The sequence below is a fragment of the Streptomyces sp. NPDC044719 genome (genome assembly GCF_056433405.1).
The window spans coordinates 57,672-106,190 of the sequence record NZ_JBWKHE010000008.1; the positions used below are offsets into that span (position 1 = coordinate 57,672).

At 71.8% G+C, this 48,519-nt stretch carries 51 protein-coding genes; 25 read left to right on the forward strand and 26 right to left on the reverse strand.

Features of this window, described 5'->3' with window-relative positions:
- Positions 1-57: 57 nt before the first annotated feature.
- Positions 58-480, forward strand: coding sequence for a RidA family protein (locus AC07DF_RS29780; protein ID WP_478978094.1), 423 nt, complete (start codon positions 58-60; stop codon positions 478-480).
- Between the two features lie 194 nt (positions 481-674).
- Entirely contained in the window at positions 675-1,097 is a 423-nt protein-coding gene (locus tag AC07DF_RS29785; protein ID WP_478978096.1) for a helix-turn-helix domain-containing protein, read from the forward strand.
- 28 nt (positions 1,098-1,125) lie between these two features.
- Here AC07DF_RS29785 and AC07DF_RS29790 read toward each other — a convergent pair whose 3' ends face one another.
- The gene (locus AC07DF_RS29790; RefSeq protein WP_478978099.1) at positions 1,126-1,662 is read right to left on the reverse strand and encodes a peptidoglycan-binding domain-containing protein; all 537 of its coding nucleotides are present in this window, start codon (positions 1,660-1,662) and stop codon (positions 1,126-1,128) included.
- 305 nt (positions 1,663-1,967) lie between these two features.
- Here AC07DF_RS29790 and AC07DF_RS29795 point away from each other — a divergent pair, with 305 nt between their 5' ends.
- Positions 1,968-2,999: a DUF5954 family protein gene (locus AC07DF_RS29795; RefSeq protein WP_478978102.1), complete on the forward strand. Its 1,032-nt coding sequence runs from the start codon at positions 1,968-1,970 to the stop codon at positions 2,997-2,999.
- A 6-nt stretch (positions 3,000-3,005) separates the two neighbouring features.
- Here the strand turns inward: AC07DF_RS29795 and AC07DF_RS29800 are convergent, their stop codons facing one another.
- Complete coding sequence (locus AC07DF_RS29800; protein ID WP_478978105.1) at positions 3,006-3,413, reverse strand: SRPBCC family protein; 408 nt, start codon at positions 3,411-3,413, stop codon at positions 3,006-3,008.
- A gap of 124 nt (positions 3,414-3,537) precedes the next feature.
- On the opposite strand from AC07DF_RS29800, the gene AC07DF_RS29805 reads away from it, so the two are divergent.
- Positions 3,538-3,942 carry a VOC family protein gene (locus AC07DF_RS29805; RefSeq protein ID WP_478978108.1) on the forward strand — a complete coding sequence of 135 codons (405 nt, stop codon included), beginning with the start codon at positions 3,538-3,540 and terminating at the stop codon, positions 3,940-3,942.
- On the opposite strand, the gene AC07DF_RS29810 is transcribed toward AC07DF_RS29805, so the two are convergent.
- Both AC07DF_RS29810 and AC07DF_RS29815 read right to left on the reverse strand, forming a co-directional pair.
- Positions 3,922-4,611 carry a helix-turn-helix domain-containing protein gene (locus tag AC07DF_RS29810; protein ID WP_478978111.1) on the reverse strand — a complete coding sequence of 230 codons (690 nt, stop codon included), beginning with the start codon at positions 4,609-4,611 and terminating at the stop codon, positions 3,922-3,924. The genes AC07DF_RS29805 and AC07DF_RS29810 overlap by 21 nt on opposite strands.
- Before the next feature lie 29 nt (positions 4,612-4,640).
- Positions 4,641-5,576 (reverse strand): AraC family transcriptional regulator, encoded by a 936-nt coding sequence (locus AC07DF_RS29815; protein ID WP_478978114.1) that lies wholly within the window; start codon positions 5,574-5,576, stop codon positions 4,641-4,643.
- A 185-nt stretch (positions 5,577-5,761) separates the two neighbouring features.
- Here AC07DF_RS29815 and AC07DF_RS29820 point away from each other — a divergent pair, with 185 nt between their 5' ends.
- Positions 5,762-6,607 (forward strand): NmrA family NAD(P)-binding protein, encoded by an 846-nt coding sequence (locus AC07DF_RS29820; RefSeq protein ID WP_478978117.1) that lies wholly within the window; start codon positions 5,762-5,764, stop codon positions 6,605-6,607.
- Positions 6,608-6,619: 12 nt separating this feature from the next.
- Here AC07DF_RS29820 and AC07DF_RS29825 read toward each other — a convergent pair whose 3' ends face one another.
- Positions 6,620-7,771, reverse strand: a complete 1,152-nt coding sequence (locus AC07DF_RS29825; RefSeq protein WP_478978120.1) for a YihY/virulence factor BrkB family protein — start codon at positions 7,769-7,771, stop codon at positions 6,620-6,622.
- A 52-nt stretch (positions 7,772-7,823) separates the two neighbouring features.
- On the opposite strand from AC07DF_RS29825, the gene AC07DF_RS29830 reads away from it, so the two are divergent.
- The 15 genes from AC07DF_RS29830 (at position 7,824) to AC07DF_RS29900 (ending at position 22,675) form a co-directional block, all read left to right on the forward strand.
- A complete protein-coding gene (locus AC07DF_RS29830) occupies positions 7,824-9,458 on the forward strand; it encodes an acyl-CoA dehydrogenase family protein (protein ID WP_478978123.1) in 1,635 nt (544 codons plus the stop codon).
- A 256-nt stretch (positions 9,459-9,714) separates the two neighbouring features.
- Positions 9,715-10,992, forward strand: coding sequence for a GAF domain-containing protein (locus AC07DF_RS29835; RefSeq protein WP_478978126.1), 1,278 nt, complete (start codon positions 9,715-9,717; stop codon positions 10,990-10,992).
- A gap of 183 nt (positions 10,993-11,175) precedes the next feature.
- A complete protein-coding gene (locus AC07DF_RS29840) occupies positions 11,176-12,483 on the forward strand; it encodes a hypothetical protein (protein ID WP_478978129.1) in 1,308 nt (435 codons plus the stop codon).
- 81 nt (positions 12,484-12,564) lie between these two features.
- The gene (locus AC07DF_RS29845) at positions 12,565-13,137 is read left to right on the forward strand and encodes a GNAT family N-acetyltransferase (RefSeq protein ID WP_478978132.1); all 573 of its coding nucleotides are present in this window, start codon (positions 12,565-12,567) and stop codon (positions 13,135-13,137) included.
- A gap of 126 nt (positions 13,138-13,263) precedes the next feature.
- Positions 13,264-13,347, forward strand: coding sequence for a putative leader peptide (locus AC07DF_RS29850; RefSeq protein ID WP_310591794.1), 84 nt, complete (start codon positions 13,264-13,266; stop codon positions 13,345-13,347).
- 139 nt (positions 13,348-13,486) lie between these two features.
- On the forward strand, positions 13,487-15,184 hold the full coding sequence (locus tag AC07DF_RS29855) for a nitrite/sulfite reductase (protein WP_478978135.1): 1,698 nt from the start codon (positions 13,487-13,489) through the stop codon (positions 15,182-15,184).
- The gene (locus AC07DF_RS29860; protein WP_478978138.1) at positions 15,181-15,360 is read left to right on the forward strand and encodes a hypothetical protein; all 180 of its coding nucleotides are present in this window, start codon (positions 15,181-15,183) and stop codon (positions 15,358-15,360) included. The genes AC07DF_RS29855 and AC07DF_RS29860 overlap by 4 nt, the downstream gene beginning before the upstream one ends.
- On the forward strand, positions 15,357-16,067 hold the full coding sequence (locus AC07DF_RS29865; protein ID WP_478978141.1) for a phosphoadenylyl-sulfate reductase: 711 nt from the start codon (positions 15,357-15,359) through the stop codon (positions 16,065-16,067). The genes AC07DF_RS29860 and AC07DF_RS29865 overlap by 4 nt, the downstream gene beginning before the upstream one ends.
- A 23-nt stretch (positions 16,068-16,090) precedes the next feature.
- Positions 16,091-16,627, forward strand: a complete 537-nt coding sequence (gene cysC / locus AC07DF_RS29870) for an adenylyl-sulfate kinase (protein WP_478979240.1) — start codon at positions 16,091-16,093, stop codon at positions 16,625-16,627.
- Entirely contained in the window at positions 16,624-17,559 is a 936-nt protein-coding gene (cysD, locus tag AC07DF_RS29875; protein WP_454361696.1) for a sulfate adenylyltransferase subunit CysD, read from the forward strand. The genes cysC and cysD overlap by 4 nt, the downstream gene beginning before the upstream one ends.
- A 2-nt stretch (positions 17,560-17,561) precedes the next feature.
- Positions 17,562-18,896, forward strand: coding sequence for a sulfate adenylyltransferase subunit 1 (locus tag AC07DF_RS29880; RefSeq protein ID WP_468191797.1), 1,335 nt, complete (start codon positions 17,562-17,564; stop codon positions 18,894-18,896).
- Between the two features lie 221 nt (positions 18,897-19,117).
- Positions 19,118-20,221, forward strand: a complete 1,104-nt coding sequence (locus AC07DF_RS29885; protein ID WP_478978145.1) for an ABC transporter substrate-binding protein — start codon at positions 19,118-19,120, stop codon at positions 20,219-20,221.
- Positions 20,222-20,256: 35 nt separating this feature from the next.
- Positions 20,257-21,045 (forward strand): ABC transporter ATP-binding protein, encoded by a 789-nt coding sequence (locus tag AC07DF_RS29890; RefSeq protein WP_382496253.1) that lies wholly within the window; start codon positions 20,257-20,259, stop codon positions 21,043-21,045.
- Positions 21,032-21,928 carry an ABC transporter permease gene (locus AC07DF_RS29895; protein ID WP_478978149.1) on the forward strand — a complete coding sequence of 299 codons (897 nt, stop codon included), beginning with the start codon at positions 21,032-21,034 and terminating at the stop codon, positions 21,926-21,928. The genes AC07DF_RS29890 and AC07DF_RS29895 overlap by 14 nt, the downstream gene beginning before the upstream one ends.
- Before the next feature lie 6 nt (positions 21,929-21,934).
- Positions 21,935-22,675, forward strand: a complete 741-nt coding sequence (locus tag AC07DF_RS29900; protein WP_478978152.1) for a sirohydrochlorin chelatase — start codon at positions 21,935-21,937, stop codon at positions 22,673-22,675.
- A gap of 2 nt (positions 22,676-22,677) precedes the next feature.
- Here the strand turns inward: AC07DF_RS29900 and AC07DF_RS29905 are convergent, their stop codons facing one another.
- From AC07DF_RS29905 to AC07DF_RS29950, 10 genes are all read right to left on the reverse strand, one after another.
- Entirely contained in the window at positions 22,678-22,962 is a 285-nt protein-coding gene (locus AC07DF_RS29905) for a gas vesicle protein K (protein ID WP_478978155.1), read from the reverse strand.
- Entirely contained in the window at positions 22,941-23,153 is a 213-nt protein-coding gene (locus AC07DF_RS29910; protein ID WP_478978158.1) for a gas vesicle protein, read from the reverse strand. The genes AC07DF_RS29905 and AC07DF_RS29910 overlap by 22 nt, the downstream gene beginning before the upstream one ends.
- A complete protein-coding gene (locus AC07DF_RS29915; protein WP_478978161.1) occupies positions 23,150-23,971 on the reverse strand; it encodes a GvpL/GvpF family gas vesicle protein in 822 nt (273 codons plus the stop codon). The genes AC07DF_RS29910 and AC07DF_RS29915 overlap by 4 nt, the downstream gene beginning before the upstream one ends.
- On the reverse strand, positions 23,968-24,330 hold the full coding sequence (locus AC07DF_RS29920) for a gas vesicle protein (RefSeq protein WP_382496242.1): 363 nt from the start codon (positions 24,328-24,330) through the stop codon (positions 23,968-23,970). Before AC07DF_RS29920 ends, AC07DF_RS29915 begins: the two co-directional genes overlap by 4 nt.
- On the reverse strand, positions 24,327-24,578 hold the full coding sequence (locus AC07DF_RS29925; protein WP_382496240.1) for a gas vesicle protein GvpG: 252 nt from the start codon (positions 24,576-24,578) through the stop codon (positions 24,327-24,329). Before AC07DF_RS29925 ends, AC07DF_RS29920 begins: the two co-directional genes overlap by 4 nt.
- An 11-nt stretch (positions 24,579-24,589) precedes the next feature.
- Entirely contained in the window at positions 24,590-25,309 is a 720-nt protein-coding gene (locus AC07DF_RS29930) for a GvpL/GvpF family gas vesicle protein (protein ID WP_478978166.1), read from the reverse strand.
- Positions 25,306-25,689 carry a gas vesicle protein GvpJ gene (gvpJ, locus tag AC07DF_RS29935; protein ID WP_478979243.1) on the reverse strand — a complete coding sequence of 128 codons (384 nt, stop codon included), beginning with the start codon at positions 25,687-25,689 and terminating at the stop codon, positions 25,306-25,308. The genes AC07DF_RS29930 and gvpJ overlap by 4 nt, the downstream gene beginning before the upstream one ends.
- A 134-nt stretch (positions 25,690-25,823) precedes the next feature.
- The gene (locus AC07DF_RS29940) at positions 25,824-26,120 is read right to left on the reverse strand and encodes a gas vesicle protein GvpO (protein ID WP_478978169.1); all 297 of its coding nucleotides are present in this window, start codon (positions 26,118-26,120) and stop codon (positions 25,824-25,826) included.
- Between the two features lie 58 nt (positions 26,121-26,178).
- Positions 26,179-26,553, reverse strand: coding sequence for a nuclear transport factor 2 family protein (locus AC07DF_RS29945; RefSeq protein ID WP_478978172.1), 375 nt, complete (start codon positions 26,551-26,553; stop codon positions 26,179-26,181).
- Positions 26,546-27,094 carry a DUF1697 domain-containing protein gene (locus AC07DF_RS29950; protein ID WP_478978175.1) on the reverse strand — a complete coding sequence of 183 codons (549 nt, stop codon included), beginning with the start codon at positions 27,092-27,094 and terminating at the stop codon, positions 26,546-26,548. The genes AC07DF_RS29945 and AC07DF_RS29950 overlap by 8 nt, the downstream gene beginning before the upstream one ends.
- Before the next feature lie 316 nt (positions 27,095-27,410).
- Here AC07DF_RS29950 and AC07DF_RS29955 point away from each other — a divergent pair, with 316 nt between their 5' ends.
- A complete protein-coding gene (locus AC07DF_RS29955) occupies positions 27,411-29,663 on the forward strand; it encodes an MMPL family transporter (protein ID WP_478978178.1) in 2,253 nt (750 codons plus the stop codon).
- A gap of 127 nt (positions 29,664-29,790) precedes the next feature.
- Here the strand turns inward: AC07DF_RS29955 and mgt are convergent, their stop codons facing one another.
- From mgt to AC07DF_RS29975, 4 genes are all read right to left on the reverse strand, one after another.
- Positions 29,791-30,990: a macrolide-inactivating glycosyltransferase gene (gene mgt, locus AC07DF_RS29960; RefSeq protein WP_478978181.1), complete on the reverse strand. Its 1,200-nt coding sequence runs from the start codon at positions 30,988-30,990 to the stop codon at positions 29,791-29,793.
- 72 nt (positions 30,991-31,062) lie between these two features.
- Entirely contained in the window at positions 31,063-31,659 is a 597-nt protein-coding gene (locus tag AC07DF_RS29965; RefSeq protein WP_478978184.1) for a hypothetical protein, read from the reverse strand.
- The gene (locus AC07DF_RS29970) at positions 31,656-33,074 is read right to left on the reverse strand and encodes a sensor histidine kinase (protein ID WP_478979246.1); all 1,419 of its coding nucleotides are present in this window, start codon (positions 33,072-33,074) and stop codon (positions 31,656-31,658) included. Before AC07DF_RS29970 ends, AC07DF_RS29965 begins: the two co-directional genes overlap by 4 nt.
- Positions 33,075-33,154: 80 nt before the next feature.
- Positions 33,155-33,850: a response regulator gene (locus AC07DF_RS29975; protein WP_478978187.1), complete on the reverse strand. Its 696-nt coding sequence runs from the start codon at positions 33,848-33,850 to the stop codon at positions 33,155-33,157.
- A 139-nt stretch (positions 33,851-33,989) separates the two neighbouring features.
- Here AC07DF_RS29975 and AC07DF_RS29980 point away from each other — a divergent pair, with 139 nt between their 5' ends.
- Positions 33,990-34,910: a DUF3152 domain-containing protein gene (locus tag AC07DF_RS29980; protein ID WP_478978190.1), complete on the forward strand. Its 921-nt coding sequence runs from the start codon at positions 33,990-33,992 to the stop codon at positions 34,908-34,910.
- A gap of 23 nt (positions 34,911-34,933) precedes the next feature.
- Here the strand turns inward: AC07DF_RS29980 and AC07DF_RS29985 are convergent, their stop codons facing one another.
- The 3 genes from AC07DF_RS29985 to AC07DF_RS29995 are packed head-to-tail and all read right to left on the reverse strand — an operon-like array spanning position 34,934 to position 37,979.
- Positions 34,934-36,214, reverse strand: coding sequence for an ABC transporter substrate-binding protein (locus AC07DF_RS29985; RefSeq protein WP_478978193.1), 1,281 nt, complete (start codon positions 36,212-36,214; stop codon positions 34,934-34,936).
- The gene (locus AC07DF_RS29990) at positions 36,214-37,047 is read right to left on the reverse strand and encodes a carbohydrate ABC transporter permease (protein WP_478978196.1); all 834 of its coding nucleotides are present in this window, start codon (positions 37,045-37,047) and stop codon (positions 36,214-36,216) included. Before AC07DF_RS29990 ends, AC07DF_RS29985 begins: the two co-directional genes overlap by 1 nt.
- Positions 37,044-37,979, reverse strand: a complete 936-nt coding sequence (locus tag AC07DF_RS29995; RefSeq protein ID WP_478978199.1) for a carbohydrate ABC transporter permease — start codon at positions 37,977-37,979, stop codon at positions 37,044-37,046. Before AC07DF_RS29995 ends, AC07DF_RS29990 begins: the two co-directional genes overlap by 4 nt.
- A gap of 168 nt (positions 37,980-38,147) precedes the next feature.
- Here AC07DF_RS29995 and AC07DF_RS30000 point away from each other — a divergent pair, with 168 nt between their 5' ends.
- On the forward strand, positions 38,148-39,011 hold the full coding sequence (locus AC07DF_RS30000; protein ID WP_478978202.1) for a phosphotransferase enzyme family protein: 864 nt from the start codon (positions 38,148-38,150) through the stop codon (positions 39,009-39,011).
- A 20-nt stretch (positions 39,012-39,031) separates the two neighbouring features.
- On the opposite strand, the gene AC07DF_RS30005 is transcribed toward AC07DF_RS30000, so the two are convergent.
- From AC07DF_RS30005 to AC07DF_RS30020, 4 genes are all read right to left on the reverse strand, one after another.
- Complete coding sequence (locus AC07DF_RS30005; RefSeq protein WP_478978205.1) at positions 39,032-39,754, reverse strand: exonuclease domain-containing protein; 723 nt, start codon at positions 39,752-39,754, stop codon at positions 39,032-39,034.
- A gap of 152 nt (positions 39,755-39,906) precedes the next feature.
- On the reverse strand, positions 39,907-41,148 hold the full coding sequence (locus tag AC07DF_RS30010; protein ID WP_478978208.1) for an SAV2148 family HEPN domain-containing protein: 1,242 nt from the start codon (positions 41,146-41,148) through the stop codon (positions 39,907-39,909).
- 114 nt (positions 41,149-41,262) lie between these two features.
- A complete protein-coding gene (locus AC07DF_RS30015; RefSeq protein WP_478978211.1) occupies positions 41,263-42,585 on the reverse strand; it encodes a copper amine oxidase in 1,323 nt (440 codons plus the stop codon).
- 46 nt (positions 42,586-42,631) lie between these two features.
- Complete coding sequence (locus AC07DF_RS30020; protein ID WP_478978214.1) at positions 42,632-43,444, reverse strand: Tat pathway signal sequence domain protein; 813 nt, start codon at positions 43,442-43,444, stop codon at positions 42,632-42,634.
- Positions 43,445-43,626: 182 nt separating this feature from the next.
- Here AC07DF_RS30020 and glgX point away from each other — a divergent pair, with 182 nt between their 5' ends.
- The gene (glgX, locus tag AC07DF_RS30025; RefSeq protein ID WP_478978217.1) at positions 43,627-45,756 is read left to right on the forward strand and encodes a glycogen debranching protein GlgX; all 2,130 of its coding nucleotides are present in this window, start codon (positions 43,627-43,629) and stop codon (positions 45,754-45,756) included.
- Positions 45,757-45,861: 105 nt separating this feature from the next.
- The gene (gene treY / locus AC07DF_RS30030; RefSeq protein ID WP_478978220.1) at positions 45,862-48,231 is read left to right on the forward strand and encodes a malto-oligosyltrehalose synthase; all 2,370 of its coding nucleotides are present in this window, start codon (positions 45,862-45,864) and stop codon (positions 48,229-48,231) included.
- Positions 48,232-48,519 lie beyond the last annotated feature (288 nt).

A 48,519-nucleotide genomic window follows, 5' to 3' on the forward strand; every position in this document is an offset into this window, starting at 1 on the left:
TGGTCAGGCCTCCGCCGGTTCGGCGGCGGCCGTACTCCCGGAAAGGACCGGCTCGTCATGACGCGCGACGCACGCACGATCACCAACCCGGCCGCTCTCCACGACCCCACACCGTTCGGCTACGGCCACGCCGTCTCGGCTCCCGGTGAAACCGTCTTCGTCAGCGGCCAGTACGCCTCCGACGCGACCGGCACCCCGGTGCCCGGGGACTTCGCCGCGCAGGTGGAGCTCGCCTTCGACCGGCTGAGGTCGGCGCTGGAAGGGGTCGGGCTCGGCTACGAACACGTCGTACGGCTCGGCACGTTCATCGTGGACCACGACCTCGACAAACTGGCGATCCTGGGCAAGGCGCTGCAGGCCCGCTTCGGGGAGCGGCTGCCGGCGCAGACGCTGAGCGGCGTCGCCTCGCTGGCGTTGCCGGGCATGCTGTTCGAGGTCGACGCGGTGGCCGTACGCCCTGGTGAGGCGGGCAGCGGCTGACGCCAGCCGCGATCGCGGCACCCCGGCGCACCGTCGCCGACCGAAGGTCGCTCGGCCGGCCGTCTCACACCCCCCGTACGCGCCGCGCGCCCGTCGCCGCGGGGAACTGGCCCGCACGGGCCGGCGTCGAACGATGCGGTGGGGAGGGGCCGGTGCCCGGGGGCGGGGTGGCGGCGGGCAGTTGGGGGACGACCATGACACGCTGGCAGCCGCTTCCGGACGCACTGCCGAGGGAGGCACGGCATCTGGTCGAGCAACTGCGGGCCCTGAAGGACCGCACGGGTCTGAGTCTGGCCGAGCTGGCGCGGCGGACGGCGTACAGCAAGTCGTCGTGGCAGCGGTATCTCAGCGGGGCCAAGCAGCCGCCGAGGGGCGCGGTGCAGGCGCTGTGCCGGGTGGCCGGGGCGGACCAGGCGCGGCTGCTGGCGGTGTGGGATCTGGCCGATCCGACATGGCCGCGCGGTGCGACGGGGCCGGCCGGGCAGGCGGTGGACGTCGCGGCACCGCCGACCGCTGCCGAGTACCGGCGGTGGCGGGCGGCGGCGCTGGTCTCCTTCGCGGTCATCGTCGTACTGCTGGCGGGGCTGCTGTGGGCGCTGCCCCCGTGGAGCGGGTGACCCGGAGGTCACCCGCTCGTCCGGGCACTCAGCCGACGATGCGGTAGTGCGCGTTCTTCCAGGGCCCGACGTTCTTGAGCTTCACCTGGTACTTGCCGCCCACGCGCTTGAAGTTGACGTTCCGCGCGTCACCCTTGTACTGGACGATGTTGCCCGGGAGGCTCTGCAGCCGGGTCTGGGCGAAGTCCCAGCTCTCGCTGACGACGGTGCCGTCGGTCTCGGGGAGGTTGTGCCGGCTCTGCCACCACTGCGTGGCCGACTCGGTCTCCGGCCCGAACGAGCCGTCGATCTGGCTCTTCCTGAAGGGCCGCCACTCACCCTCGTCGTCCTCCCACAGGGCGCCGTCCGCCCACAGGACGGTCTCCCACAGGGCGATGGCGTTGCCCTTGGCGTAGGCCTCGACGCCGAGGTTCTCCTCGTCCTCCCAGTCGTTGGTGACGGCTCCGCCGCCGTCGATGCCGAAGTAGGGAGCGGCGTTCGCGGCCGGTGCCAGGGCGATCCCGGTGGCCCCGCCCCCCAGCAGCACGGCCGTCACCATCGCCATGGCCCGATTGCGCATCCTCATGCGGTGTTCCTTTCCGAACCGCCGTCCCCCGGCGGGTCACCCCTGGGGCGGCTCGTCTCGTTTGGCAGGGCACAGCGTCACGTCCGGCCCCCGGGCAGGGCGAGCCTTCCCGGCGTTCACGGACCGCCCAGGGACGGCTCAGGCGCGGGGCGGCGGCGTCCCGGCGGAGCGTGGGACGCTCGGGGTCTTTCTGGGACGGGCTGGGCCGGACGGCGGTGCCCGGCGTCCGCGGCCGGATCCCAACAACAGCCTTTGTTGCATCGCCCGGCCTCCCGCGCCCTCCGCACGGCCAGGACAATGCGTGCATGGATGATGACTGGCAGCAACAGATCGACGCTCTCCAGGAGGAGTTGGTCCGCCGCGACGACCCCGCCGCCTGGGTGCGGGAGGCCGACGCGATGGACGCCTCGCGGCGCTATCCCGCTCTGTCGCTGCGCGGGCCGGTCTTCGGAGTCGCCGCGCAGGATCCCGCCGTGGGGCCGGAGTGGCGGCTGTTGAAGCCGGTGACGGACGGTATGCCGCAGGTGGCCCGGGACGGGCTGCACTCGCACCTGTGGTTCACGGCCAAGGACGACACCGACGATCCGGCCGTCCGGCGCGAACTGCTGGCCGCCGTGGCGGTGATGGAGCGCGAGCCGGTGAACGAGGTGGAGGTGTGCGGGGTGCGCTACCGGGTCGTACGCGGCGACGAGTTCGCGCGCTGCGACGACGACGGTCTCGAGCCGCCGCGCCCCACCGACCTGGAGCCGGTGCGGCGGTCGTGGGACAAGCGGGCGAAGGACACCGCGTCCCCGGACGTCGGCTTCGTCCTCGACCCGGCCCGCCCGGACGGCCTGGCGGCGGGCGCGCTGCGGCTGGGCCTGAGCGACTTCGCGTACACGGGCGCCCGTATTCCCTCCGACGTCCGCGAGGACTCCGAGCGTGCGGTGGCCACCCACCCGGACCCCGTGCTGCTGCCCACCGGATTCGGCGTGGTCGAGCGCGGCCGCCACGGCTGGCAGCCCTGCGGCACGCTCATGGCCACGCCCCACGACGCCCGGCGTCTGCTCTACAACGGCATGTCCGAGATCTGGGCCATGCTGTACCGGTACGACGAGGCCAGGAAGGCGAAGTACGCGCGCGCCGCCGAGGAGTACAAGGCACTCGACCGCGCCGACGAGTTCCGCGTCGACGGCCGTCTCTTCCGGATCTGCCGCGTGGAACGCTTTCTGCGCATGGGGCCCGACGGACCGGAAGGCCCGCGGCCGTCGGACGTCGACGAGTACGGCCCCATGAAGATGCACCCGACGATGGACGAGGACGGCACCATCCACTACGAGTCGGAGACGGCGGACTAGGAAGGACTAGGAGCCTTCCATCAGCCGCTTCAGGCCGGTGAGGTCGGCGGACACCGCCTCCGCGTCGCGGCGGAACTCCTCGTCGCTCATCCCGGGCCGCCGGCGCAGTGTGAACACCACCTCGCAGCCGGGGCCGTCGGCGATCACCCGCATCGGATTGTGCACGGTCTGCCCCGAGGGCAGGGTGACGTCGTGGTCGAGCACGCCGAACTCGTTCCTGGGCGTGAACACGACCTCAACCCTTCCCATGGGCGACTCCCCCACCCACCGGCCGTCCACCCGCTCGATGGAGCGCGCCAGTCCGGGGGCCCAGCCGGGGACGTTGAGGGGGTCGGAGACGTAGTCGTAGACCTCCTGGGCGGGGCGGTCGATCGGGATGCCGAGGTGCTGGGATCTGTGTGTCGTGGTCGTCATGGCGGCGACGTTACGGGGTCGGCCGGGGGATGCTCTTGAACGGATCGGACACGGGCGCAGGTGGGGATGTCCGGTGTCCGTTTCCTTCAAGACCGGCCGCCCTTGGCCTGCCTACGGTGGCGCCATGACCGCACGATTCGATGCCATCGGCCTGGTCGTCTCCGACATGGCCGCCTCCGTCACCTTCTACCGCCGGCTCGGGTTCGCCTTCCCGGAGGGCGCCGAGAGCCTGCCGCACGCCGAGGCCGGACTGCCCGGCGGGCTGCGGCTGCTGTTCGACACCGAGGAGACGGTCCGCTCCTTCCTCCCCGAGTGGGAGCCGCCCGCCGGCGGGGGCCGGGCCTCGCTGGCCCTGCGGTGCGACGGGCCGGCGGAAGTGGACGCGCTGTACGAGGAGCTGGTGGGCTCCGGGTACCACGGCGAGCTCAAGCCCTGGGACGCCTTCTGGGGGCAGCGGTACGCCGTCGTGCTCGACCCGGACGGCAACGGAGTGGACCTGTTCGCCCCGCTAGCCCCGGCCGGCGAGTAGCTCGCCCAGCGGCAGGCCCGCCAACTCCCTGACATCGCGGGCCAGATGGGCCTGGTCGGCGTACCCGGCCCGGGCGGCCGTGTCCGCGAAGGGCACCCCGTCCCGGGCCAGTGCGAGGGCGCGGCGCAGCCGCAGGATACGGGCCAGGGTTTTGGGGCCGTAGCCGAACGCGGCCAGGGAACGGCGGTGCAACTGGCGGGCGCCCAGGCCGAGTTCGTCGGCGGTCACGGCGACCGGGCGGCCGCTGCCGAGCGCTGCGACGACCTGCCGCAGCACCGGGTCCGGGGGTTCGGCACCGGCCGCCTGCCGCAGCGCCACCTCCTCCAGGCCGCTCGCCGGGTCGGGAGCCGCGTTCACACGGTCGGCCAGGCGGCGTACCTCCGAGGCCGGCCACAGGTCCGCCAACTCGACCCGGCGGTCACGCAGCTCGTGCGCCGGTACGCCCAGGAGCGCGGGAGCCGTGCCCGGGTAGAAGCGGACCCCGGCCCAGGCACCCGTCGCGCCGCCCATGAGGTACGCATGGGTGTCGGGCCCGGCGACCAGCAGCCGCCCTTCGTGCCACAGCAGATCCATGCACCCGTCGGGCAGCACCCGGCCCACCCCGTCCCGGCCCGGGGTGTTGGTCCACACGACCGCTCCCGTTAGCCGCGACGCCCACTCCACGTACACAGGTGCCAGGCTACGCCGCCCGTGTCCGCTCACGCCGCCCGCGCCCGGTACTCCACCGGGCTGACGCCGTACACCCGCTTGAACGCCGTCGACAGGGCGAAGGCGCTGCCGTAGCCGACACGGCGGGCCACCGCGTCGAGCGTGTCGTCGGAGTCGCGCAGTCGGTCGGCGGCGAGAGCGAGGCGCCAGCCGGTGAGGTAGGTCATCGGGGGTTCCCCGACCAGGCCGGTGAAGCGGCGGGCCAGCGCGGCGCGGGACACTCCCGCCTTGGCGGCGAGGGAGGCGACGGTCCACGGGTGGGCCGGATCGTCCTGGAGCAGGCGCAGGACACCGCCGACGACGGGGTCGGCGAGCGCCCGGTACCAGGCGGGGGCCTCCGCCTCCGGGCGGGCGAACCAGGCCCGCAGCGCGGCGATGACCAGCAGGTCGAGCAGCCGGTCCAGGACGACCTCCTGGCCCGGCTCGTCCCGGACGATCTCCTCGGCGACGTACGGCGTGAGCGGGCAGGCCCACACGTCGGACGGGAGGGTGAGCAGCGGCGGCAGGGCGTCCAGCAGCCGTCCACTGACCTCGCCCTTCATCGGGTACGTGCCGATCAGCATCACGGTGGCCCCGTCCAGCCGGTCGCCCCAGGTGCGCACGCCCAGGTCCATGGAGCCGTTGAGGGGCAGCCCGTCGGGGTAGCGGCACTCCTGGTCCGGCAGGATCAGCGCCTGCGGGGCCGTACCGGGGTCGTCGGCGCAGGTGTACGGGTCCGGGCCGCGGGCGATGGCGAGGTCCCCGGCCCGCAGCAGGGCCCGCTCGCCCCGGTCGGGCACGACCCAGGCCTCGCCGCGCACGACGAGCATCACGGTGAGCGGGGCCCGGTCCTCCACGCGGACCGCCCACGGAGGGTCGAAACACGCCCTGATCATGAACGCGCCCCGGGCGCGGGGGCCGTCCAGTAGCCCTGCGACTGCGTCCATGGGGCCAGCTTAGGGGGCTTCTGATGGATCTCCGCGGAAGAAGGAGCGGCGTCCGGTGCGGCGAGAGTGCGTGCCGGGCGTCGCGACGCCGCGGAGATCCATCAGAAGCCCCCTAAGACGCGGGCGTATGGGAATGAGCCGTTCAGCGATGGTTCCGTGCCGCGCACGGCAGTTGACTCGACGGCATGACGAACACGACACGGAACACGCGGAGCATGACAGTGGTGGTGACGGGCGCCTCGGGCCGTACGGGGAGCCGGGTGGCACGGGCCGCGGAGGCCGCGGGGCTCACGGTACGGGCCGCGTCCCGGGCGACCGGCTTCGACTGGTGGGACCGCTCGACCTGGGCGGCGGCCCTGCGCGGCGCCGACGCGGCCTATCTCGCGCACCCCACGGACGTCGGCGCCCCGGGAGCCGCCGAGGCGGTCGGGGCGCTGGCGCGCGAGGCGGTCGGGCTCGGGGTGCGGCGGCTGGTGCTGCTGTCCGCGCGCGGCGAGGACCAGGCCCTGCCGACCGAGGAGGCGCTGCACGCCTCGGGCGCGGAGTGGACGGTCGTACGGGCCGCGTGGTTCGCGCAGAACTTCAGCGAGGGCCCGCTGGTGGCGGAGCTGCGAGAACGCGGTGAGCTGGTGTTCCCGGCCGACGAGGTGCGGGAGCCGTTCCTCGACGTGCGGGACATCGCGGACGTGGTGGTGGCCGCGCTGACGGGCGGCGAGCGGTACGTGGGCCGGACGCTCACCCTGTCCGGGGCGCGGCTGCTGACCTTCGGGGAGGCGGTCGCGGAGATCGCCGGGGCGACGGGGCGGCCGCTGACGTACCGGGCCGTCTCCACCCGGGACTACGGCGAGGCCATGGTCGGCTTCGGACTGCCACCGGAGGAGGTCGCGGCGATGACCGGCATCTTCGACACCCTCCTCGACGGCCGCAACGCACACCTCGAGGACGGTGTGCGCGAGGTCCTGGGCCGCGCGCCCAGGGACTTCGCCGAGTTCGTCCGGGAGGAGGCGGCGGCCGGGACCTGGAAGGCCTGAGGCCGCCGCCCGTCACTTCTCCTCGGGCGGTTGCCTCTCCCCGTTGGCGTGCGTGCTCTTCACATGCGTGCTCCTCACATGCGTCCGCAGGCGGGCCGAGACGTCCTCCGGGGGGAGGAAGCGGGACCAGCGTTCCGGGAACTCGGACGGCATGTCGGGGTCGGCCTCCCCCGCGGCGGCGGCGCGGGCCACGTACTCGGCGACCTGCGCCTGCCGCAGCCGCTCGTTGGCCTCGCGGGCCGCGGCCGTGGCGGCGGCCGGCCAGACCCGGTCGATGGCGGCGTTGACCGCGGCCCCGACCAGCACGGCGAACGCGGACACACCGATCCACAGCAGCACGGCGACGGGCGCGGCCAGGGAGCCGTAGATCGTGGGGCCCTCGACCGTGCTGGTCAGGTAGATCCGCAGCAGGAAGCTGCCGAGCACCCACATGCCGAGGGCGACGAGCGCGCCGGGCACGTCCTCGATCCACGGGGAGCGGACGGGCACGGACACGTGGTAGAGCGTCGTGAGGAAGGCGATCGACAGCAGGATCACCACGGGCCAGTACAGGACCTGCACGACCGTCGTCGACCACGGCACGATCCGCACCACCGCGTCCGGCCCGGCCACCATCAGCGGCAGCGCGATCGAGCCGATCAGCAGGGCCACGATGAACAGCGCGAACGCCAGCAGCCGGGTCTTGACGATGCCCCGGACGCCGTCGAGGCCGTACATGACCGTGATGGTGTCGATGAAGACGTTCACCGCGCGGGAGCCGGACCACAGGGCGAACAGGAAGCCGATGGAGATGACGTCGGGCCGGCCGCCCTTCATCACGTCGTGCAGGATCGGCTCGGCGATCTCCCTGACGCCCCGGTCGGAGAGCACCGTGCGCGCGGCCTCCAGGATGTTGGCCTGGAGGCTCTCGATGGTGTCGGCGCCGGTCCAGGCGTCGACGTAGCCGAGCAGGCCGATCATGCTGAGCAGCAGCGGCGGCACCGACAGCAGCGTGAAGAACGCGGCCTCGGCGGCCAGGCCCAGGATGCGGTACTCGATGCAGGAGTTGACGGTGTCCTTGAGCAGCAGCCAGGCGGTCCGGCGCTTGGATACGTTCCGGTAGAGAGCTCGCGCCCGGTGGAGGCGCCCGGAGGGTGTGTCGGGGGTTTCACTTGCTGGCTGCACCCCCTAACGGTATCCGTCGCGCCCGACCGCACTCACCCGGTAGGTTCGCAGCATGGCTGGCAGCACCCACACCGTGAGCAACCAGGTCCCGCCGCTGGTCGGGTACGACGTCTTCACGGCCGACCGGGCCCTCACGGCCGCGGTCGAACGGCATCTGGATCCGGAGCTGCTCGACGAGGTGCTCGGCGAGCTGTCGGCGCTCGGACGGGCCTCCGGCTCGGCCCAGGTGCAGGAGTGGGGGACGCACGCCAACGAGAATCCGCCGCGGCTGCGCACGCACGACCGGTACGGCGAGCGGATCGACGAGGTCGAGTTCCATCCGTCCTGGCACCGGCTCCTCGGCAAGGCCGTCTCGGCCGGTCTGACGGCGGCCTGGGGGCGGCCGGGCGGGCATGTCCGGCGGGCCGCCGCCTTCCTCGTGTGGACGCAGGTCGAGGCCGGCAACGGCTGCCCCCTGTCGATGACGCACGCGGCGGTGCCCGCCCTGCGCACGGATCCGGAACTGGCCGCCGAGTGGGAGCCGCGGCTGACGTCCATGGTCTACGACCGTGAGCTGCGGCCCGCCCGACTGAAGGCCGGCGCGCTGTTCGGGATGGGCATGACGGAGAAGCAGGGCGGCAGCGACGTCCGGGCGAACACGACCTCCGCGCGGCCGCTCGCCGAGGACGGGACGTACGAACTGACCGGGCACAAGTGGTTCTGCTCGGCGCCGATGTCCGACGGCTTCCTGGTGCTGGCGCAGGCTCCGGGCGGGCTGACCTGCTTCCTGGTTCCGCGTGTGCTGGAGGACGGGACGCGCAACGTGTTCCTGATTCAGCGGCTGAAGGACAAGCTCGGCAACCGGTCGAACGCCTCCGCCGAGGTCGAGTTCGACGGGACCTGGGCCCGCCGGGTCGGCGAGGAGGGGCGCGGGGTGCGCACCATCATCGAGATGGTCGCCGCGACCCGGCTCGACTGTGTGCTGGGCTCGGCCGGGCTGATGCGGCAGGCCGTGGCGCAGGCGGTGCACCACTGCACCCACCGCGGGGCGTTCGGCGGGAAGCTCGTCGACAAGCCGCTGATGCGCAACGTCCTCGCCGATCTCGCCCTGGAGTCGGAGGCGGCGACGACCCTGGCGCTGCGGCTCGCCGCCGCCTACGACGACGGCGGCGAGCAGGAGCGGGCGCTGCTGCGGATCGCGGTGCCGGCCGCCAAGTACTGGGTGACCAAGCGGTGCCCGCCGGTGGCGGTGGAGGCGGCGGAGTGCCTGGGCGGCAACGGCTACGTCGAGGAGTCCGGAATGCCCCGGCTGGTGCGGGAGTCGCCGCTCAATTCGGTTTGGGAGGGCGCGGGCAATGTCCAGGCCCTCGATGTGCTGCGGGCGTTGCAGCGGGAGCCGGGCGCGCTGGACGCGTATCTGCGGGAGGTCGGGCAGGCGCGCGGCGCCGATCACCGTCTCGACGGGGCCATCAAGAACCTGCTGACCGAACTGGCCGATCTGGAGGGCGTGGAGGGGCGGGCGCGACGGCTGGCGGAGCGGCTCGCGCTGGTGCTCCAGGGGTCGCTGCTCGTCCGGTTCGCGCCGCCGCAGGTGGCCGACGCGTTTTGCGCCGCCCGGCTGGGCGGCGACGGGGGCGCGGCCTTCGGGACGCTGCCGCACACGCTGGACCTGGCGGCGGTCGTGGAGCGGGCGCGTCCGGTCTCCTGACCTGGTGTTCTCATCCGCTTGCGGGAGCGGGGGTGGTGCTGCGCCGACACGGCACCACCCCCGCAGCACTGGCCCGTTCGAGCCATCGAACGCCGCTCGGGACGGCGCTGCTCAATTTTCAGCCACGGCCGGGCCGTCCACCAGGGTTGCGAGGGGTTGCAACTTGATGCCGACTGAGTGCGGACTGCGCGCGTCCGTCAGAGGCAGACGGCACTATGAGACGGACAGTCAGAAACGGCTCCGGGGGGACACGCCGATGGACGTCACGCAGCTCGCCGCCGTGAACGCCACGCGGGCGGCCCGGGTACTCGACGAGGTCCGCTCCGCCCGGCTCTCCGGGCAGCCCGCCCCGGTGGCGCCGCGGCCGGTGATCGAGCAGTCCTGGGAGCGGATGCTGCGCGGCGGCGTCGACCCGGACCACGACTTCCGGGCGGGGCTGCTGCCCCCCGAGGAGGTGCGGCGGCGGCGCGAGACCTCGGCGCTGCGCCATGTGCTGCCGGTGCTGCGGGAGGGGCTGCTGACGGTCGCCGACATCGCCCACCACATCATGGTGGTCGCCGACGAGGACGGCCGGGTGCTGTGGCGCGAGGGCAGCGCGCCGGTGCTGCGCAAGGCCGACGGGCTCGGGTTCGAACTCGGCGCGGACTGGCGCGAGGACGTCGTCGGCACGAACGGTCTGGGCACTCCGGCGGTGGTGCGCCGGCCCGTCCAGGTCTTCGCCTCCGAGCACTTCGTGCGCTCCCAGGCCGGCTGGACCTGTGCCGGCGCTCCCCTGACCGATCCGCGCGATGGCCGGCTGCTGGGCGTGGTGGACGTGAGCGGGCCGCTGGAGACGATGCATCCGGCCACGCTCGCCTGGGTCGACTCGGTGGCCAAGCTCGCCGAGGCCCGGCTGCGGGAGATGCACGTGGAGTCGCTGGAGGGGCTGCGCGCGGTGGCGGCGCCGGTGCTGGCCCGGCTCGGCGGGCGTGCCCTGGTGGTGGACGCGGACGGCTGGACCGCCGCGGTGAGCGGGATGCCGTACACGCGGCGGGTCGCCCTGCCGAAGTCGCTGTCGGCGGGTTCGCGGTGGCTGCCGGCGCTCGGGCTGTGCTCGGTGGAGCCGCTGGCCGGGGGCTGGCTGGTGCGGGCGGCGGCCGACGAGCCGGTGGCGCGCGGGGCGACCAGGATCGTGCTGGACCTCAGACAGGCGCGCAGATGGTCGGTGGAGGTCTCCGGGGGCGCCGGGTCCTGGGCCCGCGAACTGAGTCCCCGGCATGCCGAGTTGCTGTACCTCCTCGCCGTCCACCGCACCGGCCGCAGCGCCTCGGGCCTGGCCGGGGACGTGTTCGGCGACCCGGCCCGCACGGTGACGGTGCGCGCCGAGATGTCCCGGGTACGGCGGTATCTGGGGGCGTTACTGGAGCACCGGCCGTACCGGTTCGCCGAGGACGCCGAGGTGGAGATGCTGCTCCCGGACGACCCGCGCGATCTGCTGCCGTACTCGACGGCCCCGGCGGTGTGCGGGCTCCGTACGTCCGCACCGGCCCCCTGAGCGTCACCGGACGTGCCGACCGGGCCACACGACCCTCCTGTGGAGGTACATCTTTCGCATATTTGCGGGGTCTTCGTCCGCCACCCCGCTCACCTGCCGTAGCATCCCTCTACGGGCCACCCACCTGCTCCTCCGTCAACGTATGGATCATCAGGCGCAGTTGACCCGCCTCGGGAGGACGGTATGAAGCATCGCGGCAGACACCGGCGGCGCAGACGGGGCAGGGCGGTACGGGCGACGCTGGCCGGGACGGCCCTGGCGCTCACCGCCGCCGCCACCCTGATCAGCGCTTCGCAGGCCGAGGTCACCGACGCCCCGGGGACACTGAAGCCGCTCAGCGCTTCGGCCGAGGCCGGGCGGCTGCCGCTGGCCGAGCACCGGGTGCCGGGGCAGTGGCTCGACCGGCTCTCCTCACAGATGGGCCGCCCCGTCGGTGTCGGCACCGTGCTGGAGAGCGCCGACCGACCGCTGCGGGACGCGGCCGGCTGTGCGACCGCCGAGAAGCACGACCTGCCCGTCGAACCGGCGGCCACGCGCGCGTACTGTTTCGGCGCCGCCGACACCCGGGGCTGGCGGCCGGGCGCGGTCACCACCTCGGGGGACGCGGACGACGACGGCCGCTGGGGCCGGAACCGTGTGATCCTCTCCGGCTGGACCAACGGCGCCGAGGGCGGCTCCATGGACGGCCCGGCACCCGGGCAGGGACTGGCCAAGGTCGCCTTCGTCGACGCGAACGACCCGGACCGGCTCCGCTACACCTGGGCCCTGCTGGCCGTCCCGGTGGACGGCGGGCACGACTACCGGGGGCTGGTCTCACCGCTGTCCGGCATGGTCTGGTACCAGGACAAGCTGCTGGTGACCACCCGCGAGGGCGACCGGGACGCGCTGTACGTGTACGACATGGACCGCATCCAGCGCGCCACCGTCGACTCCGAGGCGGTCGGCCGGGTGCGCGGCGGCTGGGCGGCGCACGGCTACCGGTACGTGCTGCCCGCCGTCGGCTCGTACACCCTGCCCGGCGGCGACGAGCCGCGCCCGGCCACGGTCTCCCTGGACCGCAGCACCTCTCCCGACAGTCTGGTCGCGAGCGAGTGGGTGCCCGCCGGCGGCGACCGGCGCACCCGGCTGTGGCGCTACCCGCTGAGCCGGGACCCGGCCCGGGCCGGCCTGCTCAGCACCGACTCCGCAGGACACGCGGACCCGGTCGAGGCGTACGAGACGAAGACGACCGACGTGCGGGGCGTGCTGGCGTACCGCTCGGGCTGGTACCTCGACCGTGCGGCGGGCTCGCCGGGCGGGCACGGGACCTTGTGGCGCCAGGACACGGACAGCGCCCGGGCGACGGAGTGCGGGACGGACGAGACCCGCCACTGCTGGAGCGGCCGGTCGGGCTCCCTGTCCTACTGGGAGGAGACCGGCGAGGTCTGGTCCCAGTCCGGCCGGATGCTGTTCGCGCTGCCCCTGTCCTCGGTCGACCGGGCCTTCGACTAGGGCGCGTCCGGCGGCGTGAAGACCCTGGCCACGGCACCCGGCGTTCGACAGGCCGTCACACCTGATGGTTTCCTGACCCTCATGCCGACCATCGCCGTGACCACCTGGTCCCTGGAGCAGACCGCCCCGACCGACCTGCTTCCGGCCGTCGCGCCGGAGGGGGACGTCCGGGTCGTCCGTTCCGAAGTGCCCTCGCCCGAGTTCAGCCGGTTCCTGTACGCGTCGGTGGGCGGCGACATCCGCTGGACCGACCGGCTGAGCTGGTCGTACGCCCGCTGGCGGGAGCACCTGGAGCGGCCCGGTGTGGAGACGTGGGTGGCCTACGACCGGGGCACGCCCGCCGGTTACGTGGAGCTCGAGGCGCAGGACGACGCGGTCGTGGAGATCGTCTACTTCGGACTGCTGCCCGGCTTCCGGGGCCGGCGCATCGGCGGCCACCTGCTGTCGTACGGCACGGCCCGGGCCTGGGACCTCGCGGACCGCTGGGCTGGACTGACGCCGACGAAGCGGGTCTGGCTGCACACGTGCAGCAAGGACGGCGAGCACGCGATGGACAACTACCGGCGCCGTGGGTTCCAGCTGTTCGACACCAAGGTCGAGGAGGAGGCGGACGTCGCCGCTCCGGGACCGTGGCCTGGGGCGTTCCCCGTCTGACCTGGTCGGACACCCCGGGACGACCCAATGTGACCAAGGACACGCGCGTCTTGGATTTCGAGACACGAGTGTCCGAATCTTGGACGAAGCTGGACTGTGTCCAGATCGCCGTGACACGCTTCCGTCATGTCTGGAACTGGAATTGCCTTGGTGAGTCGGCGGCACGTCGACCTCGGCCGCATGTCCAGCGCCATCTGTCCGGCGCGCTGAGAGCGTCTGAGAGCACTCACGCAGCGCCCGACCTCCCCCTTTCTTGTCTCCATCCTGCGCAATGACGCGCCCTATGCCCATGCGCCCGCGCGCGCAGGTCAGAGCCGCTTTCCCGCCTGTCCCGAAGGACGTATCAACCATGGCCGCCACCCCGCAGAAGCCTGCCGCCGCGACTCCCCGCCGCAAGGTGAGCCGTCACCGCGGTGAGGGTCAGTGGGCCGTGGGACACCACACCCCGCTCAACGGCAACGAGCAGTTCAAGAAGGACGACGACGGTCTCAATGTGCGGACACGCATTGAGACGATCTACTCCAAGCGGGGCTTCGACTCGATCGACCCGAACGACCTGCGCGGCCGGATGCGCTGGTGGGGTCTGTACACCCAGCGCCGTCCCGGGATCGACGGCGGCAAGACCGCGATCCTGGAGCCGGAGGAGCTGGACGACGAGTACTTCATGCTGCGCGTCCGCATCGACGGCGGGGCGCTGACGACTCAGCAGCTGCGGGTCATCGGTGAGATCTCGCAGGAGTTCGCGCGCGGCACCGCCGACATCACGGACCGGCAGAACGTCCAGTACCACTGGATCCGGATCGAGGACGTGCCCGAGATCTGGAACCGGCTGGAGGGCGTGGGACTGTCCACCGTCACCGCCTGCGGTGACACCCCGCGTGTGATGATCGGCTCGCCCGTCGCGGGTATCGCCGAGGACGAGATCATCGACGCCACCCCGGCCCTGGAGGAGATGAAGCGCCGCGTCCTGAACAACCCGGCGTACTCGAACCTCCCCCGGAAGTTCAAGACGGCCATCTCGGGCTCGCCGGTGCTGGACGTGGTGCACGAGATCAACGACGTCGCCTTCGTCGGCGTCGTGCACCCCGAGCACGGCCCGGGCTTCGACGTGTGGGTCGGCGGCGGCCTGTCCACCAACCCCAAGCTGGGCGTGCGGCTGGGCGCCTGGGTGTCGATCGACGACGTCCCGGACGTCTACGAGGGCGTCATCTCGATCTTCCGTGACTACGGATACCGCCGGCTGCGCAACCGCGCCCGGCTGAAGTTCCTCGTCGCCGACTGGGGCCCGGAGAAGTTCCGCCAGGTCCTGGAGGACGAGTACCTCGAGCGCAAGCTGACCGACGGCCCGGCTCCCGAGCAGCCGTCCCAGCTGTGGCGCGACCACATCGGTGTGCACCGGCAGAAGGACGGCCGGTTCTACGTCGGCTTCGCCCCGCGCGTGGGACGCGTCGACGGTGCGACCATCACCAAGATCGCCGACCTCGCCGAGGCCCACGGCTCGGGCCGGGTGCGCACCACCGTCGAGCAGAAGATGATCGTCCTCGATGTCGAGGAGGACAAGGTCGAGTCGCTGGTCGAGGGCCTGGAGGCGCTCGATCTGACCGCCCGTCCGTCCACGTTCCGGCGCGGCACCATGGCCTGCACCGGTATCGAGTTCTGCAAGCTCGCCATCGTCGAGACCAAGCAGCGCGGCTCGCAGCTCATCGACGAACTGGAGCGCCGTCTGCCGGACTTCGACGAGCCGCTCACCATCAACCTCAACGGCTGCCCGAACGCCTGCGCCCGTATCCAGGTCGCGGACATCGGTCTCAAGGGCCAGCTGGTCGTCAACAGCGAGGGCGAGCAGGTCGAGGGCTACCAGGTGCACCTCGGCGGCGCGCTGGGCCTGGAGGCCGGCTTCGGCCGCAAGGTGCGCGGCCTCAAGGTCACCTCCGACGAGCTGCCCGACTACATCGAGCGGGTCCTGAAGCGGTTCGAGGCGGAGCGCGAGAAGGGCGAGCGGTTCGCCGCCTGGGCGGCCCGGGCCGGCGAGGAGGCCCTGTCGTGAGCGAGCGCGCGGCACCGTTCTACTGCCCGTACTGCGGTGACGAGGACCTGCGTCCGAACGAGGAGGGGCACGGCGCGTGGGAATGCGCGGCGTGCAGTCGAGCCTTTCAGCTGAAGTTCCTCGGGCTGCTGGCCCAGGGACTGAAGCGATCCGACTCCGGAGGGGCAGAGATATGACGACCACTCAGGAAGAGCGCAGCACCGAGGACCTGAAGGCGCTCGCCGAGCAGGCGGGCCGCGACCTGGAGGACGCCTCCGCGCTGGAGATCCTCCAGTGGGCGGCCGAGACGTTCGGCAAGCGCTTCTGCGTGACCTCCTCGATGGAGGACGCGGTGGTCGCCCACCTCGCCTCCCGCGCGATGCCCGGCGTCGACGTCGTCTTCCTCGACACCGGCTACCACTTCGAGGAGACCATCGGCACCCGCGACGCGGTGGACGCCGTGATGGACGTCAACGTCATCACGCTCACGCCGCGCCTGACGGTCGCCGAGCAGGACGCGGAGTACGGCCCGAAGCTGCACGACCGCAACCCCGACCTGTGCTGCGCGATGCGCAAGGTGCAGCCGCTGGAGGAAGGGCTGAAGGACTACCGGGCCTGGGCGACCGGTCTGCGCCGCGACGAGTCCCCGACCCGGGCGAACACCCCGGTGGTCGGCTGGGACGAGAAGCGGCAGAAGGTGAAGATCTCCCCGATCGCCCGCTGGACCCAGGACGACGTGGACGCCTACGTCACCGAGCACGGCGTCCTGACGAACCCGCTGCTGATGGACGGCTACCCCTCCGTCGGCTGCGCCCCCTGCACCCGCCGGGTGCTGGAGGGCGAGGACGCGCGCGCCGGCCGCTGGGCGGGCCGCAGCAAGACCGAGTGCGGGCTGCACGGATGACGACGACGATTCAGGAGACCGACGTGACGACCGGAGCCACCGTCTGGCTCACGGGTCTGCCGAGTGCCGGCAAGACCACCATCGCCCACGAGCTGGCCGGCCGGCTGCGCGCCGAGGGCCACCGCGTCGAGGTGCTCGACGGCGACGAGATCCGCGAGTTCCTCTCGGCGGGCCTCGGCTTCAGCCGCGAGGACCGGCACACCAACGTGCAGCGGATCGGTTTCGTCGCCGAACTGCTCGCCCGCAACGGCGTGCTCGCCCTCGTCCCGGTCATCGCGCCCTACCAGGACAGCCGCGAGGCGGTGCGCAAGCGTCACCAGGCGAACGGGACGGCGTACGTCGAGGTGCATGTCGCCACGCCGGTCGAGGTGTGCAGCGAGCGGGACGTGAAGGGCCTGTACGCCAAGCAGGCGGCGGGCGAGCTCACGGGACTCACCGGGGTCGACGACCCGTACGAGGCACCCGAGTCGCCGGATCTGCGCATCGAGTCGCAGAACCAGACCGTGCAGGAGTCCGCGGCGTCGGTGTACGCCCTGCTCAGCGAAAGGGGACTGGCATGACGACCGCCGCCACCGTTTCCGAGGAGACCGACAGCCCCTACGCGCTGTCGCACCTCGACGCCCTCGAGTCCGAGGCGGTGCACATCTTCCGCGAGGTGGCGGGCGAGTTCGAGCGGCCGGTGATCCTCTTCTCCGGCGGCAAGGACTCCATCGTCATGCTGCACCTGGCGCTGAAGGCCTTCCGGCCGGCGGCGGTGCCGTTCTCGCTGCTGCACGTGGACACCGGGCACAACTTCCCCGAGGTCCTCGACTACCGGGACCGGACGGTCGAGCGGCACGGGCTGCGGCTGCACGTCGCCTCCGTGCAGGACTACATCGACCGGGGTGTGCTCAAGGAGCGCCCGGACGGCACCCGCAACCCGCTGCAGACGCTGCCGCTGACGGAGAAGATCCAGGCGGAGAAGTTCGACGCCGTCTTCGGCGGCGGACGGCGCGACGAGGAGAAGGCCCGCGCCAAGGAGCGGGTGTTCTCCCTGCGGGACGAGTTCTCCCAGTGGGACCCGCGCCGGCAGCGCCCGGAGCTGTGGAACCTGTACAACGGCCGGCACGCCCCCGGCGAGCACGTCCGCGTGTTCCCGCTGTCCAACTGGACCGAGCTGGACGTGTGGCAGTACATCGCCCGCGAGGGCATCGAGCTGCCGCAGATCTACTACGCCCACGAGCGCGAGGTGTTCCAGCGCAGCGGCATGTGGCTGACCGCCGGTGAGTGGGGCGGGCCGAAGGACGGCGAGTCCGTGGAGAAGCGCCTGGTGCGCTACCGCACGGTCGGTGACATGTCCTGCACCGGAGCCGTCGACTCCGAGGCCGACACCATCGAGAAGGTGATCGTCGAGATCGCCGCCTCCCGGCTCACCGAGCGCGGCGCCACCCGCGCCGACGACAAGATGTCCGAAGCCGCGATGGAAGACCGCAAGCGCGAGGGGTACTTCTAGAGATGAGCACCATCACCACCGAGGAACTCTCGGAGACCACCCTGCTGCGGTTCGCCACCGCCGGCTCGGTCGACGACGGCAAGTCCACCCTGGTGGGGCGGCTGCTGCACGACTCCAAGTCGGTCCTCACCGACCAGCTGGAGGCCGTGGAGCGCGCCTCGGCGAGCCGGGGCCAGGAGGCACCGGACCTCGCGCTGCTGACGGACGGTCTGCGGGCCGAGCGGGAGCAGGGCATCACCATCGACGTGGCCTACCGCTACTTCGCCACGCCCCTGCGGCGGTTCATCCTCGCCGACACCCCCGGCCATGTGCAGTACACGCGGAACATGGTCACCGGCGCCTCCACGGCCGAGCTGACGGTCATCCTGGTCGACGCGCGCAACGGCGTCGTCGAGCAGACCCGGCGGCACGCCGCCCTCGCCGCCCTGCTGCGCGTCCCGCACGTGGTCCTCGCGGTCAACAAGATGGACCTCGTCGCGTACGAGGAGAAGGTGTTCGCCGCCATCGCCGAGGAGTTCACGGCGTACGCGACCGAGCTGGGCGTCCCCGAGGTCACGGCGATCCCGATCTCGGCGCTCGTCGGCGACAACGTGGTGGAGCCTTCCGCCAACATGGACTGGTACGGCGGCCCGACGGTGCTGGAGCACCTGGAGACGGTGCCGGTCAGCCACGACCTGAGCCACTGCCACGCCCGGCTGCCCGTGCAGTACGTGATCCGGCCGCAGAACTCCGACCACCCGGACTACCGGGGGTACGCGGGCCAGATCGCGGCCGGTTCCTTCCACGTCGGCGAGCAGGTCACGGTGCTGCCCTCGGGCCGTACCTCGAAGGTCGCCGGCATCGACCTGCTGGGCGAGCCGGTCGACGTCGCGTGGACCACGCAGTCGGTGACCCTCCTGCTGGAGGACGACATCGACATCTCGCGCGGCGACCTGATCGTGCCGACCAAGGACGCGCCCGCGACCACGCAGGACATCGAGGCGACCGTCTGCCATGTCGCGGACGCCGCGCTGACCGTCGGCCACCGGGTGCTGCTCAAGCACGGCACCCGCACGGTCAAGGCGATCGTCAAGGACATCCCGTCCCGTCTCACGCTCGACGACCTGTCCCTGCACCCGCACCCGGGACAGCTCGTCGCCAACGACATCGGCCGGGTGAAGATCCGTACCGCCGAGCCGCTGCCGGTCGACTCCTACTCCGACTCGCGCCGCACCGGCTCGTTCATCCTGATCGACCCGAACGACGGACAGACCCTCACCGCCGGCATGGTCGGCGAGTCCTTCGCCTCCCCGGAGCCCGTCAAGGACGAGGCCGACGACGACGGGTGGGACTTCTGACATGAACTCCCCCGACTTCTACTCCACGTTCGCGAAGGAGGGCGGCCGCGTCGGCAGCGGTGCTCTGGGCAGCGGGCAGGGCGGAGTGGCGCGATGTGTGCGCTGACGTACGCGCACCGCCTGCGCGCCCTCACCCCCCACCGCCGTAGAAGAAACCTGCCGACCTCCCGGCCACGACCTGAGAGACCGTGACCGCCGGGCCTCCGAGAGGAACACCTCCCGTGCCTGCATCATCCGCTCTGCGCCGATCCCTCGCGGTCATAGCCGCGCTTCCCCTGCTCACTCTGGCCGCCTGCGGCTACGGCTCCAAGGCCGAGGACGACGGGGGCACCAAGGTCGCCGCCGGAGCGAAGAAGATCGACGGTCTCGACAGCGTCAAGATCGGCTACTTCGGCAACCTCACCCATGGAACCGCGCTGGTGGGCGTGCAGAAGGGCATCTTCCAGAAGGCCCTCGGTGCCACCAAGGTCGACACCGCGATCTTCAACGCCGGTCCGTCCGAGATCGAGGCGCTGAACTCCAAGTCCATCGACATCGGCTGGATCGGCCCCTCCCCGGCGATCAACGGCTACACCAAGTCCGCCGGCAAGAACCTGCGCATCATCGGCGGTTCGGCGTCCGGCGGCGTGAAGCTCGTGGTCAACCCGGACAAGATCAAGTCCCTGAAGGACGTCAAGGGCAAGAAGATCGCCACCCCGCAGCTCGGCAACACCCAGGACGTGGCGTTCCTCAACTGGGCCGCCGAACAGGGCTGGAAGGTCGACCCGCAGAGCGGCAAGGGTGACGTCACGGTCGTCCGCAGCGACAACAAGGTCACCCCGGACGCCTACAAGTCCGGGTCGATCGACGGTGCCTGGGTGCCGGAGCCGACCGCGTCGAAGCTGGTCGCCGAGGGCGGCAAGGTGCTGCTCGACGAGGCGTCGCTGTGGCCCGACAAGAAGTTCGTGATCACGAACATCATCGTGCGGCAGGAGTTCCTCAAGGAGCACCCGAAGGTCGTCGAGGCCTTGCTCAAGGGCTCGGTCGAGACCAACAAGTGGATCAACGCCAACCCGGACGCGGCGAAGGCGGCGGCGAACAAGCAGCTGGAGGCCGACTCCGGCAAGGCGCTGCCGGCCGAGGTGCTGGACCCGGCGTGGAAGTCCATCCAGTTCACCGACGACCCGCTGGCCTCCACCCTCAACACCGAGGCCCAGCACGCCGTGAAGGCGGGGCTGCTGGAAAAGCCGGACCTGAACGGCATCTACGACCTCGCTCCGCTGAACAAGGTCCTCAAGGCCGAGGGCGCGCCCACGGTCGACGACGCCGGTCTCGGCGCCAAGTAGCCCGCATCCCGAAGAGTTCCCAGGAGGTGACGACCATGGCAACCACCCTCGCCAAGGCCGCCGACGGCACTGAGTCGGCCACGCACGCCGCCCGGATCGAACACGTTTCGAAGTCGTTCGCGGGCCCCGCCGGGCAGCAGCTCGTCCTGGACGACATCACCCTCGATGTCGCGCCCGGCGAGTTCGTCACCCTCCTGGGGGCCTCGGGCTGCGGCAAGTCCACACTGCTCAACCTGGTGGCGGGCCTGGACCGGCCCACCGTCGGCGAGATCACCACGGACGGCCGCCCGGCGCTGATGTTCCAGGAGCACGCGCTGTTCCCGTGGCTGACCGCGGGCAAGAACATCGAACTCGCCCTGAAGCTGCGGGGCATCGCGAAGGCCGAGCGTCGCGAGCGGGCCGAGGAGTTGCTCGAGCTCGTCCGGCTGAAGGGCGCGTACGGCAAGCGGGTGCACGAGCTGTCGGGCGGTATGCGCCAGCGTGTCGCGCTGGCGCGCGCGCTCGCCCAGGAGAGCAAGCTGCTGCTGATGGACGAGCCGTTCGCGGCGCTGGACGCGATCACGCGCGACGTGCTGCACGACGAGCTGACCCGCATCTGGCGCGAGACGCAGCTGTCCGTCCTGTTCGTCACGCACAACGTGCGCGAGGCGGTCCGGCTCGCGCAGCGCGTGGTGCTGCTGTCCTCCCGTCCGGGCAAGATCGCCCGTGAGTGGACGGTGGACATCCCGCACCCGCGCCGCATCGAGGACACCCAGGTGGCGGAGCTGTCCGTCGAGATCACCGAAGAACTGCGTGGGGAGATCCGCCGTCATGGCCAGCACTGATTCGACGACCGTCGCCAAGGACGGCAGCGATCTCGCCGGTCTGGAGGCGGGCCTCGACGCGCTGGAGTCGAGGCAGACGCACCGCACACCGTTCCGGCAGACCTTCACCGAGAAGATCCTGCCGCCCGTCATCGCCGTCGCCCTGGTGCTCGCGGTCTGGCAGGCCCTCGTCTCGTTCAAGGTCGTCACCGACCCGACCAAGCTGCCCGCGCCGTCCGCCGTCTGGGACGTCGTCCACACGGCGTGGCTCGAGGGCGAGCTGCTCGGCTACATCTGGACCAGCGTCTCCCGCGGTCTGCTCGGCTTCTGCTTCGCCCTGCTGATCGGCACGCCGCTGGGCCTGCTGGTGGCCCGGGTGAAGTTCGTCCGCGCGGCCCTCGGCCCGATCCTGTCGGGCCTGCAGTCCCTGCCGTCGGTCGCCTGGGTTCCGCCCGCGGTGATCTGGCTGGGCCTGAACAACTCGATGATGTACGCGGTGATCCTGCTCGGCGCGGTCCCGTCGATCGCCAACGGCCTCGTCTCCGGTGTCGACCAGGTGCCCCCGTTGTTCCTGCGCGCGGGCCGCACGCTCGGCGCGACCGGACTGCAGGGCATCCGGCACATCGTGCTGCCGGCCGCCCTGCCCGGCTATGTGGCCGGTCTGAAGCAGGGCTGGGCGTTCTCCTGGCGTTCCCTGATGGCCGCGGAGATCATCGCGTCCTTCCCCGACCTCGGGGTGGGCCTCGGACAGCTGCTGGAGGACGGCCGCAACGCGAGCGACATGGCCATGGTGTTCGAGGCCATCCTGCTCATCCTGATCGTCGGTATCGCCATCGACCTGCTCATCTTCAGCCCGCTGGAGCGGTGGGTGCTGCGCAACCGCGGCCTGCTGGTGAAGAGCTGAAGTCCCATGATCAACAAGCCTGTTCTCCTCGTCATCGCCCACGGCAGCCGCGACCCGCGGCACGCCGCGACCGTGCACGCCCTGGTACGGCGGGTCCGCACCCTGCGACCCGACCTGCGTGTCGAGACAGGCTTCCTGGACTTCAACCTGCCCTCGGTGCAGGGGGTACTGGAGTCCCTGGCGGTCCAGGGCGTCCGTGACGTCGTGGCCCTCCCTCTCCTCCTGACCCGGGCGTTCCACGCCAAGGCGGACATCCCGGCGGTTCTCGCGGACGCACCCCCGCAGCTCCGCATCCACCAGGCCGAAGTCCTGGGCCCCTCGCCCCTGCTGCTGGCGGCCCTGGAACGGCGACTGTACGAGGCGGGCCTGTCCCCCGCCGACAAATCCTCGACCGGGGTCGTCCTGGCCTCGGCGGGGTCCACCGACCCGGAGGCGATCGCAGTGATCGCAGAAATCGCGCGGGAGTGGCGGCACACCGGCTGGTGCGCCGTGCGACCTGCGTTCGCCTCCGCATCTCTCCCCCGTACGGAGGACGCCGTGCGCGAACTCCGTGCCCTGGGCTGCTCCCGGGTGGCCGTCGCCCCCTACGTCCTCGCCCCCGGCTTCCTCCCGGACCGCATCGCACGCGGCGCGGCAGCGGCGGACGTCCTGGCCGATGTGCTGGGCCCGGCGCCGGAGGTGGCGCGGGTGGTGCTGGAGCGGTACGAGGCGGCACGGGTGCCGATGCTGCGGGCCGTGAGCGCCTGACGTCAGCCGGTCCGGGGCAGCAGCGTCCCGAGCGGGCCCAGGTCCAGGTTGAGGTCCTCCGGGCGCAGGTCGTAGCGCGCGCAGAGTTCCCGCATGCGGTCGTCGAGGAGCATCAGGGTCAGGCCGACGCGTTCCTCCTGTTCCTCTGTCAGGTCGCCGATGTCGACGCGGTGGAGGGCCTGGCGTTCCATGAGCTGGCGGAGGAGTTCGACGACGGTCAGGACGAGTTTGACCAGGTCGCGTTCGACCGTGTCGGGGTCGGTGGTCAGACGGTGGGCCGGGGGCATGGAGCCTCACTGATCTGGGAGAGTGCCGACGCGGCCACGGGGGCGATGACCGCGCGCAGATCGATGCGGACCAGGTCGACGTCCGCGATGGACAGGACGAGGTCGCCGGTGACGACGACGCCGCCCTGGAGCAGCCGGTCGAGGAGATCGATGAGGGCGACCGGCCGGTCGGCGTAGGGGGCGACGGTCACGCGGCGGGCTCCGGCTCCGGCTGGAGGGCGAAGGAGTAGGGGGCCCAGGGGCCGGTGACCTCGACGCGGAGGCCGGGAACACCCTCGGCGGCGGCGAGGACGCCGGCACGGAAGGCGTCGACGCGGGCGGCGGGGACGAGGTAGGCGTCGTTGCCCACGTTGGTGCCGGGGCCGGGGCCCGCGAGGCTGCCGCGCTGCGGGCTGTGTGCCACGCGGTCCACGGCGAGGGCGGCGGCCGTCTCGGTGAGGTGTGCGGCGGCCTCGGCGACCGTGCGCCAGGCCTCCTCGTTCCTGCGTTGTCTGCGTCGGCGGATCGACAGATAGGTGCGGCCGGCACCGAGGCCGGTGGGCTGTTCCTGTCCGGCGCCGTTGTCCGCTTCGGGCGGGGTGATGTCGGGCGCGGCGTAGATCTTGACGCCGAGTTCCACATGGCCCGTGAGGCGGTCCAGCAGGGACAGGAAGTAGTCGCGGCGGGTGTCGAGGGCCTGCCGTGCGCTGTCCTCGTCGTGGTAGACGGTGGCCAGGCGCAGCGGCAGTACGGCGGCGCCGCAGCCGACCAGTGCGGCCACGACGGCGTGGTGGGAGCGGACCGTGGACTCCAGCCAGTCCAGGTCGTGGAGATGGGCCTCGAGGGGCGTCTCGTCGTAGTCGGCGGCCGGGACGTGGCCGACGGCGAAGGCGAGCCGGGGTGTGCCGGCCGCCGGGTCGACCAGGTGGACCGGTTCTCCGGCGACTCCGCGCAGGTGCGTCACCGCCTCGGTGGCCTCGGGGGTGCGGCGCAGGACGGCGTAGGTGTACACGAGGTCGGGTTCGGTCATGGCTCCGGGCTCCTCTCGGCCGCTTTGAGTGCGGCGATCTCGGCACGCAGTCGTTCGTTCTCGTCGGCCAGGGACCGCTCGGGGCGGGCGGCCCGGGAGGAGAGGGAGGGGTCGTGTTCCCACCAGTCGATGCCCATCTCCTTCGCCTTGTCGACGGAGGCGACGAGCAGGCGCAGCTTGATGGTGAGCAGTTCGATGTCGAGCAGGTTGATCCGGATGTCGCCGGCGATGACCACGCCCTTGTCGAGGACCCGTTCGAGGATGTCGGCGAGGTTGGCGGTCTGGCCGCCGGGCCCCTGGTCGTAGGGGGAGGGAAAGCGGGGCGGTCCGGCGAGTCCGCCTGCTGCCGGGTGGGTCATGGTCGGGGGCCTCGTCTCCGGGCGTTGATCTCGTCGAGCCGGTCCAGCAGTTCGTCCTCGCGGCGGTCGTACTCGGCCTCGTCGATCCGTCCTTCCAGCAGTGCGCGTTCCAGGTCGACGAGGGCCTGCCGGACGGGGGCCGGGTCGTAGTACTGCGTCTCGGCGGCGGCCTGCAGCTGCTCGGCGGCCCAGAGGGTGGTGCGCAGGGGCGCGAGCGGGAGGGTGAGGATGCCGGTGAGCAGGCCCATGGATGCTCCCGTCAGGCGGCGAAGCTGTAGGGGGGCAGGGGGCCGCGCAGCCGGAAGTCGTAGGCGTCGCCGTAGTCGTGGGCCAGGCCCCGGCCCGCCGCGGTGAACTCGTCGGCGCGGGCGCGTTCGACGAGGAAGGAGACGTTGAGGAAGTCGTCCTTGGACGGGTCGGCCACGACGCTGGCCCGGGCCAGCCCCGACAGCCGTCCGACGATCTCGTCGGCCTGCCGCCGCTGCCGGGCCTCGACCTGCCGGGCCACCAATTCGCCGAGGGCGAGGCGGTCCTCGTAGGCGCCGCTGCCGTCGCGGGTGTGCCGGTTGAGCCGGCGGGCCTCCTCGGACTCGTCGAGCACCTCGCGCAGCAGGTCGTCCTGGGAACGGGCGGCCTTGAGGTTGAACTCGGCGGTGCCGTGCAGTTCGCCGAGCCTGCGGGTGTACTCCTCGCCCTTGTGCTCCAGGGCGGTCCGGACGGCGGTGTCGTCGGGGGCGAGCAGGCCGAACCGCATGGGGAGGACCGATCCGTCGGCCATCAGGCGTTCCTGGAGTTCCTGGTGGGCGGCGAGATCGCGGCGCTTGGGCCGCAGGCCCGGGGGCGCGGCACTGACCACGGCGGCGAGCGGGCCGTGGACGAGTACGCGCGGCGGGTCGTCGGTCCCGCCGACGGTACGCAGGCCGTCGAGCCGCAGGGGGTGGTCGGAGCGGGTGACGGCGTAGACGTAGACGCCGCTCACCGCTCCTCCTCGCGGTCCTTGTCGTCGCGGTCGAAGATGTCCCCGATCGCGTCGATGGCCCCGCCGATCGCGCCACCGGTCTTGCCCCGGGCGCCGCTCTCGACGAGGTTGCCGACGATGTCGGTGAGTTTGTCGGGGGCCTTGCGGCCGGCCTCCAGGTCGAGGCGGTTGCAGGCCTCGGCGAAGCGGAGGTAGGTGTCGACGCTGGCGATGACGATCCGTATGTCGATCTTCAGGATCTCGATGCCGACCAGCGAGACACGGACGAACACGTCGATGACGAGCCCGCGGTCCAGGATCAGTTCGAGGATGTCGAAGAGGCCGGCGGAACCCGAACCGCTGGAGGTGGCGGCGGGTTGCATCCCGCCGGACTGCGTCATGACGGTCACGTGGGCGATTCCTCTCGCGAGACTCGTTCTCGTGCCGCCCGTAGGTACGGGGGTGGCGGCGGGCGTGTTCACGTGAACACGAAAAGAGTTGCCGCGAGAGGGAGTTGAGAGGCGGAAGGCCGGTGCTAGCGCTGTCGGTCGAGCTGACCGCGGGCGTAGCGGCGCACTCGCTCGTAGCCGAGCAGCCGGCCCTGCGGATCGAGGGTGACCCGGTAGGTCGCCATGATGGTCATGGTGTCGGGGACCCTCTCCAGCTCCACGACCTCCACGTCGGCCGTCCAGCCGTCCGGGGTCGGGCGGACGGCGGAGACGGAGTCGGGCGTCGTGCCGAGCAGTTCGGCGAGCTGGGCCGCCGCCCCGCGCATGGCCTGGACGGCCGTCGTACGACCGGATGGAGTCGTCTCGTGATCGGTGCTCGTCATGGCCCTACCGTGCCAAGGCCCCGGGCCGCGTGGGGGCGATTCGGCCAAACGTCCGGTGTCACCTTGCCTGTTCGCTGAACGGCGTCGCCTGGTGGAAGTAGAGCAGCCACCCGTTCTCCGTACGCCGCCACAGTGAGCTGCGGTGCGCGCGCCTGCCGTCGTACTCCGTGTCGAAGGTGAGGTGCACCAGGTCGGGGGCCAGCTGTACGCCCCGGAATGCGGAGGTGACCACGGGCCCGGGCCCGGAGTCGGTGGTCGCGGCGAGGGAGGCGATGATCGCGGCCCGGTCCCAGTGCCGTCCGGAGGCACCGAACTCGTGGAAGTCGGGGTGCAGCAGCGCCCCGGCCCGTTCGGGCGAGCGGCGGACCTCCGGGGTGAGCAGCGCCATTTCGCGGTCGATGACGGACTCGACGGCGGAGTCGTGCTCAGGCACGGGTCATCTCCACCAGCTTCACGACGGTGTTCCAGTTGCGGCTCGTGGCGATCACGCCCTTGTTGATCCGCGGCTTCGACAGGTGTTCGGCCAGCTTGGAGCGGCCGAGGCCGTTCGGGGCGTACAGGTACAGCGCGCGGTCGCCCAGGCGGAACTCCTCGGGGAGGTAGGCGGCCTGGTCGATCTCCGCGAAGCGGCCGGGGTCCACGGGCTCGGAGAAGTAGGTGACGTGGAGCTGCTTGGCCTCCAGCTCGGCGGCCGGGAAGGGGCAGGCGTCGGCGATCGCCTTCAGATAGGCGTGGTCACGCACGATCACGTCGACGCCGAAGCCGAAGTGCCGCTCGATGGCGTGCGTGATCTCGGCCGCGTGCGACCGCTCGTCACCGTGGCCGGAAGTGAACACCGCCTGGCCGCTCTGCAGATACGTGCGCACGCCCTCGTGGCCGAGGTTCTCCAGGAGGGTGCGCAGGTCCGCCATCGGGACCTTCCTGCTGCCGCCCACGTTGATGCCGCGCAGCAGGGCCGCGTACGTCGTCGTCATCCGCACACCTTAGGACGGCCTTCGTGCCCCGTGGGGGTGGGCACGACGGCCGTCGGCGGGCGGCTGCCCGGCCCCGTAAATTACTCATCGGTCACCGAGGGGCACAACCATCTGCTCAGGATCCACACAGTATGTGTAAGGGGCCACGGTCCCTCGCGGTCCTCCCCAGTGGGGAGAGGCCGAGGTCCATGGGGATGAGTTCCGGCCCCGCCACTTCACCGGGCAGCACGAGGAGATGGTTTTATCCGGCCCATACCTTCGAAACGAAAGGGGGCGGCAGGGGGCCGCCACCGCTGCACGAGGGGGCGAGCCCGTCATGGGGAACGCAGAAGCGCGGGTGCGGGGCCTGGCCGCCCGGGCCGGCGGCTGGAGCGCCCGGCACCGATGGGCCGCCGTCGGCATCTGGGTGCTGTTCGTCGTCCTGGCGATGGGGCTCGGTTCGGCGGCGGGCCGGGTCGACGTCAAGGACAGCGACCAGCTCAAAGGGGAGACGCACACCGCCGCGCGGATCATCGAGGACGCCGGGATCGACGAGCCGGCCGGTGAGACGGTCCTGATCCAGGCCAAGGGCGGTGAACTCAAGGCCACGGACGCCGAGTTCAGGGACGCCGTCACCGCCGTGGTCCGGGCCGTCGAGGGGACCGGCCGGGTCACCGACGTGACCTCGCCGTACGACACGAAGACGATCTCGAAGGACGGGCGCAGCGCGCTCGTGCAGTTCGACATGCGGGGCGAGGCGGACACCGCCGGTGAGCGGGTCGAGCCGGTACTGAAAGCCGTCGAGGACGTCCAGAAGGACCACGCGTCGCTGCGGATCGAGGAGATCGGCGGCGCCAGCATGATGAAGACGTTCGACGACGCGTTCGGGGACGACTTCAAGAAGGCCGAGTACTCGGCGGTGCCGGTGGCCCTCGGCATTCTGCTCATCGCCTTCGGGGCGCTGGTGGCGGCGCTGCTGCCGGTGGCATTGGCGGTCACCGCGATCATGGCGACGATGGGCCTGATGGGCCTCGTCAGCCACCTCCAGCCGATGAGCGACACCGCCAACTCCGTGATGCTGCTGGTCGGCATGGCGGTCGGCGTCGACTACTGCCTGTTCTATCTGCGCCGGGAGCGTGAGGAGCGCGAGGCCGGCCATGACGCGCGGACGGCCCTCAGGATCGCCGCCGCGACCAGTGGCCGCGCGATCGTCGTCTCCGGTGTCACGGTCTGTGTGGCCATGGCGGGCATGCTGTTCACCGGGCTCGCCGAGTTCGAGGCGATGGGCCTGGCCTCGCTGATGGTGGTGGCCGTGGCCATGGTGGGGTCCGTGACGGTGCTGCCCGCGCTGCTGTCGCTGCTGGGCGAGCGCGTGGAGAAGGGCCGCATTCCGTTCCTGCGCCGGCGCAGGACGGGCGGCAGCCAGGACAGCCGGTTCTGGACGGCCGTACTGCGCCGCGTGCTCGCCCGGCCCGTGGTCTCCGTGACGGTGGCGGCGGGTGCGCTGCTGGCCATCACGGCTCCCGCGCTCGGCATGAAGACACAGCAGTTCACGCTGGACCAGGAGTTCGGCGACTCGCTGCCGATCGTGCAGACGTACAACCGGCTCAACGACGCCTTCCCGGGCGGCTCGGAGCCGGCCGAGGTGGTCGTCAAGGCGGACGACATCAACGCACCGGAAGTGAAGTCCGCGCTCGCCGACTTCCGCGACCGGGCGATCAGTTCGGGCGCCTCGCGCGGCCCGGTGGAGATCAAGCTGCACGACGCGCAGAACGTCGCGTTCGTCTACGTCCCGCTGGTCGGCGGCTCCGACCAGGACAAGGCGGGCGAGAGCCTGGACAAGCTGCGTGACGAGGTGCGCCCGGCCACGCTCGGCAGGGTCGACGGGCTCGAGGCGCCGATCACCGGGCAGATCGCGGGGTCGAAGGACTTCAACGACCAGCTGGCCGGAGCCGTGGTCCCGGTCTTCGCTTTCGTCGTGGTCTTCGCCTTCGCGCTGATGCTGCTGTCGTTCCGCTCGCTGACGATCGCGCTCACCTCGATCGTGCTGAACCTGCTGTCGGTGGGCGCCGCCTACGGCATCCTCGTCGCGGTGTTCCAGCACGGCTGGGGCGCGTCCCTGGTGGGCGCGGAGGGCGTCGGCGCGATCATCACCTGGCTGCCGCTGTTCCTGTTCGTGATCCTGTTCGGCCTGTCGATGGACTACCACGTGTTCGTGGTCTCGCGGATACGGGAGGCGCGGCTGCGGGGTCTGGCGACGAAGGACGCGATCCGGCACGGCGTGGTCACCACGGCCGGGGTCGTCACCAGCGCCGCGGTCATCATGGTCGCCGTGTTCGCGATCTTCGGGACGCTGTCCATGCAGTCCATGAAGCAGATGGGCGTGGGGCTCGCGGCCGCGGTGCTCATCGACGCGACGATCATCCGGGGCGTGCTGCTGCCGGCGGTCATGGCGCTGCTCGGGGAGCGCAACTGGTATCTGCCGAAGTGGCTGCACCGGCTCCCGGACCTCACCCACGACGAGGCGCCGCAGGCGGTCGTCGCGGGATCGGCGGCACGGGACGACGAGGGAAAGCCCGTCAGGGTCTGATCCTCGCCGCTGGGGCTGATCCCCCCCGCTGTAGGAAGGGCCCGTTGGTTGCCGGTGCGGCCAACGGGTCCTTTCAGTGGCGCAAGGGGCACCATTCGGTGACGCAAGGGGCAGGAGAGCGCCCCGACTAGCCCTGGCGAACGGGCAGTTCCGCCTCGATGAGATCGGCCGCGCGGTGCGTGCCGCCCTCCTTGAGCAGCTCCGCCTGGATCTTCAGGCGACGGGCGACCTCGGGGTCGTCGACGAGGGCGAGGGCGGCCTCGCGCAGGGCCTCGCCGGTCGCCTCCTCCGTGGCGAGGCACCGGGCGACGCCGAGGTCCCGGAGCATCTCCGCGTTGCCGAACTGGTCCACGGCCTGCGGTACGGCGATCATCGGCGTGGCGGTGGCCAGGCCCTCCTGGCTGCCGCCCGCGCCGGCGTGCGTCACGAACAGGTCGGCCTGCCTCAGGATCGCCAGCTGCGGCACCCAGGAGCGCACCTCGACGTTCGCGGGAACGTCCCCGAGGTCGGCCGGGTCGACGTGCTTGCCGATCGACAGCACCAGATGCCAGCCGGGCAGGTCGCCGAACGCCTTGACGCACTCCCGGTAGAAGCCGGGCTGCTTGGTGAAGGCGGACCCGAGGGAGACGAGCGCGACCTTCTCGGCACCGGCGGGCCGCTGCCAGCCGCCCTCGGCGGCGCGCTCTCCCTGGCAGGCTCCGACGAAGGAGTGCACGCTCTCGTCGACGCGGTCCGCGTTCGGCTGGAGCGCCCTGGGGATCAGGACGATCGAGCGGTCCGGGCGGCCCACGAACGGGTCGGGGTGCCGGGTGATTCCGTTCTCCTCCAGCCAGGCGTGGAAGCGGGCGTAGTAGGCGCGGCCCCGCTCGGTCTTCTTCGGCTCCTCCCACATGGGCTCGGCGACCTCCTCCTCGTATCCCTCCCAGGCGACCAGGTTCGGCGACAGGGAGATCGCGGGGACGCCCCAGCGGTGGGCGAGGACGCGGGCCGGGTAGGAGGTGATGTCGTGCAGCACGAGGTCCGGCTCGTCGCCCTCGTAGGCCTCGATCAGCTGCGGGAGGGCCTGGATCGCGTCGTCGAGGAACGGCTCCACGTTGTCCAGCAGCGTGCTCCCCCACGCCTCGGGGTCGTCGTCGGGCGAGGGCAGCGTGGAGTTCCAGGGCTTCACCTCGGCTCCGGTGTCCGCGGCCTTCTCCGCGAAGACCGGCGGGATCGCGTAGGTCACGCGGTGGCCGCGCGCCACGAGCTCGCGGATCACCTCGATGCTCGGGTTCACGTGGCCGTGGGCGGCGATGGAGAACATGGCGATGTGCGCGCGACTGGTCATGCGCAGACCTTAAACGAGACGATACGTCTCGTGCAACCTGATGGCGGGGCGGACTCAGGCCTGACGCGCCCGTCACCCGGCGGCGCAGCGAGCCGCAGTGCCCTCGATACGGCGGCCGTCCTCTCCGGCGACCGCGGCCGTCACCTCCTCCTCCCCGGCGGCGACGCGGTGGGCCTCGACGGCGGTGCAGATCAGCTGGGTCACCCCGAGTGGGGGCATGTAGTGGGCGGAGGACAGGGACAGTTCGATGGACACCCGGTTGTCCCGCGTCGTGACCTTCGCGACGTCCGCGGCCGCGGCCGCCCGCGGGACCTCCGTGGCCCACGCCCGCGAAGCCTCCGTGGCCGACGGCCGGCCGGGATCGGCCGGTACGGCCGACGGCAGGTCCGCCCCCGTCTGCGGCAGCAACGACTCCAGCCCGGCGGCCCGTTCCTCCGCCGTGGGCCCTTGCAGCAGCACCTCCACGGCCGAAGCGGCGCTGATCGGGGCGACGACCCTGCGCAAGACGGGCGCGGGCCTGCCGTCCGCCACGAAGTAGACCCGTAGCGTCGGCACGACCCCGCCGGCGGGACCGCCCGCCTCCACCACGCCCGTGGGCGGTATGCCGCAGGAGGTGAGCCCGCACAGCGCCGGGACGACCAGCAGCGCGACTCGGAGCCGGGCCGTCACAGGTCCTCCCCGCGGGCCGGTTCGTCCCGCCGCAGCGGGAGTTCGACGGTGAACACCGCCCCGCCCTCGAGCCGGTTGCCCGCCCGGACGCTGCCGCCGTGCACCCGGACGTTCTCCGCGGTGATGGCGAGACCCAGGCCACTGCCCTCGGTCCGGGTGCGGGCGGTGTCCGACTTGTAGAAGCGCTCGAAGACGTGCGGCAGCACGTCCTCGGGGATGCCGGGACCGCTGTCCAGCACCTCGATGACCGCCGACCGCTCCGCGCGCAGGCGCAGCCGGACCGGCCGGGCTCCGTGCCGGAGCGCGTTGCCGACCAGGTTCGCCACCACGACGTCGAGCCGGCGCGGATCGACACGTCCCCGTACGGCGTCCGGCGGTGGCAGGTCGGTGTCCACCAGGTCCGCCCAGGCACGGTCGGCGAGGGTGCGGCGCAGCGACTCGGCGAGGTCGATCTCGTCCAGGTGCAGCACCGCGGCGCCCGCGTCGAAGCGGGAGATCTCCATCAGGTCGTCCACGAGACGGGCCAGTTTCACGGTCTCCTCGCTGATCAGCCGGACCGCGGTGGCGGTATCCGGGTCGAGACGGGCGGCGTCCTCGTCGAGGACGTCGGTGACCGCCGCCATCGCGGCCAGCGGGGTGCGCAGTTCGTGCGAGACGTCCGCGGCGAACCGGCGGGCCCGGGCCTCCATGCCGCGCAGTTCGGCCACCGACTCCTCCAGGGCTGCGGCCGTCTCGTTGAACGTGTGGGACAGATCGGCGAGTTCGTCGGAGCCGTCGACCGCGAGCCGGGTGTCCAGCCGTCCTTCGGCGATGCTGCGGGTGGCGTGCCGCAGGGCGCGCACCGGCCGCAGCACCCCGCGCGCGGCGAGCAGCGCGAGCAGCACGGCCACGCCCAGCGCGGGCACGGTGGCCCGCTCCACGGCGGTGACCAGAGCGTCCACGTACCGCTGTTCGGTGGCCTGCGGCACCGTGAGGAAGACCTGGACCCCCGAGGCGATCCCGCGGTTCTCGTCACCGGCGAAGGTGACCGACATGCCGACGACGAGTGAGGTGTGATCACCGGTGTTCACCCGCTGGAAGACGGTGGCCGGGCTGGAGTCCACAGCCTCGCGCAGATCGGGCGTCAGCTCGGGGAACGAGTCGTCGGTCAGGGACGTGGCGCTCAGATCCTCGTAACGGACCAGCACCCGCCAGCTTCCCGACGGCTCGGCGCGGGCCACATCCGCGGCGAAGCGCCGCAGTTCGGCCTCGGCCGGAGGGAAGGCGAGCTGCGGGGCGAGCCGGTCGACCTGGGTGCGCAGCAGCTTGATCACGGTGTCCTGGCTCTGCTGGAGCACACCCGTGCGCGCCTCCCGGAAGCTCAGGGCGCCGGTGGTCGCCGCGGTGAGCGCGGCGACGAGCGCGAACGCCACCACCAGGCGCGTGCGCAGGCCGCGCAGGCGTGGGAAGAGTCCGCGCAGACGTGGCAGCCGAGGATTCCTCACGGAGGCGCTTCTCACGGGGACACGAACCGGTAGCCGAAGCCGCGTACGGTCTGGATGTAGCGCGGGTCGCGCGAGGGCTCGCCCATCTTGGCGCGCAGCCGTCTGACGCAGGCGTCCACCAGGCGCGCGTCGCCGTGGTAGCTGTGTTCCCAGACCGCTTCCAGGAGTTGCTGGCGGCTGAACACCTGGCCGGGCGCGGCGGACAGCGTCAGCAGCAGCCGCAGTTCGGACGGGGCGAGCGGGACCGGGGCGCCCTGCCAGGTGACCGAGTGGCCGGCGCGGTCGATGGCCAGCTCTCCGTAGGTGTCGATCTTCGGTATGCCACCGTCGGCCGCCGCCACGGCCGTCGCCCGGCGCAGGACGGCCCGGATGCGCGCCTCGAGGACCCGGGCCTGCACGGGCTTGACGACGTAGTCGTCGGCCCCGGCCTCCAGGCCTACGACGATGTCCACGTCGTCACCGCGTGCGGTCGCCATGAGGATCGGCAGCGTCTGGTCCAGGGCGCGCATGGCGCGGCACACGTCCAGGCCCGGCATACCGGGCAGCATCAGGTCGAGCACCACGACGTCCGGCCGGAACGACCGCAGCCGCTCCAGCCCCTCCTCCCCCGTCTCGGCGGCGGCGACGTCGTGTCCCTGGCGGCGCAGGGCGAGGGCGACTCCTTCACGGACGGCGCGGTCGTCTTCGATCAGCAGAACTCGTGGCATGCGCTCAGTATCCGCAGGCCCACGCGCGGACGGGCTCCTGTTACCGGATGATCACACAGACCCCTCGGCAGATGTTCGTTACCTTTCTGTTACCCTTCGCGCCATGTTCGATCACATGACCATCGCAATCTGAACGACCATGACCGCGCACTCCACACCTCCGTCCCGCAGCCGCCGCAGGAACGGCCGACCTTCGCACTCCGCCGGGCGGCGCGGGCGGAAGGGCCCGCTGTTAGCGGGCCTGTCCGCGCTGGCTCTGCTCGGCGCCGCCGGAATCGGGGCGGCGGAATGGACGTCGGTGAAGCCCGGGGGAACGGCGGCCGAGGCCGGCTCGGGCCCCGCGACCGAGCCCGCGCCGGACTTACCGGTCACCACCACCCCGGCCAGGCCCCTCACACCCTCGGAGCCCTCCTCCCCGACCGCCTCGCCCTCCCCCTCGCGCTCCCCCTCCCCCTCCCGCTCCCCCTCTCCTTCCCCCTCCGCACGGCCGGAGATCCCGGCCACGGGCCCCGGCACCTTCACCGTCGCCCCCGGCTCGGGCACCGGGGCGGGGCGGGGCACGTCCCTGCGCTACCGGGTCGAGGTCGAGGACGGCATCGACCTTTCCGCCCCGGACGTCGCCGAGCAGGTGGAGAAGGTCCTGGCCGACCGGCGCGGCTGGACGGCGGACGGCCGTTCGGCGTTCCGGCGGGTGTCGAGCGGGCCCACCGACTTCGTCGTGAAGGTCGCCACCGCCGGGACCGTGGACAAGATCTGCGGACAGTACGGCCTGAACACCGGCGGCGAGGTCAACTGCAACGTCGCCAAGAACGTCATGGTCAACCTCAAGCGCTGGCTCCTGGCAACTCCCGTCTACGCCAGGGACGTCAAGGCCTACCGGGCCCTCATCATCAACCACGAGGTCGGCCACTTCCTCGGCCACGGCCACGTCGGCTGCCCCGGCCCCGGCAAGCCGGCCCCCGCGATGATGCAGCAGATCAAGGGCATGCGCGGCTGCGCGCCCAATGTCTGGCCCTACGACGAGCAGGGCCGGTACCTCACGGGCCCCGCCGTGCCTTGAACGGAGCCGGACCGGCGACGCCGTCAGCGCTGATAGCGCGCCAGCACGAGGTTGCCGTCCTCCTCCAGCCGTTCGCGCAGTGCGCCCAGTCCGATGGCTCCGCTGTAGTACTCCTGCAGGGCCGGGGTCGCCACCTTGTCCTTCCACTCGGGGTAGCCCCGCACCGTCTGCGCGGGCGCCGGGCGCAGGTACTCGGCGAGGGCGGTGCCGGTGGCCCAGCCGTGCTCGGACGTACGCAGGGCCGGGTCGCCCAGCGCCCGGGTGCCCGTGGGGAGCATCCAGTCGCCGAGGGCGAGGCGGACCATGTTGGGCGGTCTGAGGAGGAAGTCGATGAAGGCGGCGGCCTCCTTTTTGTGCGGGCAGTCCTCGGCGACGGAAAGGGTCTGCGGGCTGACGCCCTGGGTGAGCCCTCCGGCGCCGGCCGGGGCGGGCAGCACCTGCCATTCGAAGCCCTTCGGCGCCTGCTGCACGATCTGCTGACGGTAGGAGAAACCGAGCGGGACCATCGCGTATCTCCCGCCGAAGAAGCCGGGCAGGGTGTCGCCGCCGCCGCTGCCCAGGGTCGTGGGCGAGGCGCTGCGGTCGGTGCCGACCTGCTCCTGGATGGTGCGCGGCACCACCTGGTCGGCCGCCTGGAACCGGACCGTCACCTTGCCGTCCGCCCCACGGTGGAAGAGCTGTCCGCCCGCCGACAGGGAGAGGTTGAGGGTGGCGGAGACGGGCTCCTTCAGCGGCCAGGCGATGCCGTACTTCCCCTGACCGCTGAGCCGTTCGGTGATGCGGCGGAACTCGGCCCAGCTCCACGGCTTCTCCGGGGTCGGGATCCGCGCCCCGGACTGCCGGAGCCACTTCGCGTTGGCGATCAGCACCCGTGGCTCCTGGAGGAACGGTACGCCGTAGATGCCGTCCCCGAAGCTGGTGGTCTCCCAACTGCGGAGCGGAATGTCCGATTTCAGCCGTGCGGGCAGCAGGTCGGTGAGATCGGCCAGGTAGCCGCCGTAGGCGAAGTCCGCCAGGTCGTCGGAGGCGTCGTGGATGATGTCGGGTGCCTCGCCGCCCTCGAAGGCGGTGAGGAGCTGGTCGTGGACGCTGTCCCAGGAGCCCTGTACGTACTCGACCCGGACGTCCGGGTGGCCGGCGTTCCACTCCTTCACCAGCGCTTTGTTGGCCTCGACGGACTCCTCCTGCCAGGCCAGGGACTGGAAGCGCAGGGTGATCCGGCCGTCGTCGCGAGTGCCGCCGGAGGAGCAGCCGGCGAGGAGCAGCAGAAGAGACAGGGCCAGGGCCGGCAGACGGGCGCGCATCAGCTCTTCACCGCCCCGGTGAGCATCCCGCCCGTGATCCGCCGCTGGATGAGGGCGAAGACGACCAGCGAGGGCAGCGTCGCGAGGAACGCGGCGGCCGCGAGCGGGCCGAGGTCGGCGGCGCCCTCGGCCCCGATGAAGTGGGTGAGCACCACCGGCAGGGTCTGCTTCTCCGGGGTCTTGAGCAGCACCAGGGCGAAGAAGAACTCGTTCCACGCGGTGATGAACGCGAACAGGCCCGTCGCCACGATGCCCGGCGCGAGCAGCGGCGCCGTCACCGACACCAGCGTCCGCACCCGGCCCGCCCCGTCGACCGCGGCGGCCTCCTCCAACTCGGGCGGGACGGCCCGCACATACCCGGCGAGCATCCACAGCGCGAAGGGCAGCGCCCACACCACGTACACCAGCACGAGACCCGGCACGGAGTTGATCATTCGGAGGTTCTTCAGCACGAGGAACAGCGGGATGATCAGCAGCACGAACGGGAACGCCTGGCTGACGACCACCCAGCCCGTCACCGCCTTCGCCAGCCGGGTGCGCCGCCGGGCGATGACATAGGCCATCGGCGTCGCGATCAGCACGGCGATGGCCGCCGCTCCGAGCGCGGCGAGCAGGGAGTTGAGGGCCGCGTGCAGCAGGGGCTGTTCCTCGAAGGCCTGCCGGAAGTTGGCGAGGGTGGGATCCTCCGGGATCCACGTCGGATGCAGACTGCCCAGCTCACGCGGCGGTTTGAACGCCGTCGAGACCAGCCAGAGGAACGGGAAGGCGAGGAAGACCAGGTACGCGAGCAGCGCGGTGTACTGGCCGACATGGGCCGGAGCGGAGGTCCTCACGCGTCGTCACCTCCCCTGAGACGGCCGGCGAGGAACACGGCCAGGGCGATCGAGATCACGGCCACCATCACACAGCCCATCGCCGCCGCGTAGCCGAACTGCCCGTAGCGGAAGGCCTCTTCGTAGGCGAAGAGCATGGGCAGCCGGGTCCGGCCGCCGGGGCCGCCGTTGGTGAGCACGTAGACCAGGGCGAAGGAGTTGAAGTTCCAGATCAGGTTGAGCGCGGTGATGGCGAGGGCGATGGGTCTGAGGGCGGGCCAGGTGACCGTCCGGAAGCGGCGCCAGGCACCCGCCCCGTCGACCGCCGCCGCCTCGTGCAGTTCGCGCGGGGTGTTCTGCAGCCCGGCGAGCAGCGCCACCGTCGTCTGGGGCATGCCCGCCCAGACGCCGACGAGGATCACGGCGGGCAGCGCGGTCGCCAGCCCGCTGAGCCAGTCGCGGCCGCCGCCCAGGCCGATATCGCGCAGGGTCTCGTTGAGGATGCCCGCGTCCGGGTTGTAGACGAGCCGCCACATGATGCCGACGACGACCTCGGGCATGGCCCACGGAATGATCGCCAGCGCACGGGCCAGCCAGCGCAGCCGCAGCTCCTGGTTGAGCAGCAGGGCGAGGCCCAGCGCGAGCAGGAACTGCGGCACGGTCACCCCGACCGCCCACACCAGCCCGATCCGGAACGACTCCCAGAACAGTGTGTCGTGCAGCAGGTCCCGGAAGTTGAGGCCGCCGATCCACTGCGTGGGCTCGGTGCGGCCCGACTGGGCGTCGGTGAAGGCCAGCAGGATCCCGTACAGCAGCGGGCCGACACTGAGGACCAGGATGGGGATCAGGGCGGGCAGCACCAGGAACCAGGCGCCGCGGTCCACGGCCCGGCGGGGCCTGACCCGGCCCGGTGCCGGATCGGCCGGCTTCCTCACCTCGGTCACCGACGTCACGGCATCAGCCCCTTCGCACAGCTCGGACGGGCCACGTCATGGTCGTGAAGGCGGCCTGCCTCGTCAAGGCACCGCGCACACGGTCCCACCTGTACGAATGGGAGACTGGCGGACGGATGGCCGGAACCCGACGGCGACGCACAAGGACCTGGACCACGGAGGCGGACGATGGACGAGGCACGGGCGCGGGACGTACTGGCCGCGGCGGGCGTGCCGGGCGGCGCGGCCCGTGAGGCGCGGCTGCTGGCGCTGGGCGAGAACGCGGTGTTCGCCGCCGGTGACCTGGTCGTCAAGGTCGGCCGTGACGCCGAGCTCCTGGAGCGGGCGCGCCGCGAGCTGGACGTCGCGGTGTGGCTCGCGGAGGCGGGTGTGCCGGCGGTCCGGGCGGCCGAGCCGAAGGCGCTGCTGGTCGAGGGGCACCCGGTGACGGTGTGGCACCGGCTGCCCGATGCCGTACGGCCCGCCGAGCCGAGGGATCTGGCCGAACTGCTACGGGTCGTGCATGTCACGCCTCTTCCTCCTTTCGAACTGCCGGCCCGCGATCTGCTGGGCGGTGTGGAACGCTGGCTGCGGCTCGCGGGCGAGGCGATCGACCCCGCGGACGCGACGTATCTGCGCGAGCGGCGGGACGGCTTCGCCGCGGAGGCCGCCGCGCTGACGCCCCGGCTGCCGCCCGGGCCGATCCACGGCGACGCGCTGCCCCGCAATGTGCATGTCGGCCCGGACGGGCCGGTTCTGGTCGACCTGGAGACGGTCTCTTCCGACCTGCGCGAGCACGATCTGGTGGTGATGGCGCTGTCCCATGACCGGTACGGGCTCGCGGACGAGGCGTACGGCTCCTTCACCGAGACGTACGGGTGGGATGTCCGGGAGTGGGACGGGTGCTCGGTGCTGCGCGGCGCCCGGGAGACGGCCAGTTGTGCGTGGGTGGCCCAGCACGCGCCGAGCAACCCGAAGGCGCTGGCCGAGTTCGAGCGGCGGGTGGCGTCGTTGCGGGAGGGCGACGAGACCGTGCGGTGGTATCCCTTCTGAGGACCTGGGGCCCCGCCGGGTCAGACCGGCTCGTCCGCCAACTCCCGCAGGGGCCATGCCCCGTCCACCACAGCGGTCGCGTCACCCTTGCCGCGCAGGAAGCTCTGGAAGTCCGCCGCCCATTGCGCGTACCACTCGATCTGGCGGTGGTGCAGGTCGGCCGGGCCCAGGCTCGCGATCTTGGGGTGGCGGTCGGCTATCGCACAGGCCAGCCGGGCCGCCGCCAGGGCGTCGGCCGTGGCGTCGTGCGCGGAGTCGAGGACCACGCCGTACTCCGAGCAGACCGCTTGGAGGTTGCGCTTGCCGCGGCGGTAGCGGTCGGCCCAGCGGTCGATGGTGTACGGGTCGATGACCGGGGCGGGGTCCACGCCGCCCAGGCGGTCGCGCAGGGACGGCAGTCCGTACCGCCGCAATTCGGCGGAGAGCAGGGTCAGGTCGAAGGCCGCGTTGTAGGCGACGACCGGCACGCCCGACTTCCAGTAGGAGGTGAGGACGTCGGCGAGGGCGTCAGCCACCTGGTCGGCCGGTCTGCCCTCGGCCGCCGCGCGTTCATTGCTGATGCCGTGCACCGCCACCGCGTCCTCGGGGATCGGCACGCCCGGGTCGGCCAGCCACTCGCGGCGCCCCATCGGCTCCCCGTCCCTGACCTCGATCACGGCCCCCGTGACGATGCGCGCCTCGCGCGGATCGGTGCCCGTCGTCTCCAGGTCGAAGCCGATCAGCAGCTCCCGGTGCCAGCCCATGGGCGGTCCCCCTTCTTGTGGTGCGTCCCCCGGTGGTGTCCCCCAGTGGTCACCACCTTCGCATGCACCACTGACAATCCGAGGAGCGCGTTCCGCTTACGCCCGGCGGCGGCCGGGTGGACCGGCACAACCGCCCCACAGCGGAGCGCCGTTCACGACACCGGCCGCGAATCCGCCCACATCACCTCGAACTCCTCGCGATAGGTGGGGAAGAGGCCGCTTTCGTCGATCTCGCCTGACTTGACCGTCTTGCTGCCGTTGCGCAGCACGAACACCGGCGCCTCCATGCCGCGTGTCCGGCGCAGATAGTTCTGCACGACCGCGATGCCGTCCGCCCCGTCGCCGTCGACCAGATACGCCGTGAAGCGGGGCGTCTCGTCGAAGACCTGGATCTCGAAGGCCCCCGGGTCGCGCAGCCGGGCGCGCACCCGGCGCATGTGCAGGATGTTCATCTCGACGGCCCGGCTGAGCTCGCCGCGCTTGATGCCCAGTTCGCGCTCGCGCCGCTTGACCGCGCTGGAGGCCGGGTTGAGGAACAGCAGCCGCACCCGGCAGCCCGACTCGGCCAGCCGCACCAGCCGGCGGCCGGAGAAGTTCTGCACGAGCAGGTTGAGGCCTATGCCGATGGCGTCGAGGCGGCGGGCGCCGCCGAAGATGTCCTCGGCCGGGAACTGGCGCATCAGCCGCACCCGGTCCGAGTGGACGGCGACCAGGTCGGCGTACCGGTCGCCGACCAGGTCCTCGACGGCGTCGACGGGCAGCCGGCGTGCCGACGGCACGTCACCGTCGGCGCCGAGCATCTCCAGCAGCCGGGCCGAGGCGCGCTCGGCCTGGTTCAGGACGGCCTCGGACAGGGCCCGGTTGCGGGAGACGACGTTCCGGGTGACCTCCAGCTCGTCCAGGGCGAGCTCGACGTCCCGGCGGTCGTCGAAGTAGGGCTCGAAGCAGGGCCAGTGCTGCACCATCAGCTCGCGCAGCTGCGGCAGGGTGAGAAAGGACAGGACGTTGTCGTCGGCCGGGTCGAGCAGATAGCCCTTGCGGCGGCTGACCTCGCGTACGGCGACGGCGCGCTGCACCCATTCCTGCCCGGCGGGCCCGGCGGCGGCCACCACCCAGTCGTCGCCGTGGACGGGTTCGTAGACGGGCCGCAGTACGGCGGCGACGACCGCGCGCAGCCGCTGTTCGACGAGGTTCAGCCAGATGTAGGCGCGGCCGGCCCGCTGGGCGCGGGTGCGCACCTCGCGCCAGGCGTCGGCGTCCCAGTCCAGTTCCGGGCCGATCGAGCCCGTCGCGTCCATCGGCCGCGCCAGGGACACGGCACCGGTCGGGACGTCTGCGGAGTTCCCCTCGTGACCCTCGTCACCAGGGGGCAGCTCCAGCCCTCCCGAGCCCACCCGCGCACCGCCTTCCGCTCCCCCGAGCCTCCCGAGGGGCCTGGCCCCACCCAACGATCAAGGAAGGGTACTCCGGGAGCGGTCGGCGGTGCAGCCGGATGGGCCGGGTAGTTCTCAACGACGCGGCTGCCAGTGCCCGTTCTGCCAGCCGAGCTCGGCCGGAGTGAGCGGATTCATAGCCGTGACGTCGCGCGGGGCGATGGAGAATCCCTGCCAGTGGACGGGCATGGGCTGCTGGTCCTCGTCCCGGGCTATGTGGTGGAAGCCGATGTTCGTCCAGACCACCGGGTGCTTGAGGGCCTGCCCGTTCACCCACTTGTCGACGGAGTCGCCGGCTCCGGCACCGCAGTCGCCGGGGTTGTGGCTGGCGAACAGCTCGCACTTGTTGTACTGGGTGAAGTACACGTCGTGCTTGGTGTAGCCGCGGCCGGGGTACTTGGTCGTCGGGCCGGGGACGATCTCGTAGGAGCGCGGGTGCCCGTCCTTGTTCTTGCCGGCCGTGCTGACCACACGCCACCAGCGGTAGTTCTTGCTGTCCCCGGCGAGTTCCTTGGTGACCTTGGTGCGGGTCGTCTTGGTGCTCGGGGCGCGCTGGCCCCTGGCCGGGGCGGTGACGGTCGAGTCGTACTGCTCGATCTTGTTGGCGGTGGAGCCGTCGAGTGCGAAGTCGAGCCGCCAGAAGGCGTTGTGGCTGTGGCTGGTGGCCTTGGCGGCGGCCCCCTTGCCGATGGGCCAGCCGCGGCCGTCCCCGGCGTCGTAGTCGTCCCACGACAGGCTGCCGGTGGCGCCGACGTTCATGGTGATCGTGCCGTCGTCCTGGAAGCGCCACTCGGTCATGTACTCGTACCAGCCGACCTGGTTCACGGTGTAGACGAGCAGGTCCTTGCCCTGGGCCTGGTAGACCTTGTTCGCGGTGTCGCCCTGCATGCGGTAGGCGTGGCCGCGGGAGCGGGTGGTGGTGCACAGGCCCTTGACGTTCGGGTCCTCGTTCCAGGAGTCCGGGACCTTGACCGTCTTGATGGTGCCGCCGGGGCACTCCCCTGGGGCCAGGTTCATCAGGCCCTGGGCGAAGTCGAACCCGGTCAGGTCGTCGTACTCGACCTTGCCGTCGTCGTAGGGGACGTGGATCTGGCCGAGCCTGGCGCTGTTGAGGACCTTGATCGGCTTGGGTTCGCCCTTGGGCTGGTACGAGATGTTCTCCAGGACGAGGCCGGCCTTGCCGTCGTAGCGCCAGCACATCCGCCAGGTCGTGCCGGTGGAGAGCTTCTGCTCGATGCGGTGGGCGGCCCCGCAGTAGGGCGCCGCCGGCGCCGCGGAGGCGGCCTTCGGCTGGGCGGTGGCGGGTCCCGCACCGGCCGCGACGCCGGCGGCGAGCGTGGCCACGGTCAGGCCCACGGCCGCCCGGGTGCGGACCTTGCCGCGTCTGTTCACATGCATGACGAGATGACTCCCTGACAGTGAGAGTAAGAGCGAGCAGAGCGGGTCAGCGGTCGAGCCGGGCGGCCTTGCGGGCGCTCAGGTCGATCACGATCGACCTCGCGTCGACCCAGGGCCCGTTCTTGATCTTCGGGAACAGCCGGACGCAGCGGTGCTCGCCGCACTGGTCGAGCACGGCGGGCTGGGCGTCCGGCGCGGCCCGGTAGACGGCGCCGCTGAGCTGCAGCTGGTCCGGGGAGGTGAGCTCCTTGCCGGTGGCGTCCCGGTAATCGGCCTTCAGGCCCGCGCCCAGCGGGTCGGCGATCAGCAGCCTGGCCGCCTCGGCCTTCTCGTCGCCGCTCAGGGGCGGCTGGACACCGCGCTGGGTGCCGGTCCGCACCACCTTGCCGGTGCCGAGGTCGACGGTCCTGGTGACGAGGGTGTCGTCCCGGTAGTCGTAGAAGGTCACGTCGGCGCGCCGCGGCGCGTCCGGGTCGCCGACCTCGTCGGCCTCCGGTTCGGCGAGGTCGACGCCGAGACGCTGCGGGCCGCGCTCCCCGTCGACACCCTCACTGCTCTGGAGCAATTGCCGGTTCAGGGCGATCTTCGCGACCCGCTCCATCTCGTCGTCGGTCAGCGGGTCGCGGCCCGTGCCCTTCTCCCCCTCGGCGGGCGCCTCCTCCACCACCCCGGGCGCCACGGCCCGGTCCGCGCCGGACTCCTGCTGTACGGACCGCCCCGCCTGCCCCGCGCTGGTACCCGTGTCGTCCGCCCCCGCCGTGCCCGGCAGCGTGATCCCCACCATCACGGCGGTCCCGGCCACGGCGATGGCCGTACCGGCCACCAGCTTCCCTAAGTGACGGTGCACTGTCTTGCGCACATCATCCCCTTACTCCCCCCAACAGCCCCGGGAGTATCTTTTTGCCCCACTGATTCGGCATACCGCGTATGCACTGGTCATTCGGTAAGAGGGACATAAGTCATAGGAGGTTCCCTCACTTTCGGGGAGACTCGGGGCCAAGGCGTCCCCACCGGCGCCGCACACCTGAAAGAGTCGTATCCATGCAGGTCTGGCCTGGAGAGGCGTATCCACTCGGTGCCACGTACGACGGCGCCGGTACCAACTTCGCGGTCTTCACGGAGGCCGCGGACCGAGTAGAGCTGTGTCTGCTGCACGACGACGGCTCGGAGACGGCGATCGAGCTCCGGGAGAGCGACGCGTTCGTGCGGCACGCGTACGTGCCGGGCATCATGCCGGGGCAGCGGTACGGGTTCCGGGTGCACGGCCCGTACGCCCCGGAGCGCGGGCTGCGCTGCAACTCCGCGAAGCTGCTCCTCGACCCGTACGCGCGTGCGATCAGCGGTTCGATCGGCTGGGGCGAGGAGGTGTACGGCTACCACTTCGACGAGCCCGACCGGCGCAACGACCTGGACTCGGCGCCGCACACGATGACGTCGGTCGTGGTCAACCCGTACTTCGACTGGGGCGACGACCGGCTCCCGCGCACCGAGTACCACCACACGGTGATCTACGAGGCCCATGTCAAGGGCCTCACCATGCGGCACCCGGGGCTGCCGGAGGAGCTGCGCGGCACCTACGCGGCCCTCGCCCACCCGGCGGTCATCGAGCACCTCACCGAGCTCGGGGTCACGGCCCTGGAGCTGATGCCCGTACACCAGTTCGTGAACGATCACCGACTGGTCGACATGGGCCTGAACAACTACTGGGGCTACAACACGATCGGTTTCTTCGCCCCGCACAACGCCTACGCGTCCTGGGGCGACCGGGGCCAGCAGGTCCTGGAGTTCAAGTCGGCGGTGAAGGCGCTGCACGAGGCCGGGATCGAGGTGATCCTCGACGTGGTCTACAACCACACCGCCGAGGGGAACCACCTGGGCCCGACGCTGTCCTTCAAGGGCCTGGACAACTCGCGCTACTACCGGCTCACCGATGACCCCCGCTACTACATGGACACGACAGGGACAGGGAACTCCCTGCTCATGCGGTCCCCGCACGTGCTCCAGCTGATCATGGACTCGCTGCGGTACTGGGTCACGGAGATGCATGTCGACGGGTTCCGCTTCGACCTCGCCGCGACACTGGCCCGGCAGTTCCACGAGGTGGACCGGCTGTCGTCGTTCTTCGACCTGGTGCAGCAGGACCCCGTGGTCTCGCAGGTGAAGCTGATCGCCGAGCCGTGGGACGTGGGCGAGGGCGGCTACCAGGTGGGGAATTTCCCACCGCTGTGGACGGAGTGGAACGGCAAGTACCGGGACACCGTGCGCGACCTGTGGCGGGGCGAGCAGCGCACTCTCGCGGAGTTCGCCTCACGGCTGACCGGCTCGTCCGACCTGTACCAGGACGACGGCCGGCGCCCGCTCGCCTCCATCAACTTCGTGACCTGCCACGACGGCTTCACCCTGCACGACCTGGTGGCGTACAACGACAAGCACAACCAGGCCAACGGCGAGGACAACCGGGACGGCGAGAGCCACAACCGGTCCTGGAACTGCGGGGCCGAGGGCGAGACCGACGACCCGGACGTGCTGGGGCTGCGGGCCCGGCAGATGCGGAACTTCATCGCGACGCTGATGCTGTCCCAGGGCGTTCCCATGATCAGCCACGGCGACGAGTTCGCCCGCACCCAGCGAGGCAACAACAACGCGTACTGCCAGGACAACGAACTGGCCTGGGTCGAGTGGCCGGAGGGCGACGAGGAGGAAGGGGGACTCAAGCGGGAGCTGCTGGCCTTCACGCGCGCGATGGTGTGGCTGCGCAGGGACCACCCGGTCTTCCGCAGGCGGCGCTTCTTCCACGGCCGGCCCGTGGAGGGCACGCACGACGACCTGTCCGACATCGCCTGGTTCACTCCTGAGGGCCGGGAGATGACCCAGCGGGACTGGGACTCGGCGCGGGCGTCGGCGCTGACGGTGTTCCTCAACGGCAACGCGATCTCGGAGCCGGGCCCGCGCGGGGAGCGCATCTCCGACGACTCGTTCCTGCTGATGTTCAACGCCTCGCCGAAGCCGCTGGAGTTCGTGGTGCCGGTCGACCACGGGCGGCAGTGGCAGGTCGTGGTCGACACGGCCCGCGCCGAAGGTGTGCCGTCGGACACCGGCGAGAAGGTGCAGGCCGGGGACCGGCTGACCCTGCCCGACCGGAGCCTCACGGTGCTCCAGCGGCCGGTGTAGCCGCCCCCGCCGCGTCGTCCGGAAAGTGCCACCCGTCCGGGCGACGCGCGGCGCACCTGGCGCGGGCGATGACACGAACGGCGGCAGGGCGGGTACGTACGGTTCATGACACCTGAGCGTCCTGACCCGGTGGTGCCCACGGCCACGTACCGGCTGCAGCTGCAGCCCGACTTCCCCTTCGGGGCCGCGGCGGCCGTGGTGCCGTACCTGGCCTCGCTCGGCGTCTCGCATCTGCATCTGTCCCCCGTCCTGGAGGCCGTGCCGGGGTCGACGCACGGCTATGACGTCGTCGACCACGCGCGCGTGCGGGAGGAGCTGGGCGGCGAGGAGGGGCTGCGGGCGCTGGCCCGCACGGCGCGTGAGCACGGGCTCGGCCTGGTGGCGGACATCGTCCCGAACCACATGGCCATGGCCCCGCGCCACAACCGCGCCCTGTGGGAGGTGCTGCGCGAGGGCCCCAAGTCGCCGTACGCGCGCTGGTTCGACATCGACTGGGAGGCACAGGACGGCCAGGTGCTGCTGCCGGTGCTCGGCGGGCCGCTGGGAGAGGTGCTCGGGGAGCTGCGCGTCGACGGTGGCGTCCTGCGCTACTACGACCATGTGTTCCCGCTGCGCGAGGGCACCGAGGACCTGCCGCTGCCGCGGCTGCTGGACGCGCAGTGGTACCGCCCGGTGTGGTGGCGGCTGGCCCGGACCGAGCTCAACTACCGGCGGTTCTTCAGCATCTCGGAGCTGATCGGGGTACGGGTGGAGGACCCCGAGGTCTTCGAGGCGACCCACGGCAAGATCCTCGAGCTGCTGCACGAGGGCGTGATCGACGGGCTGCGCATCGACCACCCCGACGGGCTCGCCGACCCCGACGGCTACCTCGGGCGGCTGCACGAGGCGACGGGCGGCCGCTGGACGGTCGTGGAGAAGATCCTGGCCGACGGTGAGCAGCTGCCGGCGTCCTGGCCCGTCGCGGGGACCACCGGCTACGACGCCCTGCGGCACGTGGACGGGCTCTTCACGGACCCGGCCGGGTTCGGGGACCTCCTGGGGCAGTACCGGCGGTTCGCGGCCCCGCAGACGGACCGGGGCGGGCAGTGGGAGGCGACGGTACGGCGGGCGGCGTACAAGGTCCTCACGCACGAACTGGCCACGGAGACGGACCGGCTGACCCGGGTGGCGGCCCGGCTGTGCGCGACCTCGCCGGAGCCGGCCCTGCGCGACCGTGCGCCTTGGGCGCTGCGCACGGCGCTCCAGGAGCTCCTGGTGCGCATGGACGTCTACCGGCACTACGAGTCGGGCGACGCCGCGTCCGTGGTCACCGAGGAGGCCGCGGCCGAGGCCCGGCAGGCCTTCGCCGTGCCCGAGGAGGCGGGCGCGGTGGACGTCGTACGGGACCTGGTGCTGGGGCGGTACGGCGACGGGCCCGCGCAGGTGGAGTTCCGGACCCGGTTCGCGCAGACCTCGTCGGCGCTGCGGGCGAAGTCCGTCGAGGACACGGCGTTCTACCGGTACGTGCCGCTGCTGTCGGCGACCGAGGTGGGCGGGAACCCGGGCGCTCCCGCGCTGTCGCCGGAGGAGTTCCACGCGTACTGCGCGCGCGTGCAGCGCGACTGGCCAGTGGGCGGGACGGTCGCCTCGACCCACGACACCAAGCGCAGCGGCGATGTCCGGGCGGCGCTGAACGTGCTCACCGAGTGCCCGGACCGCTGGGCGGACGTCCTCGCCGAGGTGACGCGCACCGGCGAGGGGGTGCCGGACGCGCAACTGGCGTGGGCGGCCTGGCAGACGGTGTTCGGGCTGGGTGCGGAGCCGGGGTCGCCTGAGCGGGTGCAGGGCGCGCTGCTGAAGCATGTGCGCGAGGCGGGTCTGTACACGAGCTGGACCGAGCAGGAGCCGCCGTACGAGGAGGCGGTGGCGCGGTTCGTGGCGGCCGGGCCGTGCGGGGCGCCGGCCGAGCGGGTTGCGGCCTTCCGGGACGCCCTGGAGCCGCACATCCGGGCGAACGTGCTGGGCACGGCCCTGGTCCAGCTGACGATGCCGGGGGTCCCTGACGTCTACCAGGGCACGGAGGCCGAGTACCGGGCGCTGGTCGACCCCGACAACCGGCGGGCGGTGGGCTTCCCGCCCGAGGAGTCCGATGGGACCTCGGGGGAGAAGGCCGCGGTGACACGGGCGGCCCTGGGGCTGCGGGGGCGGCGGCCCGACGCCTTCGGTGACACGGCGACGTACGCGCCGCTGACCGCCGAGGGTCCCGCGGCGGCGTGCTGCGCGGCGTTCGTCCGCTCCGGCGAGGTGCTCACGGCCGTGACGCGGCTGTCGCTGCGGCTGGCGGAGGCGGGCGGCTGGCAGGACACACGACTGCCGCTGCCGCCGGGGCGCTGGGCGGATGTGCTGGAGCCGGGGCGTGAGTTCACGGGGCACGCACGCGTGGAGGAGCTCTTCGCGGTGCTGCCGGTGGCGTTGCTGGAGCGGGTCGGCGAGTGAGGCCGGGCTGATCACGACGGGGCACGGCAGGCGGGCACGCCAGTGCGGCACGCGCGCATGGCGGGACCCGAGGCGACTCCGGCCGCACGCTGATGCCGCGGCGCCGCACGCGCGGAGGAGCTTTTCGGGCTGCTGCCGATGGCGATGCTGGAGCGGGTCGGCGAGTGAGGCCGGGCTGATCACGACGGGGTACGGCAGGCGGGCACGCCAGTGCGGCACGCGCGCATGGCGGGGCCCGGGCGACTCCGGACGCGCGCTGATGCCGCGGCCGGCGCCCGCGCGAAGGAG

Excerpts from the sequence above, each read along its gene's own strand:
- AC07DF_RS29780 (WP_478978094.1), top strand. The coding sequence starts at position 58 with ATGACGCGCGACGCACGCACGATCACCAACCCGGCCGCTCTCCACGAC.
- AC07DF_RS29785 (WP_478978096.1), top strand. The coding sequence starts at position 675 with ATGACACGCTGGCAGCCGCTTCCGGACGCACTGCCGAGGGAGGCACGG.
- AC07DF_RS29790 (WP_478978099.1), bottom strand. The coding sequence starts at position 1,662 with ATGAGGATGCGCAATCGGGCCATGGCGATGGTGACGGCCGTGCTGCTG.
- AC07DF_RS29795 (WP_478978102.1), top strand. The coding sequence starts at position 1,968 with ATGGATGATGACTGGCAGCAACAGATCGACGCTCTCCAGGAGGAGTTG.
- AC07DF_RS29800 (WP_478978105.1), bottom strand. The coding sequence starts at position 3,413 with ATGACGACCACGACACACAGATCCCAGCACCTCGGCATCCCGATCGAC.
- AC07DF_RS29805 (WP_478978108.1), top strand. The coding sequence starts at position 3,538 with ATGACCGCACGATTCGATGCCATCGGCCTGGTCGTCTCCGACATGGCC.
- AC07DF_RS29815 (WP_478978114.1), bottom strand. The coding sequence starts at position 5,576 with ATGGACGCAGTCGCAGGGCTACTGGACGGCCCCCGCGCCCGGGGCGCG.
- AC07DF_RS29820 (WP_478978117.1), top strand. The coding sequence starts at position 5,762 with ATGACGAACACGACACGGAACACGCGGAGCATGACAGTGGTGGTGACG.
- AC07DF_RS29830 (WP_478978123.1), top strand. The coding sequence starts at position 7,824 with ATGGCTGGCAGCACCCACACCGTGAGCAACCAGGTCCCGCCGCTGGTC.
- AC07DF_RS29835 (WP_478978126.1), top strand. The coding sequence starts at position 9,715 with ATGGACGTCACGCAGCTCGCCGCCGTGAACGCCACGCGGGCGGCCCGG.
- AC07DF_RS29840 (WP_478978129.1), top strand. The coding sequence starts at position 11,176 with ATGAAGCATCGCGGCAGACACCGGCGGCGCAGACGGGGCAGGGCGGTA.
- AC07DF_RS29845 (WP_478978132.1), top strand. The coding sequence starts at position 12,565 with ATGCCGACCATCGCCGTGACCACCTGGTCCCTGGAGCAGACCGCCCCG.
- AC07DF_RS29850 (WP_310591794.1), top strand. The coding sequence starts at position 13,264 with ATGTCTGGAACTGGAATTGCCTTGGTGAGTCGGCGGCACGTCGACCTC.
- AC07DF_RS29855 (WP_478978135.1), top strand. The coding sequence starts at position 13,487 with ATGGCCGCCACCCCGCAGAAGCCTGCCGCCGCGACTCCCCGCCGCAAG.
- AC07DF_RS29865 (WP_478978141.1), top strand. The coding sequence starts at position 15,357 with ATGACGACCACTCAGGAAGAGCGCAGCACCGAGGACCTGAAGGCGCTC.
- cysD (WP_454361696.1), top strand. The coding sequence starts at position 16,624 with ATGACGACCGCCGCCACCGTTTCCGAGGAGACCGACAGCCCCTACGCG.
- AC07DF_RS29880 (WP_468191797.1), top strand. The coding sequence starts at position 17,562 with ATGAGCACCATCACCACCGAGGAACTCTCGGAGACCACCCTGCTGCGG.
- AC07DF_RS29890 (WP_382496253.1), top strand. The coding sequence starts at position 20,257 with ATGGCAACCACCCTCGCCAAGGCCGCCGACGGCACTGAGTCGGCCACG.
- AC07DF_RS29895 (WP_478978149.1), top strand. The coding sequence starts at position 21,032 with ATGGCCAGCACTGATTCGACGACCGTCGCCAAGGACGGCAGCGATCTC.
- AC07DF_RS29900 (WP_478978152.1), top strand. The coding sequence starts at position 21,935 with ATGATCAACAAGCCTGTTCTCCTCGTCATCGCCCACGGCAGCCGCGAC.
- AC07DF_RS29905 (WP_478978155.1), bottom strand. The coding sequence starts at position 22,962 with ATGCCCCCGGCCCACCGTCTGACCACCGACCCCGACACGGTCGAACGC.
- AC07DF_RS29915 (WP_478978161.1), bottom strand. The coding sequence starts at position 23,971 with ATGACCGAACCCGACCTCGTGTACACCTACGCCGTCCTGCGCCGCACC.
- AC07DF_RS29920 (WP_382496242.1), bottom strand. The coding sequence starts at position 24,330 with ATGACCCACCCGGCAGCAGGCGGACTCGCCGGACCGCCCCGCTTTCCC.
- AC07DF_RS29925 (WP_382496240.1), bottom strand. The coding sequence starts at position 24,578 with ATGGGCCTGCTCACCGGCATCCTCACCCTCCCGCTCGCGCCCCTGCGC.
- gvpJ (WP_478979243.1), bottom strand. The coding sequence starts at position 25,689 with ATGACGCAGTCCGGCGGGATGCAACCCGCCGCCACCTCCAGCGGTTCG.
- AC07DF_RS29940 (WP_478978169.1), bottom strand. The coding sequence starts at position 26,120 with ATGACGAGCACCGATCACGAGACGACTCCATCCGGTCGTACGACGGCC.
- AC07DF_RS29950 (WP_478978175.1), bottom strand. The coding sequence starts at position 27,094 with ATGACGACGACGTACGCGGCCCTGCTGCGCGGCATCAACGTGGGCGGC.
- AC07DF_RS29955 (WP_478978178.1), top strand. The coding sequence starts at position 27,411 with ATGGGGAACGCAGAAGCGCGGGTGCGGGGCCTGGCCGCCCGGGCCGGC.
- mgt (WP_478978181.1), bottom strand. The coding sequence starts at position 30,990 with ATGACCAGTCGCGCGCACATCGCCATGTTCTCCATCGCCGCCCACGGC.
- AC07DF_RS29975 (WP_478978187.1), bottom strand. The coding sequence starts at position 33,850 with ATGCCACGAGTTCTGCTGATCGAAGACGACCGCGCCGTCCGTGAAGGA.
- AC07DF_RS29980 (WP_478978190.1), top strand. The coding sequence starts at position 33,990 with ATGACCGCGCACTCCACACCTCCGTCCCGCAGCCGCCGCAGGAACGGC.
- AC07DF_RS29985 (WP_478978193.1), bottom strand. The coding sequence starts at position 36,214 with ATGCGCGCCCGTCTGCCGGCCCTGGCCCTGTCTCTTCTGCTGCTCCTC.
- AC07DF_RS30000 (WP_478978202.1), top strand. The coding sequence starts at position 38,148 with ATGGACGAGGCACGGGCGCGGGACGTACTGGCCGCGGCGGGCGTGCCG.
- AC07DF_RS30005 (WP_478978205.1), bottom strand. The coding sequence starts at position 39,754 with ATGGGCTGGCACCGGGAGCTGCTGATCGGCTTCGACCTGGAGACGACG.
- AC07DF_RS30015 (WP_478978211.1), bottom strand. The coding sequence starts at position 42,585 with ATGCATGTGAACAGACGCGGCAAGGTCCGCACCCGGGCGGCCGTGGGC.
- glgX (WP_478978217.1), top strand. The coding sequence starts at position 43,627 with ATGCAGGTCTGGCCTGGAGAGGCGTATCCACTCGGTGCCACGTACGAC.
- treY (WP_478978220.1), top strand. The coding sequence starts at position 45,862 with ATGACACCTGAGCGTCCTGACCCGGTGGTGCCCACGGCCACGTACCGG.